General features: G+C 45.0%; 41 protein-coding genes and 2 pseudogenes. 27 read left to right on the top strand and 16 right to left on the bottom strand.

The genetic code is table 11. The features are described from left to right. Window positions 1-37 precede the first annotated feature (37 nt). From PHF18_RS13285 to PHF18_RS13275, 3 genes are read left to right on the top strand one after another with little or no spacing between them, the layout of a single operon-like run. A complete protein-coding gene (locus PHF18_RS13285) occupies window positions 38-1,252 on the top strand; it encodes an iron ABC transporter substrate-binding protein (protein WP_300103647.1) in 1,215 nt (404 codons plus the stop codon). Window positions 1,253-1,270: 18 nt separating this feature from the next. Next, a complete protein-coding gene (locus PHF18_RS13280; RefSeq protein WP_300103644.1) occupies window positions 1,271-2,344 on the top strand; it encodes an iron ABC transporter permease in 1,074 nt (357 codons plus the stop codon). Next, the gene (locus PHF18_RS13275) at window positions 2,341-3,135 is read left to right on the top strand and encodes an ABC transporter ATP-binding protein (RefSeq protein ID WP_300103641.1); all 795 of its coding nucleotides are present in this window, start codon (window positions 2,341-2,343) and stop codon (window positions 3,133-3,135) included. Before PHF18_RS13280 ends, PHF18_RS13275 begins: the two co-directional genes overlap by 4 nt. Window positions 3,136-3,331: 196 nt before the next feature. On the opposite strand, the gene PHF18_RS13270 is transcribed toward PHF18_RS13275, so the two are convergent. From PHF18_RS13270 to PHF18_RS13250, 5 genes are all read right to left on the bottom strand, one after another. Continuing rightward, entirely contained in the window at window positions 3,332-3,790 is a 459-nt protein-coding gene (locus PHF18_RS13270; protein ID WP_300103638.1) for a 30S ribosomal protein S15, read from the bottom strand. Between the two features lie 360 nt (window positions 3,791-4,150). After that, a complete protein-coding gene (locus PHF18_RS13265) occupies window positions 4,151-5,389 on the bottom strand; it encodes a hypothetical protein (RefSeq protein ID WP_300103635.1) in 1,239 nt (412 codons plus the stop codon). Window positions 5,390-5,581: 192 nt separating this feature from the next. Then, window positions 5,582-6,139 (bottom strand): hypothetical protein, encoded by a 558-nt coding sequence (locus tag PHF18_RS13260; RefSeq protein ID WP_300103632.1) that lies wholly within the window; start codon window positions 6,137-6,139, stop codon window positions 5,582-5,584. Window positions 6,140-6,149: 10 nt separating this feature from the next. Beyond that, a complete protein-coding gene (locus PHF18_RS13255) occupies window positions 6,150-6,806 on the bottom strand; it encodes a hypothetical protein (RefSeq protein ID WP_300103630.1) in 657 nt (218 codons plus the stop codon). After that, window positions 6,803-7,033 carry a hypothetical protein gene (locus PHF18_RS13250; protein WP_300103628.1) on the bottom strand — a complete coding sequence of 77 codons (231 nt, stop codon included), beginning with the start codon at window positions 7,031-7,033 and terminating at the stop codon, window positions 6,803-6,805. Before PHF18_RS13250 ends, PHF18_RS13255 begins: the two co-directional genes overlap by 4 nt. Window positions 7,034-7,103: 70 nt before the next feature. On the opposite strand from PHF18_RS13250, the gene PHF18_RS13245 reads away from it, so the two are divergent. Then, entirely contained in the window at window positions 7,104-7,370 is a 267-nt protein-coding gene (locus PHF18_RS13245) for a hypothetical protein (protein ID WP_300103626.1), read from the top strand. A gap of 245 nt (window positions 7,371-7,615) precedes the next feature. On the opposite strand, the gene PHF18_RS13240 is transcribed toward PHF18_RS13245, so the two are convergent. From PHF18_RS13240 to hisS, 5 genes are all read right to left on the bottom strand, one after another. Then, window positions 7,616-8,602 carry a hypothetical protein gene (locus PHF18_RS13240; protein ID WP_300103624.1) on the bottom strand — a complete coding sequence of 329 codons (987 nt, stop codon included), beginning with the start codon at window positions 8,600-8,602 and terminating at the stop codon, window positions 7,616-7,618. 1 nt (window position 8,603) lies between these two features. Beyond that, window positions 8,604-9,710, bottom strand: a complete 1,107-nt coding sequence (locus tag PHF18_RS13235) for an ABC transporter permease (protein WP_300103621.1) — start codon at window positions 9,708-9,710, stop codon at window positions 8,604-8,606. Beyond that, a complete protein-coding gene (locus tag PHF18_RS13230; RefSeq protein ID WP_300103619.1) occupies window positions 9,711-10,460 on the bottom strand; it encodes an ABC transporter ATP-binding protein in 750 nt (249 codons plus the stop codon). It abuts the gene before it with no gap. Between the two features lie 4 nt (window positions 10,461-10,464). After that, a complete protein-coding gene (locus tag PHF18_RS13225) occupies window positions 10,465-11,076 on the bottom strand; it encodes a TetR/AcrR family transcriptional regulator (RefSeq protein ID WP_300103617.1) in 612 nt (203 codons plus the stop codon). A gap of 268 nt (window positions 11,077-11,344) precedes the next feature. Beyond that, window positions 11,345-12,580: a histidine--tRNA ligase gene (gene hisS / locus PHF18_RS13220; RefSeq protein ID WP_300103615.1), complete on the bottom strand. Its 1,236-nt coding sequence runs from the start codon at window positions 12,578-12,580 to the stop codon at window positions 11,345-11,347. 469 nt (window positions 12,581-13,049) lie between these two features. Here hisS and cobD point away from each other — a divergent pair, with 469 nt between their 5' ends. From cobD to PHF18_RS13145, 15 genes and pseudogenes are all read left to right on the top strand, one after another. Beyond that, the gene (gene cobD / locus PHF18_RS13215; protein WP_300103613.1) at window positions 13,050-14,540 is read left to right on the top strand and encodes a threonine-phosphate decarboxylase CobD; all 1,491 of its coding nucleotides are present in this window, start codon (window positions 13,050-13,052) and stop codon (window positions 14,538-14,540) included. Next, complete coding sequence (locus PHF18_RS13210) at window positions 14,537-15,535, top strand: cobalamin biosynthesis protein (RefSeq protein ID WP_300103611.1); 999 nt, start codon at window positions 14,537-14,539, stop codon at window positions 15,533-15,535. Before cobD ends, PHF18_RS13210 begins: the two co-directional genes overlap by 4 nt. A 189-nt stretch (window positions 15,536-15,724) precedes the next feature. Then, window positions 15,725-16,267, top strand: a complete 543-nt coding sequence (gene cobZ / locus PHF18_RS13205) for an alpha-ribazole phosphatase CobZ (protein ID WP_300103609.1) — start codon at window positions 15,725-15,727, stop codon at window positions 16,265-16,267. 17 nt (window positions 16,268-16,284) lie between these two features. Then, window positions 16,285-17,121, top strand: a complete 837-nt coding sequence (gene cobS, locus PHF18_RS13200; RefSeq protein WP_300103607.1) for an adenosylcobinamide-GDP ribazoletransferase — start codon at window positions 16,285-16,287, stop codon at window positions 17,119-17,121. Continuing rightward, window positions 17,106-17,717, top strand: coding sequence for an NTP transferase domain-containing protein (locus PHF18_RS13195; RefSeq protein WP_300103605.1), 612 nt, complete (start codon window positions 17,106-17,108; stop codon window positions 17,715-17,717). The genes cobS and PHF18_RS13195 overlap by 16 nt, the downstream gene beginning before the upstream one ends. A 66-nt stretch (window positions 17,718-17,783) precedes the next feature. Next, window positions 17,784-18,491, top strand: a complete 708-nt coding sequence (locus tag PHF18_RS13190; protein ID WP_300103604.1) for an ABC transporter ATP-binding protein — start codon at window positions 17,784-17,786, stop codon at window positions 18,489-18,491. Between the two features lies 1 nt (window position 18,492). Beyond that, window positions 18,493-19,455: a SufD family Fe-S cluster assembly protein gene (locus tag PHF18_RS13185; RefSeq protein WP_300103602.1), complete on the top strand. Its 963-nt coding sequence runs from the start codon at window positions 18,493-18,495 to the stop codon at window positions 19,453-19,455. A gap of 116 nt (window positions 19,456-19,571) precedes the next feature. Then, window positions 19,572-19,937, top strand: coding sequence for a hypothetical protein (locus PHF18_RS13180; RefSeq protein ID WP_300103599.1), 366 nt, complete (start codon window positions 19,572-19,574; stop codon window positions 19,935-19,937). A gap of 778 nt (window positions 19,938-20,715) precedes the next feature. Next, window positions 20,716-21,366, top strand: coding sequence for a dimethylamine corrinoid protein MtbC (gene mtbC / locus PHF18_RS13175; protein WP_300103597.1), 651 nt, complete (start codon window positions 20,716-20,718; stop codon window positions 21,364-21,366). 6 nt (window positions 21,367-21,372) lie between these two features. Next, a pseudogene (gene mtbB / locus PHF18_RS13170) lies at window positions 21,373-22,779 on the top strand ([dimethylamine--corrinoid protein] Co-methyltransferase). A 499-nt stretch (window positions 22,780-23,278) separates the two neighbouring features. Continuing rightward, window positions 23,279-24,766 (top strand): annotated as a pseudogene (mttB, locus tag PHF18_RS13165) ([trimethylamine--corrinoid protein] Co-methyltransferase). A 2-nt stretch (window positions 24,767-24,768) separates the two neighbouring features. Beyond that, window positions 24,769-25,422 carry a B12-binding domain-containing protein gene (locus tag PHF18_RS13160; protein WP_300103594.1) on the top strand — a complete coding sequence of 218 codons (654 nt, stop codon included), beginning with the start codon at window positions 24,769-24,771 and terminating at the stop codon, window positions 25,420-25,422. A gap of 98 nt (window positions 25,423-25,520) precedes the next feature. After that, window positions 25,521-26,567 (top strand): DMT family transporter, encoded by a 1,047-nt coding sequence (locus PHF18_RS13155; protein WP_300103591.1) that lies wholly within the window; start codon window positions 25,521-25,523, stop codon window positions 26,565-26,567. Window positions 26,568-26,569: 2 nt separating this feature from the next. Beyond that, window positions 26,570-26,866, top strand: a complete 297-nt coding sequence (locus PHF18_RS13150) for a hypothetical protein (protein ID WP_300103588.1) — start codon at window positions 26,570-26,572, stop codon at window positions 26,864-26,866. A 19-nt stretch (window positions 26,867-26,885) separates the two neighbouring features. Further along, a complete protein-coding gene (locus PHF18_RS13145) occupies window positions 26,886-27,035 on the top strand; it encodes a hypothetical protein (protein WP_198143812.1) in 150 nt (49 codons plus the stop codon). Window positions 27,036-27,278: 243 nt separating this feature from the next. Here PHF18_RS13145 and PHF18_RS13140 read toward each other — a convergent pair whose 3' ends face one another. Next, the gene (locus tag PHF18_RS13140) at window positions 27,279-27,962 is read right to left on the bottom strand and encodes a DUF5591 domain-containing protein (RefSeq protein ID WP_300103586.1); all 684 of its coding nucleotides are present in this window, start codon (window positions 27,960-27,962) and stop codon (window positions 27,279-27,281) included. Window positions 27,963-28,416: 454 nt separating this feature from the next. Here PHF18_RS13140 and PHF18_RS13135 point away from each other — a divergent pair, with 454 nt between their 5' ends. After that, window positions 28,417-28,818, top strand: a complete 402-nt coding sequence (locus tag PHF18_RS13135) for a helix-turn-helix domain-containing protein (RefSeq protein ID WP_300103585.1) — start codon at window positions 28,417-28,419, stop codon at window positions 28,816-28,818. Between the two features lie 46 nt (window positions 28,819-28,864). Here PHF18_RS13135 and PHF18_RS13130 read toward each other — a convergent pair whose 3' ends face one another. From PHF18_RS13130 to PHF18_RS13120, 3 genes are all read right to left on the bottom strand, one after another. Beyond that, window positions 28,865-30,046: an aminotransferase class I/II-fold pyridoxal phosphate-dependent enzyme gene (locus PHF18_RS13130; protein ID WP_300103583.1), complete on the bottom strand. Its 1,182-nt coding sequence runs from the start codon at window positions 30,044-30,046 to the stop codon at window positions 28,865-28,867. An 83-nt stretch (window positions 30,047-30,129) separates the two neighbouring features. Continuing rightward, on the bottom strand, window positions 30,130-30,621 hold the full coding sequence (locus PHF18_RS13125; RefSeq protein WP_300103582.1) for an Lrp/AsnC family transcriptional regulator: 492 nt from the start codon (window positions 30,619-30,621) through the stop codon (window positions 30,130-30,132). A 69-nt stretch (window positions 30,622-30,690) separates the two neighbouring features. Continuing rightward, on the bottom strand, window positions 30,691-31,068 hold the full coding sequence (locus PHF18_RS13120; protein ID WP_300103580.1) for a 30S ribosomal protein S8e: 378 nt from the start codon (window positions 31,066-31,068) through the stop codon (window positions 30,691-30,693). 243 nt (window positions 31,069-31,311) lie between these two features. Here PHF18_RS13120 and PHF18_RS13115 point away from each other — a divergent pair, with 243 nt between their 5' ends. The 5 genes from PHF18_RS13115 to PHF18_RS13095 all read left to right on the top strand — a co-directional run bounded on the left by PHF18_RS13115 (window position 31,312) and on the right by PHF18_RS13095 (window position 34,915). Continuing rightward, on the top strand, window positions 31,312-31,458 hold the full coding sequence (locus tag PHF18_RS13115) for a hypothetical protein (RefSeq protein WP_300103578.1): 147 nt from the start codon (window positions 31,312-31,314) through the stop codon (window positions 31,456-31,458). Between the two features lie 162 nt (window positions 31,459-31,620). Continuing rightward, window positions 31,621-31,947, top strand: a complete 327-nt coding sequence (locus tag PHF18_RS13110; protein WP_300103576.1) for a hypothetical protein — start codon at window positions 31,621-31,623, stop codon at window positions 31,945-31,947. Window positions 31,948-32,351: 404 nt separating this feature from the next. Then, a complete protein-coding gene (locus PHF18_RS13105) occupies window positions 32,352-33,041 on the top strand; it encodes a DUF169 domain-containing protein (RefSeq protein WP_300103574.1) in 690 nt (229 codons plus the stop codon). 586 nt (window positions 33,042-33,627) lie between these two features. Continuing rightward, entirely contained in the window at window positions 33,628-34,134 is a 507-nt protein-coding gene (locus tag PHF18_RS13100; protein ID WP_300103573.1) for an NOB1 family endonuclease, read from the top strand. 166 nt (window positions 34,135-34,300) lie between these two features. Next, complete coding sequence (locus tag PHF18_RS13095; RefSeq protein WP_300103571.1) at window positions 34,301-34,915, top strand: orotate phosphoribosyltransferase-like protein; 615 nt, start codon at window positions 34,301-34,303, stop codon at window positions 34,913-34,915. A 236-nt stretch (window positions 34,916-35,151) separates the two neighbouring features. Here the strand turns inward: PHF18_RS13095 and PHF18_RS13090 are convergent, their stop codons facing one another. After that, window positions 35,152-37,284: a DHH family phosphoesterase gene (locus PHF18_RS13090; protein ID WP_300103568.1), complete on the bottom strand. Its 2,133-nt coding sequence runs from the start codon at window positions 37,282-37,284 to the stop codon at window positions 35,152-35,154. Between the two features lie 583 nt (window positions 37,285-37,867). Here PHF18_RS13090 and PHF18_RS13085 point away from each other — a divergent pair. Then, complete coding sequence (locus tag PHF18_RS13085; protein WP_300103566.1) at window positions 37,868-38,653, top strand: slipin family protein; 786 nt, start codon at window positions 37,868-37,870, stop codon at window positions 38,651-38,653. 50 nt (window positions 38,654-38,703) lie between these two features. After that, the gene (locus tag PHF18_RS13080) at window positions 38,704-40,008 is read left to right on the top strand and encodes a nodulation protein NfeD (RefSeq protein ID WP_300103563.1); all 1,305 of its coding nucleotides are present in this window, start codon (window positions 38,704-38,706) and stop codon (window positions 40,006-40,008) included. Window positions 40,009-40,217: 209 nt separating this feature from the next. On the opposite strand, the gene PHF18_RS13075 is transcribed toward PHF18_RS13080, so the two are convergent. Beyond that, a partial coding sequence (locus PHF18_RS13075) for an AIR synthase-related protein (RefSeq protein WP_300103562.1) occupies window positions 40,218-40,843 on the bottom strand: 626 nt, incomplete at its 5' end.

Here is a 40,843-nt window from a genome sequence, read left to right as displayed (position 1 = left end):
GTAATACTCTTTCTCTAGTAAACTAGAGGAAAGTAACATGAAAATCTCCCCCTGTATTAAATTAACTAAAATTATTTTTATTGGAGTGCTTATTGCTGCCCTGATTGTAAGCTCAGGGTGCACTAGCAAATCCACTCCCGTTGAGGACGAAGAAAGCGTGACTCCAGCAGAGTCTGCAGGAATCACCACAGGAACCGATGAATTAGCAGAGTCTGCCGGGACCGTTATCACAGATGGATTCGGCAGGAGTGTAACCATACCTGAGAAAGTCGAAGAGGTCGTCTGCTCGGGGGCAGGATCCCTGCGATACCTTGTATACCTGCAGGCTCAGGACCGAGTAGTCGGAGTTGACAGCCTGGAAACGAAGGAGTCGGAGATAGAAGGCCGACCTTATGCCCTTGCAAACCCGCAGCTTAAGGACTATCCCCTTATCGGCGAGTTTAGGGGCAATGATGACCCCGAAAAGATAATTGTGATCAATCCTCAGGTTATCTTGAGAGCCGGCACAACTGGCCAGTCCCCGGCAACAAGCGCCGCTGAAGCCGACACTCTTCAGGATAAAACCAACATTCCGGTAATCTCATTCCCTTACGGGTCTTTGAATAATGAGGAGAAGAAAGCCGAAATGTACAGTTCATTCCGGATAATGGGTGAGGTAGTGGGTAAACAGGAAAGAGCAGAAGAGGTCATTGCTTATATCGAAGCTGCGATGGAAGACCTCGAAAACAGGACTGCCGACATTCCGGAATCCGAAAGAAAGACAGTCTATGTCGGAGGAATAAGCAGTGCAGGAGCTCACGGGATAATTTCCACAGAGCCGGCTTATTCGCCATTCCTCTGGGTGAATGCAAATAACGTTGCAGCCGGAATGGGTGCAGACCATGCGGATATTGCCAAAGAAGCCCTGGTAAATTGGGACCCCGAGTATATCTTTATCGACATTGGTACCCTCCAGGCGGGCAACGAAGGAGCTATCGGAGAACTCAAGACCGATCCGTCACTCAAAGGGCTTTCAGCCGTGAAGAATGGCAATGTTTACGGAGTAATCCCCTACAACTTCTACAGCACCAACTATGAGTCAGTGCTTGCAAACGCTTATTTTGTAGGAAAGGTACTCTATCCGGACCGATTTGAGGATATCGATCCTGAAACCAAAGCAGACGAAATTTATACATTCTTCGTCGGCAAACCTGTGTTCTCTGACCTGAACGGACAGTACAATGATACGGGTTTCAAGCAGATTCTGCAGTAAGATGGAGGGTATAAATAAGTGCATTTTGCCGATGGAGCAGTACCCGAAGATTACCTCGTATACGTACGGAGGAAGTACTTCTGGATTATGGGGGGGTTCCTGCTCCTCTTCATTATGTTTATCTATTCAATCTCGGTAGGAGCGGTGACAATACCTCCTCGTGAGGTATTACAAACCCTGATGGGGCAGAGTGTCTCTGATGCATGGGATTCGATTATCTGGAACATCCGCCTCCCTCAAGCCCTGGCTGCAATAGTAGCAGGAGCCGGGCTCTCAGTTGCAGGGGTGGTAATGCAGTCTATCCTGCGCAACCCGCTGGGGTCTCCGTTTACTCTCGGCATCTCAAACGCCGGAGCTTTCGGAGCTGCCTTTTCGGTAATTGTTCTCGGGACAGGAAAGATGCAATCGAGCGTTGCAAACGCCGTCATCATCAACAACCCTTACCTGACCACAATGGTAGCTTTCATTTTCTGTCTTCTCGCCACAGGAGTGATCCTGCTCATCTCCCGGATCCGCGGATCCTCACCCGAAGTAATGGTGCTTGCAGGCGTTTCGCTGTCTTCCCTCTTTACCGCAGGGACGATGTTCTTGCAGTACTTTGCTGACGATACCCAGCTTGCAGCAGTTGTCTTCTGGACCTTTGGCGATGTTGGAAGAGTGAAGAACTGGATGGAACTGGGGATCATGACCGGGGTTGTCCTGTTGTCAGTCATATTCTTCATTGCCAACCGCTGGAATTACAACGCAATCGACGCAGGGGATGAGACTGCAAAAAGCCTCGGTGTCAATGTGGAAAAGATCAGGCTTATAGGCATGATTATTGCTGCACTGGTCTCGGCTGTAATTGTTTCTTTCCTTGGTGTTATAGGGTTCGTGGGGTTGATCTGCCCGCACATGGTAAGACGGATCATAGGGGATGACCAGAGATTCCTGATCCCGGGCTCAACCCTCCTTGGAGCAATTCTCCTTCTGGTATCGGACACCGCAGCCAGGCTTATAGTGTCACCATATGTGCTTCCCGTCTCTATCCTTACTGCTTTCATGGGAGCACCGACTTTCATTTACCTGCTTATTAGGGGGTATAAACGATGATTCTTTCTGTAGATGAACTCCAGTTTTTATATCGTAACCGTAAGATCCTGCATGAAATCGCCTTTTCAATCGATGAAGGCGAAGTTGTCGCAATCCTGGGTCCCAATGGGGTTGGCAAGACTACCTTGTTAAAATGCCTGAACAGGATCCTCAACCCGAGAGGGGGAACAGTCCATATAGACGGGGAAAACCTTTCCGACCTAGGGACAATGGAAATTGCACGCCTTATCGGATATGTCCCGCAGCGCGTAGAAACAGGAAGGCTGACGGCTTTTGATGCAGTCCTGCTGGGGCGGCGGCCCCATATCAAATGGGATATCGCAGAAAAGGATCTCAAGATCGTTGATTCGGTCTTCAAGTTACTCTCTATGGAAAACCTGCGCCTGTCCTATATCGACGAGATGAGCGGAGGTGAACTCCAGAAGGTAGCAATAGCACGTTCCCTTGTCCAGGAGCCCAAAGTCCTTCTCCTTGACGAACCGACAAGCAGTCTCGACCTGAGGAACCAGGTGGAGATCCTGGCAGTTATCAGGCAGATAGTCCTTCAGCACAAGATTGCGGCTGTGATGACAATGCATGACCTCAACCAGGCTTTCAGATATGCAGACCGGTTTATTCTCTTGAAGGGAGGGAAAGTTCACGCCTATGGAGGAGCAGAAGTAATTACCCCTCAGGTAATCGAAGAGGTATATGGCCTGCCAGTCGTTATCGGGGAAATTTCAGGTATGCGGTGTGTGGTTCCGGGGAGCCCGGTATGGGACTGCAAAATAAGCTACGCTGCAAGCAAATAATGATGCAAAGATGCAGTAATAAAAAAGCGGCACAACGGCACAACTGTGGGCAAAAAAACACTGGGTTGCGCTTTCTGACGCCTCGTATCAGAGGCACAGGAAGGATTTAACTTCTTAAAAAGAAAAGAAGGAGGTTTGCCGGAAAGGCAAACTCAATCCTTAAATGGAAAAATCCCTTGAGTGGAAATTTCCAGGTTTATCTGGTAATCATCATTTCTGCGGTTTCAGGCTTGTAGAACCAATCTCTCGGAAGTACCTTTTCCTGTTTATAGTACTTAACAAGCCTTCTGACCTTGGATTCTGTAAGGTTGAGGGAACGCTTGTTGTGGACGTCTTTCTTGTTAATCGAAAGGTGTTTCCTCAGTTTCAGAGCCTTCACGATGAGGTTGGTAAGGTCTTCAGGAATGTTAGAATAAACGTTGTTTTCCTTGAGGATTGTTGTGATCTTCTTGCCTGTGACAAGCTTGGCGTCAGGGACTCCATAGCGGTCTCTTAAAATCATTCCGATTTCGGATGTGGAGACACCCTGTTTCCAGAGGTCCAGTGTAATTGAAGTGACTTCGTCTGCTCCAATCTTGCACCACTCAGGTGCCTCGGTTCTGTTAGGCCTGGTGGAACCTGAATTACCTTTTCTTTTGGTATGCATTTTTGCCATATCTGATTCTCCTGATATTAATTGATCGATACCCGAAAGAAAAGCTCTTCGGGCTGAGGTTATATCTTTACCGATTATAACGGACCAACACATCGATCGGGAGATTTTAAATCCGCCACATCAAACTGCTGCGTGGCTTTTTCCAGGAACTCCTGCAAAAGCGTAATTGTTTCGGTAAAAACATCACTAGAGATTGCACCATATAATATATACTTTGTGTCGGGAAATCCAGGAAATAAATTAAAAACATAAAAATAGGATCAGAGCCTTTTCCGGCGAAAAGATTTTCTGAAACAGGCTCTTCTACCCTTTAACTCTCCTCTTAACTCTCCCTCTTAACTCTCCCTCTTAACTCTCCTCTTAAAATGGTTTCCAGAGGTAAAGGACTATTCTTGCCCCTCCGGGATTTATCTGCCTGTAAATTGATTCTATCTCTGTATCTCTTAGAGCCTGAGCCTCAGAGAGGTCTTCAGCCTCGAGTATGGCACAAACAGTCTCGTTAATCTCACCTGAAAATTCAGCTTCGAGTTCTGCCCTTATCTCTTCTTTGATATGGTCCGCCAGCAGGGCTTCAAGTAGAGAGATTTCTGTAGTGGATGCATTTTCAGAATAAGTTTCGGAATTGGGTGCAAACCCTGTTTCAAGCAGTTCCGAAAGATAGGCATTAAATTCGTCTTCTGTTGAGGGGGAATTTTCCTCGCCCGCGTTTTCAGAAACCCCGTAAAGCAAGGTCTCAAAAGACTCATCTGCTTCCTCTCCGAAAACCGACCCCAAATAATCTGACGGGAAAAGCAACTCAATAGCTGTCTCTTCTCCTTCAAGAGCTGCAGCATCAAGAGAAGCATTAAAAGCCTGGAAAAGGGCTGTTGAAGCCTCTTCTTCAGAAGCGTTATGTGAAGCTTCAAGCACGGAATCATTCACACAGGCGAGAAGGGCATCCTTAGAAGGCGCACTTGCATAAAGAGGCATGGATAGTTTTGTACTCTGTCGGATAGCATCCTTAGGAGGTTCTTCTCCGATTATAAGTTCACTCTCAAGAGGGAAGGCTTCCACGGGATGCCAGTAAGCTTCAAAGCGATAAGAAAACCTCCCTGCAACCTTTCTGTCCAGATAAGCAGCTATAGTTTCAGAAGCCTGGTCGGAATAGTCCTCAGCCAGTGGATTGAGCGAAACGGCTGAGCCGTTGTTTGACAGGGTAAGGGATATTGCCAGGTATTCGGCTGTCAGGTCAGCCAAAGTCCTGTGTTTCTGTTCCTTTCCGAAAAGGGTGTGAGCAGGACTTTCCACAACCGAGTTTTCGGGGACTGAAATGTTAAGTGCCGAAAGAGGAGAGATTTCGTACTCGAAGTCCTCAAGTTTGCAGGAAAGAAAGGATTCGAGCAGATAAGAGTCCAGTTCTGAAGAAGTCACATATCCGGCTGCAATATACTGTTCATCAGCCTGCAGGGAGGGCATAAGAAGGATCCCGGAAAGTGAAATTAACACAAGCAAAAATAGGGCATCAAAAACTGTAGAATAAGCTGAAGATTCCCTAATATAAACAGAATACTCCTTAACAGCTTCTCCCTTTACTTCTAAATTATTTACACTTTGTGACACTCCGGAATTTTGAAAAATTCTCAAAGGTTTCATATATTTCACCTATTTCTGTCCTGAATTGGATTTCCTGTCAAGGGTCGGTCAATTCCTGCTTTCGAGGTTTACTCCTGCTTGATTCTGTGCTTGATCCTGTGCTTGATCCTGTGCTTGATCCTGTGCTTGATTCTGTGCTTGATCCTGTGTTTGCCCCTGTCACATCCACGGAGTTTTATACATCACTACAGTAAGAGTTCCGGGGACCGATTCTGCGGGATTCAACTCGATAACAACCGGTACTGAAGCCGCAACCTTTTCCTGTTTTCCCATGAGATACCCGGGTTCGACAATTTCAGGATCGATGAGCCACTGCCAGCGCCCATCTCCTGTCCTAATTTCAACCAGAAATGGGTAGTTTCCGGAAAAGGCTGCAAAAAATTTCATTCTTTCATCCTGTCCGTCGGGGCCTGAAAGCTTATCAAGAGCTGAGGCCGAAAGTATCCCAGGACTTTCGGCTCTAAAGGCAGGCGCTTCTGTCAGTGTGCCTGCAAGAAGGGAAGCGCTTTCATAGTTCTCAAGGGCAAAAGAGCTGTCCTCATATCCCATGTATGCCCTGGAGAGAAGAGCTGCAAAGACCACGAAGCCTATGACAGCAAGAGCAGTGGCAAGAAGGTCGGAGTGGGGTTCAAGGGTTCCCCTTTCATCCCTGAGGATTGAAGTGTCAGACTTTTCCCAAAATTTTCTTCCAGCTGCCAGTAAATTATTGATAAACAAAGACCCAACCTTATTGGTAGACAAGGACACAACCAAAAGCAGAAACCCCCTCACTGTCCTTCACATAAATAAGTTCTTTCTTTATGGAGATGCTTTCACCTGCGTTTAAAACCGCTTCCTCAGTCCCGGAGACTTGAAGAAAAGCCTTGATTTCCAGAAGATCAGCTGTTAGGGGAGAGCCTTCACTCCCCTTAGCCCCGAATTTTGTATTCAGCTTTTCCCGGAGTACGGACTCGTTGAAAGGCAGGACCCTGAAGGCAAAGGGCCTTACAGCACTGAAACTTTTTTCGTCGTATTTTGCCTTCAAATGGACATACTCTCCTGAAACGCAGACCTCTATATTTTCCCCGAAGGGAGACGCCAGAAAGACTTCATTCTCATCAAAACGAAAGGAAAGCTCCTCCTGATTCCCTACCTGATTCCCCACCTTATACCCCTCCTGAAAACTTTCTGCTCCAGCTTGATCTACTACGGTTTTGAAATCCCTTGCAAGGAAATCGAGCTGTTCCTGTGCCTCAAGACCTTTAAAGCCGGCAGCCAGTTGAAAAAGGGCTGCAAAGAGGATTACGCTGGCAAGAATAAGTGCCGCTTTTGAGATTAAAAAATCAGCCCATGCCGAATCATCCCCTAAAAAATCCTTTACCATACGGAGTTCTCCTGGCCTCATGTTTTATCCACAGTTTCGGTTTCAGAGATCAGTACGAAAAGCCTTCCGGACTCAGGCTCGATCTTTGTTGAAAGGAGTACTCTGTGCCTGCCCGGTCTAAGTGAGAAGGGTCCGTTAAGCTCCTGATTCGAAAAGGAAGCAACTGCGGGATAAAAGGTTGACTTTCCTCCTGTGGTGATACAATAATTATCCGCATCTTCAGGCCAGTTCCCCTCCCGACCAGGCAAAGTCCCGAAGTCTACAGATGCCCCTTGAGGTATCCTTATCTCAAAGGCAATTTCACTCCCTTCTCCGCGTATGGAGAGCTGTTCGGCAGAAGCTGTTAGTTTTGAAACCTCATCCAGGGTCTCCTGTTCCTTTACCTCCTCCAGAAAACCAGAAAGATGGACTGCAGAGAGAAGCAGAAGTACCGCAAAGAGAATACCCGTAAATGTAAGCCTGAAAGGAAGCCCGCATACAGCAGACTCGTCAGTTTCAATCGACCCGACTAAAATTGGAGCCTTATTAGACGTAACTACCTCCCCTCCCCCTCAAACTATGAAAAATTTTGGAAAGCATTTGTAATAAAATTTCGTCTGTTTTCCTATAAAAAACTTGTTCTTTTGGAAAAATGACAAATAAGATAATGAAAAGTCCTTTCAGTAAATAGAAAAATTAATTTAAAAATATAAAATCACAATATGAACTATAAATCAAATTGGAGTTCGCAGGTTTTCGGTTAAGTGAGCTATAAAGGCAAGAAAACTCCTTAACCGAAGTTTAAATCTATTCACTCAGATTTTACGAGCAAACCAGAGGGCTATTTTTCGTTAAATCCATCCGAAGAATCTCTGGAACAGTCCTGATTCTTTCACCTCTACCGGAGCCTGGAGGGGATCGGAATATTTAATGTCACCTTCTGGGGTTTCATATCTCACTACAGTATCTATTCCATACATTTTAGGTACAGCTGCGCTATCTGCCTTAATTTTAATCTTTGCAACAGCCGTGCTTCCGGGTGCTATAGTAGATAAGAATGCCATACTATCAGTTGTGCTTAGAGGGTCAGACGGATTAATTATAGCTTTAACATTTCTTGCCTCTTCCTCACCTGTATTTTTAATCTCTATCTGGACCACGCCCTCCCCCCCGGCATAAATACTTCCTGTAGTGTTTACGATCTCAAAATCAGCCTGATTTTTTACTTTAATCTTTAATATCTGGTTCTGGTTCATGATTCCATACCAGTGATTCACATCATAGGTCTGAGCAACAGAATCCGCATTTGTTATTTGCGCATTCTTCTGGTAGTCATAAGAGAGATTCAAGTAGAGGTTGTATTCTCCTGCCTTTGCCTTTTTATCTATTTTTATATCGAATTTTGCTGGCGTCAGTGCATTTTCTCCACTTTTTATAGTACCTATTTGCTGGCTAAGTGATTTTACCTCAACCGGACTGCCCGGGTCGACTGAGAGAGAAGCGACTACACTTAGGGCATCCACTATATTGCTCTCCAGCTTCATTTCTGTCCTGGCAGCATAGATTTCATCTGAATCATAAGGAGTCCTGTCATTCTTAAATCCTAATAATTTGCCTTTGTTCATTAAATCAATATTCAAAGTAGCTGTTTGATCCCTCTCGAATTCATTACTGCCAATAATGGTAGCATTAAGATCAGGACTACCGTAAACATCATAATAGTTTTTCCCAAGATCAAAGCTTTGAGGGATATTATAATTATCCGGCGTATTAGAAGCGCCTGCTACGCATGATATCATAGAAATTAATAGCAGAGAGATTATTATCATTTTTTTCATTTTATGCTTCCCTCCTAAAAAGATGGACACCTGCAGTGAAAGTAATAATTGCAAACAGTGAAAGTATTATTAAATCAGTAGATACGGCGTTCAACCCCTGACCCTTTATCATAATAGTACGCATAGCATCAATTGCATAAGTCAGAGGCAAGCAATAAGCTATATAACGCATCCAGTCAGGGACCGAACTCAGGGGAAAAAATACACCTGTAACAAACATTGCTGGCATAGTAACAAGCATGTTTAATTGAAAAAAAGATTCCATATCTTCTACCATTGTCGACATGACAATTCCCATCCCTACGCCACCAAGAGTGAAAATAACAAGCACCAGAGAAACTAGGAGCCAGCTACCATTCATATTGAATCCCAGCAAAAAATATGCTGCAAGTATCAGGATAACAGCTCTGCCTAATTGCAATATTAGCTGGTATATCGTTTTCCCGAGAATCACAGATCTCTTGCTGACAGGCGTCATTAACATACGGACAAGTGTACCATCTTCTTTTTCTCCTGCAATAGCAGAACCCGTGGTTGCTACAGAACCCATAAACACAGTAAGGGCTATAACGCCTGGTATGAGAAAGTCCAGGTATTCAAGATTTCCGTAAATATTGGGCACGTTTAAGGTGATTGATCCTGCTTTTGCCAACAACTGCCTCATAAAATTTATTATTACGCTGCTTGTTGTAACGTCTGATGAATCAGTCAGAAGTGTCAAAGTCATGTTCTCATTTTTCGCTACATTATCGCTATAATCCGGTGGAATTATCAGAACGCCTTTGTACATTCCGGCATCTATTTTACTCTCGGCTTCCGACTGAGACATGTCCTTTGTGTAGGTTACCGAGAACATTGGACTTCCATCGTATTTGGCGGTATAGCTTCCGATTTCCTGAACAAGGGAACTTGAGGCTCTGCCCGTATCGTCATTGATTATGAGAATGGGAGCTTCTTTGACTGTGCCACCCATACCGTAGCCAAAAAAGACTATCATGATAATAGGGAATAAAATCAAAGGAATTAAAAGAGCTTTTTTTCTGGAAAGTATTTTGAATTCCTTTTTCGCTATTATCAATGAATCCGTTAGCTCAGTCACGATTGTCATTTAATCACGTACCTCTGCTCCTGTAAAGTGTACAAACACTTCCTCAAGATTTGTACTTCCAGTATTTTCCTTCAAACGTTCTGGGTCATCAAGAGCTACCATTTTGCCTAAGTCCATTACAGCAACCCTGTCACAGAGATTATCCGCCTCCTCCATGTAATGGGTTGTAAAAATCAGGGTTTTTCCTTCCCCGTTGAATTTTTTAGCGAGTTTCCAGATGACATTTCTGGTCTGGGGGTCAAGACCGGTTGAAGGCTCGTCCCAGAATAAAATTTCGGGGTCGTGTATTACTGCGGAGATTACTGAGAGGCGCTGCTTCATGCCACCCGAAAAGCCTCCCGTAAAACGGTCGGCACTGGCTTCCAGACCCACAAGTTTCAGATAGTAATCGATTCTCTCTTCCATGATCTTTTTTGGAACATTGTACAGATTGCCCATGAGTTCCAGGTTCTCTCTGGCGGTAAGAAGCGGGTAAAGGCTGAGCTTCTGCGGGACTATACCAATGATTGGTCTTATCCTGTCATCCTCTTTTTCAACATCAAAGCCTGCAACTTTTACACTGCCTTTTGTAGGTTTTAATAATGTTGTCAGCACTGAAAATGTGGTGGATTTGCCAGCTCCATTTGGGCCTATCATTCCAAAAATTTCTCCTTTGAATACATCGAAGCTGACATCATTCACTGCGGTTATTTCCCTTCCTCTTGAATGAAATCTCTTTACAAGATTCCTTACCTCAATAATTGGTTCCATTTGCTCACCTGGTCTTCACATCATCGACCTTCAGGATGCCTTTAGTAAATATGTCTATAAACCTTTCAATCTCCTCATCGTTTTCACCCACAAAACTGTCACCGAATACTCCTCTTACTAAGGAAGTGTAGACAAAATAACTGATAAAAGTTATTGATGCTGATCGAGGATTGATGTTTCGCATTTTTCCATTTTTTATTTGCAACTCAAAGTATTCGCTCAGGCGAGTTATGTTCATTTGAAACACAGACGACAGAATCTCAGCGACTTCGGGTCTCCTTCGTCCTTCTTCAAACAACATGAACATTAACATACGGCGTCTACCATCCTCCTTATTTTCCCTCATGACTTTTGAAACATTTTTGCCCAGCGTACGAAGGTCTGTCTCGATGTCTGCATCTTTTTCTGGCTGAAATAAATGGTCCAGTGATGAAAATGCAGCCCTATTCTTGAGCAGGACCTCTCTCAGCAAATTCTCTTTTGATTTAAATTTTCGGAACAGAGTCACTTCGGCAACATTGGCCTCTTCCGCGATTCTGCGAGTAGTTGCACCCGTGTATCCTTCGCTGGCGAATATCCTCAAAGCCGCTTCAAGGATTCTTTGTTCTGTACTCATTAAGAATGTAAGTAAGTAATTACTTACATTTAAAGATGGTGATTATTTTTTATCAGTAGTCCCATGTATCCTTTTAAGTAGTCCCATGTATCCTTTTATATCCACTACCTAAAAAACGTAAGATTGGAATATAACAAAACTAAACCAAACTAAAATTAAAAAAGAGAACCTTATGAAATCAAATTGCGGGGGCCATCCCACTCTAAACAGGCTGTCCAACAATTCAATTTCAGGGTAAAAAGATAATAAAAAGAAAAAGCTTTCAACTTTAGTTACGTGAAACCTTTTCAATAACTTCTTCCAGTGTCAAAAACTCCTGTTCTCCGGATACCATATCCTTGAGGGTCAGTTTTCCTGCCTCGAGTTCTTTTTCCCCGACTATGACCACGTAGTCGGCATTGATGGTATTTGCATAGGTGAGCTGGGCTTTGAAATTACGCTCCATGAGGTCTATGTGGACAGGCAGGTAATTCCTCAGGGTAGTTGCAAGTTTTGCAGCTTCCAGATGAGTTTCGGGTTTTGAGACCAGCACAAGATTTTTGAGTGCAGGAGGTACGAGCGGACAGATCTCCATTATCCTGTCAAAACCTATCCCAAAGCCCGTAGAAGGCACATCTCCACCTCCGAAAAGCTTTATAAGCTGGTAAGAGCCTCCCCCGCAGACCTGTTTCTGGGCGCCAAGACCTTCGGCATAAACCTCAAAAACCATACCTGTGTAATAGTCAAGCCCGCGGGCAATCCCGAAATCAAGCGAGTAATTGACGCCGTATGCATCAAGAAGTTTAAGGGTCTTTTCAAAGCTTACAAGCTCAGGGATGTTCCCTACTATTTCTTTTGCCTGCGGGAGGGTGTACTTGCCTTCAAGGTGTATCAGGCGGAAGATGTCGGACTTCAACTGTTCTTCTGCTCCAATTTCCTCAAGCAGGGCTTCAAGGCCTGCATACTCTTTCTTATCCACAAGCCTCATGACCTTACTTACGATCTCAGGTTCAAGCCCTTTTAAAAGGGTACGGATCACTGCAAGGTTTCCGATCTTCATGTCGCCCTGAATGCCCGCAGCTTTTAACAGGGCATCAGCAAGGGCAATAACTTCAGCATCAGAGTCGGGTCTTCCGCTTCCGATGAGTTCGACCCCGAACTGCCAGAATTCCCTGAAACGACCTTTCTGGGGACGTTCGTAGCGGAAACAGTTTTCAAAGTAGAATAACTTCAACGGCTTGGGGAAAGGCTGAAGTTCATTTACATACATCCGCATGACAGGAGCCGTAAGTTCCGGTCTGAGGGTCAGATCCCTGCCTCCTTTGTCCGTGAAGTTGTAGAGCTCCCCTATAATACCTTCTCCGGACTTAAGGGTGAAAAGGTCCAGATGTTCAAACGTGGGCGTAATGATCTCACTGTAGCCCCAGTTACGGACAACATTTCGCATAACGCTTTCCACGTACCTTCTCCGGGCAGTATCTGTGGGTAAAAAGTCCCGGGTCCCTCTTGGCCTGTTGACTGTCATTTTTTAATACACCTGGTATATATCGAATTTAGAGAATTTATGCTGAGACATAATCGCTGATTCGGATAAATAACTCATATACATTTAATAAGCAGCATATAAAGCTCTTGTAAATAGCCCATATCCATTCTTAATCTGTAGATTTACAACATATTCTGCGGTTGCACGGAAGCTGCTCTGTTCCTCTCAGCTATTCTGGATGGAGTAGTCAAAAACAAGCTATTTTACTTTTTCGTTATTTGCCTTTCAAAGTTAAAAAATATGGGTACATATCTGAGTTAGAAAAGCATATTATATAAAGGGATAAAGACAATTATAATATAATTATTATGTAAAATAAAGTAGAATGGATTCCAAAAGGTAGAGTTTTCGCAATCAAATAACCATAAAGCAAATAAAGGCAAGTTTGCACTGGTTAATATAATAAACAACTTAATATACATGATTACACTAAATATTTGCGATCACCGTGTCCGAGCAAAGAAATGTACCTCTGAGGAAGCATCTGCTGGCCCTAAAGCCCTGCCTTCATGGAGGGCTAATTCAAGAAACGTCTGAGACTTACGGGATTCCTGAAAGCGAAATTCTTGATTTCAGTGCGAACTTTAACCCGCTGGGAAGCCCTTTTGACTATCCGGAAAATGAATTAAACTTTGGCGAGATTCTTAAAAACAGCCTTGAAAAGTTCATAGAGTATCCTGACAATAGATATATGGCGTTCAGGGAAGCTGCTGCCAGATTTGTAGGACTCGGGGTAGCTCCACATAATATCATTCCTGGCAATGGTTCAACGGAAATTGTCAGGCTTGTAGTTGAATCTGTGGTAGAAAAAGGAGACAAGGTCCTTTTACCATGGCCGACTTTCGGAGAATATGAGATGCAGTGCCGGATCATGGGAGCAGAGCCGGTACATCCTGCACAGGAAGAGGTACATACACTCTCGGATGAGATGCTGGATAAAGCAAAGATCCTTTTTATCTGTAACCCGAACAACCCGACGGGAAAACTCCGTAGCAGAGAAGAACTTAAAGCTCTTGCAGAACGTTGCAGGGAGCATAAAACGCTTCTTTACGTAGACGAAGCTTTCATTGAGCTATCCGATCCTTCAAAGAGCGTTGCAGACCTTCCTGCAGACAACGACTATGTTTTTGTCATGCGCTCCCTTACAAAAGACTTTGCGATCCCCGGGATCAGGATGGGATTCGGGATAGCTTCTCCGGATATGGCTGAGATCCTGAACACAGCAAGGCTGTCCTGGAACCTCGGAGCTATTGCAAACACCACAGGAACCGCACTTCTCAATATAGAAGGTGGGATTGACAGCCCATACCTGAAAAAAGCAAGGGAAATGATCCTGGAAGAAGGGGAAAAGCTCAAAGCCAAACTTGACAGGATAAGGGGCTTTGAAGCCGGGGAAGTAAATGTTAACTTTATCTGTGTCAACATCAGCAAATTCATGCTTAACTCAAGTGAACTGGCTGCACGTCTTGCAGCCCGTGGAGTCCTTATCAGGGACTGCGTCTCTTTCCATGGTCTTGGAAAAGATTACATAAGAGTTGCAGTCAGGACCGGAGAAGAAAACGACAGGCTCATTGCTGTAATCGGGGACATTATCGTCGAGTGGGGCAGAGAACAGGCAAAGAACGAATTGCAGCACGTAATCGAAAAAGCCAGTGAAGAAGGCATTGGAGGCAGGAAGACATGTGAATATTACCCCTGCCATTTTGAAGGCCAGAACTGCACCTTCTGCTTCTGCCCGTTTTATCCCTGTGAAAACGAGAAAACCGGAGGAAAATGGATCAAGAGCTCAAGAGGCGGCAGAGTCTGGAGCTGCGTTGACTGCCACCTTGTCCATAAGACCGAAATCGCCCAGAAGATCCTTGACTGCCTTATGCAGGAAGGAGACACCGACGAACTTATAAAAGTAGCCTGGAAACAAGTAATGGAGCCTATTTTATGATTATCCCTGACAGCGGGCACCTTGCTCTGGTACTTCTGCTCGCTGCAGTCATAGACATTGTTTTAGGTGAACCTCCTGCTGCAGTTCATCCCGTTGTCTGGATAGGAAAATTAATCAGTTTTTTGAAAAACGCAGCCCCAAAAACCCATCGAAAAATCTATGGTATGGCAATGGCTCTTTGCTGTGTTTTCTTCGCATCTTTACTGGGCTATTTCGTCCTCTACATTGCAGCCCTTCTTGCAGCCTTTCCAGGAATTCCGGGCATTTTAGCACTCTTTATAGAAGCCTATTTCCTGAAAGCCACCTTTGCAATCAACTGCTTGCTGAGCCCTGCCAGGAAGATTTACAAACACCTTGAAGAAAACCAGCTGGAAAAAGTAAGGGAACTGCTCCCTATCTACGTAAGCCGGAACACCTCCAAACTGACAAAAACTCAGATGTCTTCTGCAGTTATTGAATCAGTTTCCGAGAATTATGTGGACGGCATCCTGAGCCCGATTTTCTATTACGCACTTTTCGGAGAAATCGGGCTTGTGGCCGCATACGCCTTTAAAGCCATAAGCACCCTTGACTCGATGGTAGGGTATAAAACCGAGCCTTACAGGGAACTGGGATACTTCTCAGCGAAGTCCGATGACGTGTTGAACTGGATTCCTGCGCGGCTTTCAGTTATCTTTATCCTTGCTGCAGCCTTTACAGTATCCTTATTCCCTAAAAACGGAAGAAAAATCAATCCCCTTGACAGCATAAAGACAGCTATCGAAGATGGAATGAAGACTCCGTCCCCCAATTCCGGCTATCCAATGGCTGCTACTGCCGGGGCTCTGGGAGTTAAACTTGAAAAACCCGACACTTATGTGCTGGGAGCTTCATACCCACCTACCGAAGTAAAAGATATAAAAAGGGCATCCCAATTAATAGCAATTGCTTCAGGGTTTTCACTTGTTGCGTTTGTGGCAGTGATCCAGATAACGGGAATTTACCTGTATCTGTGACCTATAAATGTACCACCATTAATCTGAACCCCTTAATTAGCAGTAAAATCCATTATAGATCCATTAAGGTAACCGATATAAAGGCTTAAAATATATTTATCTTCTTAAGAGAATTAATTTCAAGATCAACAATTTTAAGAATTTAATAAATCCTAAAATAACCGTTTTAACAACCCCGGAGTGATCAGTATGAAGTTATCCGATATTGAGGAAAGGGACCTGAAAAAAGGGCAGCCTGAAAAAATAGAGGGAAAAGCTACCGTCGATATCCTTGATGTCCTGGCTGAAGAAGGAATAAGTATCCAGGACCTTTCGAACACAGCTCTCGAAATGTATGTCCCTCACCCCGGACTTGAGACCAGGGAAAAAGCTGAAGCTCTGTTTAAAAGGGAACTAAAATTCGCTCTTTCGGACCCGAACCTCTGCCTTTTGATTTATTCCGGGGTCCTGCTGGAGAGAGAAGGCAGAGCCGGAAACCTTCCAAACCTCAGCAAAAGTTCTTATGAAAAAGACCTGAGTTTCATAATCGCTGATGAAGTTCTGGGCAACAGCATCGCAAACTATATAAGCGGCTCTAAAGGGACATTCGAGTTTGTCAGGTATGACAAACTAAAACCCGGAATCCTTGCAAATCTGGGGCCTTTCATGGACGACGTGATAGGAGGGCTTATCGGAGGGGTTTCCTCCAATATGTATTCAAGAGGTATGGCAGAGTTTGAAACAAACGACTAAAAAACAGGCGATACATTATGAATTCATATTTACTTGCATTTAAGTCGGGTTTTGGCTTCCTATCCACGATCCCTGTAGGAATCAGTATGGAAGGGATCGATGAACTCATGAAAAAGATCTACTTCTACCCTGTCGTGGGAGCCGTACTTGGGCTTCTCATAGGGGCAGTTGCATACGTAGGGCAGTTGATTTTCCCGGGTCCCGTTCTGGCAGCTCTTATTATGGGATCTGTATATTACTTTACAGGCTTTAACCACCTTGACGGGGTCACTGACATGGGAGACGGCTTTATGGCCCACGGGTCCCGTGAGAAAAAAATCAAGGCATTGAAAGACACGACCCTTGGGACAGGAGGAGTTGCTTTCGGCATGCTTGTACTGCTCACCTTTTACGGTTCCATAAGATCGGTTCAGGACGAAGGCATTACTGCTTTTGGTTCTAATCTTCCGCTTCTTATGTTCGGGTCCATGTTTATAGCGGAAGTCAGCGCCAAACAGTCAATGTTAACAATTGCAGCTTTTGGAAAACCGCTCCCACGGCCGGAAAAACAGGCATATCCTGGCCTGGGGGAAATGACCATAAACGGGGCAACCCTAAAAAATTTCCTCATAGGATTTGTCTTTGGAGCAGTTGTATGTTCCCTGCCATTTGGATTGATAGGGCTGCTTCCCTACCTTGCAGCATGTATCTCGTCCCTGGTGCTCCTGAACCGAAGTTATTCACACTTTGGAGGCTTAAACGGCGACGGAATAGGTACTGCTAACGAAATTGGCAGGTTAACTGCCCTGATTATTATTGCGGTTATCCTCAATCTTTCATTAAACACCGGAGGTCTGGAATGGACGCTATTGTAATGGCAGGAGGGTTCGGGCAGAGGCTTGGAATGGGGGAAAAGCCCTGTGTTGAATTACTCGGAAAGCCACTCATTACCTATGTGATAGATACCCTTAGATCCACAAAAAGTATAGATAGAGTGTTCGTAGCAGTCTCGCCTGTTACCCCAAAGACTGAAATCATGATCCAGGAACGCTATAAAGGCGAGGTTAAGGTAATCAGGACCTTTGGAGGAAACTATGTCGGGGACATGATCCATGCAGTGGAAACTGCAGAAACGACGGGACCAGTAATGATTATTATGTCCGACCTTCCCCTGATAGATACCGAGCTTATTGATTCGGTAATCCGGAAATACATGGAAGAAGGAAAGCCGGCACTTTCCGTATATGTCCCTATCAATGTATGTAAGGGAGCAGGAACCAGGCCGGATACCGTATTTAACAAGGATGGAAAACTCATCGTGCCTGCGGGAGTAAATATCCTTGACAGTTCTCAAATCCGAAGCGAACAGGAAGACTTTAATCTGATACTTGATAATCCCAAACTAGCAATAAACGTAAATACCGTTAAAGACCTGCAGCGCTGCAAGGATTTGCTGCAGTGCTCAAACTAAATTCTGCAGTGTTCAAACAAAAATTTGCTAGAGGTGTCATATATTTTATCCTTAAAAAACCTGATATTGAGCCGGGATGGGAAAAAACTTCTGCGTGGGGTCAACCTTGAAGTAGGGGACCGGGAAATCCACAGCATCATCGGCGCAAACGGCGCAGGGAAAAGTACACTTGCCTACACCCTTATGGGGCTCCAGGGTTATGAATATGAAGAAGGCAGCATCATTTTTAACGGGGAAGATATTGCGGCGCTTTCGATAACCGAACGTGCAAAAAAAGGCATAACCCTTGCCTGGCAGGAACCCGCCCGTTTTGAGGGGTTAAAGGTCAGGGATTACCTTGCGATAGGGGCAAAAGGTAATGGAGGCATCACGGAAGAGGAGATAAAGGAAGCCCTCAGGAAAGTCGACCTGAAACCTGAAAAATACCTTGACAGAGAAGTAGGCGAGGCGTTGAGTGGGGGCGAAAGAAAGCGAATTGAGCTTGCCTCTATCATTACCATGAAGCCGAAACTTGCAATCCTTGATGAACCGGACTCCGGAATTGACGTGGTTTCCTTAAAAGAAATTGTCTCTCTGATCCGGGCACTCAAGGAAAACGGCTCGTCCGTGCTTGTAATTACGCACCGGGAAGAAATTGCAGCCGCCTCGGATAAAGCATCCCTGATGTGCGAAGGGGCAATCCTCAGGAGCGGGGACCCCCTGGAAATCAGCGAGTTTTTCAAAAACAGATGCATACCCTGTGATAATAGGGTATCGCCCCCACAGGTGGTCTGAAATGACTCAGATTAAATTGAATGCGCTTTCCAGAGAAACTGAAGACATAACCGCAGCTTATACAGCAGCCGGAGGAGACGCTGCAGTCCTGCATGACCATGGGCTTGCAAGCCTTGTGGTAAGCGGGAATAAAGTGCTCAGTGCAAATGGGACAGAAGGAATAGTGCTTGAGAAGAACGAAACCGAGCATGGCGTGGACATTAAACTGACCATCAAAAAAGGATATAAAATCCCCCTGCCTGTCCACCTCTGCTTCGGGATGGTCCCTAAAGATGGGCTTCAGGAAATCAAAATGGACTTCGTAGCCGAAGAAGATTCGGCTGTAGAACTTATCGCCCACTGCACCTTCCCAAACGCTGAAAAGGTTATCCACAAAATGGAGGCTGAGATGCTTATCGGGAAGAACGCGTCCCTGAAATACACCGAGACCCATTTCCACGGACCCTATGGAGGAATTCAGGTACTTCCGAAAGCCCATGTAACGATAGAGGAAGGAGGCAGCTATTACACGAACTTTTCCCTTCTCTCCGGAAGGGTAGGGTATCTGGAATTCGATTACAGTGTGGACGCCGGGAAAGATTCGATCTGCGAGATGGTCACCAAGGTCTACGGAAAAGCAGATGATATAATAAAGATATTTGAAAGGATCTCTCTTAATGGAGAAAACGCCCGCAGTGTGATCAAAAGCCGGCTTGCCATAACCGACAACGCAGAATCCATATTCAGGGGAATCACCGAAGGCCACGCCCCGAGAGCCCGCGGACACGTGGACTGCATGGAAGTCATCCAGGGCAACGCAAAGGCTGAAGCTGTGCCAATTGTCCGGGTCGACAACCCCCTTGCAAAGGTTACTCACGAGGCTGCTATCGGCTGTGTGGACAAAAAGGAAGTCGAAACCCTCATGGCCCGCGGCCTTGAAGAAGACGATGCAATAGACATTATAGTAAAGGGAATGCTGGCTTAAAATCTGCCTTCATCCCTTATTTCTCAGAATCCGGCATCCTGTGAACTGAGTTCAGCTAATCAAGAACAATTTGTCAGGAAAATTTAGAGCTCTCAACAAGGACGGAGGTGGAAAGTATGAATGGTGAAGTAATCATTCTTGAAAAAAAGTATTCGGAAAGAAACCTGCAACTCATTACAGGAAAAAAGGACATAAGTTCGCATACGATGGATATTCCCGAAGAAATGTTGCTTTTAAGTGAAGCAATCGAAGACCCCCGAAGACTTCCTTACCTGCTGGAAACCTTTTATACTGCACAGATAAAGAATGAAAAAGCCTTTCATTTTGCTCTGCTCAGAGTCCAGGTAGATTCGGATATAAGGATGCATGAAGACATCCAGAGATACCAGCAGAGAAGATACGTAGCTGAAACCCTTGAGAAACTGCTATACGGGGAACTTATGCTTTCAGTGGGGGATAATACGAGCCTTGAAGAGGACTGAGGGCTCTGCCTTAAAAGAGTTTTTTCCTGACTTTACCATTTTCTCCATTCTCCAAATTCAGGAACTTGAAGCAGTAATAAGTTTTCCAAAACTCCTTTTTTATAGACGTCCGCACTTTTGATTAAAACTTTCGATTTCTCCAAAACGTTCTATTTATCCAGCCTTTTGCTCCTGGGCAAGAGTTTCCTTTGCCATTGAGAACCAGCAGAGAGAATCACTTTCTCTCACTTTTTTATCCGCAGTGTTCCTGATCCCCGGCATATATTCACACCAAAGAGAAGAAAACCAGGTTTCCTCCTATAAATTAAAAATACGGACTATTTAATAAATCTAACAAGATATAAATATATAGATTCAAACGATATTAAATAAGGGGTATAGCCCGGAAAAACGGGATTTTTCAATAGCTTTCCGCAATAACGTCTGGAAGGAAAAAATAGAGATCAGTGTAAGAGACTAGTGTAGAGACAAAATCCAGATTCAGAAAACAACTACAGTCACTACCATATTTAAAAGACAGGATAAATAAATCAGGGGAGGGGCTTAAGAGTACAGCTGTATAGTGGAAACTGTAGATGGAGAAACCTGGAAGTTAAAGCAGGATCCAGAAAAAGGCAGAAACTGTAATAAAAATAGATCTCGATCCCTCAGAAAAAACGAAAAAATGAAACTCGTTTTCTGGAGGAGAGGTTTTTTTTCAAATGTATAGACTGGGATTCTTCCGGCACGAAGAACCTAACTGTTCGTACAAAACAAATCTGGAAAAAGGGGGTTATAAATGGCAAGCAAAGAAGAATTAATTCAGGAACTTTCGGATGCGATCATTTCCTGTAAGAAGGATGCAGTACTTGCTGCTGTAGAAAAGGCAAAAGGAGTGATGGAACCGGCTGAGATCATTGAAAAGGGGCTTGCTGCCGGGATGAACCAGGTAGGGGTCCTCTTTGAGAGGGGAAAACTTTTCCTGCCCCACGTGATGATGGCCGCCGATGCAATGACTGCAGGGGTCAAGATCCTTGAGGCGGACATGCCTGCAGGCGCCCAAAAAAAGACAATGGGAGTCATTGTTAACGGGACTGTAGAGGGGGATGTGCACGACATAGGCAAGTCCATAGTCTCCACCATGCTCCAGTCTGCAGGATTTGAAGTTCATGACATCGGCAGGGATGTCCCGATCAAGAACTTTGTCGAGAAGGCAAAAGAAGTCAATGCAAATATGATAGGGCTTTCAGCTCTTATGACCACAACTCTTCCCGGTCAAAAAGGGGTAATCGAACTCCTCAAAGAAGAAGGTATGAGGGAGAGAGTAAAGGTTATGGTTGGAGGAGCTCCTGCAACCCAGGCCTGGGCTGACAAGATAGGGGCAGACTGCTACGCAGAAAACGCCAGTGAAGCCGTGGCAAAGGCAAAGGAACTGCTCCTTGGGAAGTGAGAATAAATGGCAACAGAATACGCTCTGAGGATGGGAGACGGAAAGAGGATCTTCCTTACCAAAGAAAAAATTCTAAGCGAGATCGAAGCCGGAACTGCACATGCTGCAGATCTCGGGGAGATTTCTGCCCTGGACGGAAACGAGCTTGAGAAACTTGCAGAAATCCTTATGATGCCCGGAAAAGCTGTCAGCGTGGAACATGGCATGGAAGTGCCCGTAACCCACGACATTGGTACAATCAGGCTTGATGGGGACCAGGGCAACAGCGGTGTTGGGATTCCCTCCAGCAGGCTTGTGGGCTGCATGGTGCACGAAAGGGCTTTTGGGGCCGACACTATGGAGCTCGGGCACATTGACTACAGCTACAAACCTGTAAAACCCGTGGTTTCAAATGAGTGCCAGGCAATGGAAGTCTGCCAGCAGAACATGATTATCCCGCTCTTCTACGGGGCAATGCCAAACATGGGCCTGTATTATACACCGGACGGACCCTTCGAAAACCCTGGAGATCTCATGAAGGCTTTCAAGATTCAGGAAGCCTGGGACGCCATGGAGCACGCAGCTGAACACCTTACCAGGGATACGGTCTGGATCATGCAGAAGCTCTTTGCCTCGGGGGCGGATGGGGTCAACTTCGACACCACAGCTGCAGCCGGGGATGCAGACTTCTATGGGACCCTCCATGCAATTGAAGCCCTCAGGAAAGAGTTCCCGAACATGTACATAGAAGCCGGGATGGCAGGGGAAATGGTGCTCGGGATGCATGGTAACCTGCAGTACGACGGTGTGACCCTTGCAGGGCTCTGGCCGCACCAGCAGGCACCCCTGATTGCAAAAGCCGGGGCAAATGTTTTCGGGCCCGTGGTCAACACCAACACCAGCAAGACCTCAGCCTGGAATCTGGCTCGCTCCGTGACCTTCATTAAAGAAGCCGTAAAGGTCTCAACCCTGCCCTGTCACGTTGACATGGGTATGGGAGTCGGCGGAATCCCGATGCTTGAAACTCCTCCGGTAGATGCCGTTACCAGGGCCAGCAAGGCAATGGTTGAGATTGCCAGAGTCGATGGCATATAGGTCGGGGTCGGCGACCCTCTGGGTATGCCGATCGCACACATAATGGCTTCCGGGATGACTGGGATAAGAGCAGCTGGCGACCTTGTAGCAAGGATGCAGTTCTCAAAGAACATGAGGATAAAAGACGCAAAAGATTACGTGGCAAAGAAGCTTAACGTTGGCACAATGGATCTCTCAGACGAACATGTCATGAGAGAACTGCGTGAAGAGCTTGATATTGGCGTCATCACCTCCGTGCCCGGCGCAGCCAAAGGCATTGCTGCAAAGATGAACATCGAAAAGCTGCTCGGCGTCAAGATAAACTCCTGCGATCTCTTTAGAAAACAGACCGGGAGGTAAGCACGAAAGAGGAGATCTATCGAAAAATCAGATAATAAGTTATATATAAATTATATATATGGATTTATAAAATAAAATTGACAGAGTAATATCAAATAATCCGGAAAAATTGAAGCAAAGGGGGGCTTAATCCGGGAAGTATGGAGTACTTTGCCGAAAAGTGGAGCAGCTTTTTCCCTGCAACCACGTTGGGAAAAAACGGCTGTCTTTTTGAAAAGTTACGGAAAAGCGGATAGTGGAGACTATAGCTAGGGGTTTCAAAGAAGGGAGTGGAGGGACACCGAGTTTTCCTTCTTTTAGGCCTGTAGCTGGAAGCTAACAGGTTTTGTCAAACGGGGCTTTTGTAGCAGGTTTTCAACCCTTCCCCTGTAAAACAAAAGTTATTCCCTCTTCACAGTCCGTTGAAGTCCGACCTTCGGGAAAAACGTGGATTTTCCCCTATGCAGATGAAAAGCGAATAGAAACAAAGTGAAGAAATTCGAGAATAAGGAGACTGAAAATGGCACAATGTAATGCATTTGCAGGATTTAATTCTCTTGAGGGCGTGGAACTGAACCTTTTTACCCGTGATGAGCTAAAGGCCATCCACTACGCCACAATGGAAGTCCTGATGAACCCCGGAATCCAGGTTTCGGATCCTGAGGCAAGGAAGATCTTCAAGGAAAATGGCTGTGAAGTTGACGAAAAGACTCAGATCGTGAAAATCCCCGAATATCTTGTAAGAAGAGCCCTTCAGCTCGCACCATCAAGGTTCGTGCTCTGGGGACGCGACAAGAAGTACAATACCGTACAGGAGTCAGGGGGTAAGGTGCACTGGACCTGTTTCGGGACAGGGGTCAAGATGTGCAGGTACAAGGACGGGAAGTACGTCACAGTGGACTCAGTAGAGCAGGACATTGCAGACATTGCAAAGCTCTGTGACTGGGCCGAAAATATTGACTACTTCTCCCTCCCGGTGTCTGCCAGGGACTGGGCCGGAAAAGGCGCCCAGGACGTCCATGAGACCTTCACCCCTCTTACCAACACCGCAAAACACTTCCACCACATTGACCCTGTCGGTGAAAACGTCGAACACTACTGGGACATCGCAAAAGCCTATTACGGCGGCAATGAAGAAGAAGCAAGGAAAAAACCGATCTTCTCCATGCTGCTCTGCCCGACCAGCCCTCTTGAGCTGAGTGTCAACGCCTGTCAGGTCATCATTAAGGGTGCCCGCCTCGGCATCCCCGTAAATGTCTTGAGTATGGCAATGTCCGGGGGTTCTTCTCCTGTATACCTTGCAGGGACCCTTGTGACCCACAATGCCGAAGTCCTCTCCGGTATTACTCTCGCTCAACTCACAGTTCCCGGAACCAAAGTATGGTACGGAAGTTCCACCACCACCTTCGACCTGAAGAAGGGTACTGCTCCTGTCGGATCTCCCGAACTCGGCCTGATAAGCGCTGCTGTCGCAAAGCTCGCCCAGTTCTATGGCCTCCCCGCATTCGTGGCAGGCACCTAGTCTGATGCAAAGATCCCTGACAACCAGGCTGGACACGAGAAGACCATGACCTGCCTCCTTCCCGCCCTCGCAGGGGCAAACACCCTCTACGGCGCCGGGATGCTTGAGCTTGGTATGACCTTCTCCATGGAACAGCTCGTTATTGACAACGATATCATCAAAATGACCAAGAAAGCGATGCAGGGAATTCCGGTTTCTACCGAAACCCTGGCAGTCGAATCGATCCAGAAGGTAGGAATCGGAAACAACTTCCTGGCCCTTAAGCAGACGAGACTGCTTGTGAACTACCCGTCCGACCCCATGCTCATCGACAGGCGCATGTTCGGTGACTGGGCAGCAGCCGGTTCAAAGGACCTTGCGGCCGCAGCAAACGAAAAGGTGATGGATGTCCTCAAGCACCACGAAGTCCCACCAATTGATGCAGACATCCTCAAGGACATGAAGGCAGTTGTTGACAGGGCTGACAGGACCTTCAGGGAGGGATAAAAATGGCAAGCAAAGAAGAGATTATAGCAAAAGCAAAAGCTTCGATCACCGAGTTTGATGAAGATATGGCAGCTGAAGCAGCAAATGAATCCCTTGCTGCCAAGATCGACCCGGTAGAAATCATCGAACACGGCTATACTGCAGGCATGCTGGAAGTCGGAGAACAGTTCGAGCAGGGGACCCTTTTCCTGCCCCACGTGCTTGCAGCCGCAGAAGCAATGAAAGCAGGAGTTGCCGTTCTGACCCCCGAGATGGAGAGGCGAAAATCCAAAACCGCAAAGCTTGGAACAGTCGTCATCGGGACCATCGAAGGAGACATCCACTCCATCGGAAAGGACATAGTTGCCTCCATGCTCAACATTGCGGGCTTTGAAGTGGTGGACCTCGGAAGAGACGTGGCCGTCAAGGTCTTCGTTGAAAAGGCAAAGGAACTCAAACCCGACATTGTTGCATCTTCCGCCCTTATGACCACCACCATGATAAACCAGATCCAGATCGAAGAACAGCTCAAAGAAGCAGGTATTCGCGATAAGATCAAGACCATGGTAGGAGGAGCTCCGGTTACCCAGGACTGGGCTGACAAGATAGGGGCAAACATCTACGGAGAAAGTGCAACAGATGCCGTCACCAAGGTAAAGGCAGCCCTGAAGCGCTGATAATCAGAAGAGCAGGCATTTCCGGGAGTCCCGGGCAGGCTATACAGGCCCGGCTCCCGGCACACCTGCCCAATAACTCTAACAAAGGGGGAGTTGGTATGGATCTGAAAGCTTTGAAAGCGCAGGAAAGCAAACGAAAAATCAGCAAAGGGTATATGTGGGCACTTTTTTGTGCTGTGTTCTGGGGCATCTGGTACCTGCCGGGAACTGTTGTGTGGGTGCTTAATCCGTTCGATGAGATGTACAGCGCCATTGCCGAAACCGGAGGGGACGGCACAGCTCTTATTATAACTGCCGTGCTGATTACGGCCTTTAATGCACTTACGGTCATGCTAGCGCTTATGCTCTGGAATGGGGTGCTTGGTAAATACGGGGAACTCGGTAGGACCCTTAAGGAATTCCATCCGTGTTCCAAGTGGTTCTTCCTGGCCTCGATTTTCGGAGGCCCGATGGCTATTCTCGGTTCATTCATTGCTATGGGCTTTATAGGCGGAGCATTTGCAGCTGTTGCAGCTCTTCTTTACCCTGTGGTTGGCTCGGTGCTTGCTTACTACTGGTACGGAGAAAAGATCTCCAGGAGAGCGGCAATCGGTATAGGAGTCATCATTGTAGGAGGTGTCACGATCTTCGGAGGCGGGCTTCTGACTGAGCTTTCCTCAGGCAATGTCCAGTGGATCGGATACCTTGGAGGTTTGATGGCTGCTGCTGGCTGGGGCATTGAAGGTGCAATCGCAGGCAAAGGTCTCGATATTTCCGAGCCTGACGTTGGGCTGACTCTCAGGTTCCTGGGAGAAAACATTATCTGGTGGATCATTATCGTGCCAATCCTGGCAATAGTTGGCTATCCGATGTATTCCTTTGCACTCCAGGCATTTGAACCCTTTACCATGCTGGTCCTGATTTTCGCAGGGATTACTTTTGGTTTCTGTTATGTCTGCTGGTACAAGTCCTTCCCGCTTATTGGGGTCGGAAGAGGCCAGGGTATTGGAAACCTCTACGGCTTGTTTGCTATTATCTTCATTTTCCTCTTCTTCGGAGATGTCCCGCAGTGGACCATCCTTGTCGGAGGTACCCTCTGTGTTATTGGTAGCTTCGTCATGTTTACGGAAGAAACAAGCGCACTTGAAACCCTGAGAGGTGAGTGAAAGTGGGCAAAAACCGTCCGATAAAGTTCAGGATCCTGGAGCTATTCCTTGATGGGGAAGGACACTGGAACTACGAAATCGTTTCAAAAATCCAGGAGGAATATGATATGAAAAGCGCCTACGGCAGGGACAGCATCAACTTTGATATCATCGAACTGGCATCCGGGGGGATGCTGAAAGACGTGGAACAGAAAGTCGATGAGAAGGGAATTTACAAAAAAGATTTCCTGCTGCACAAATACGTGATCACCGACTTCGGAAAGGTCCGGGGCTCGGATGCCTGTATCAGGTATGTCTAAAGGTACGGAGGAACAAAATATGGTACAAACGGCAGCTGCTATGGAAGCTTACAATGCTTACTGGGTAAATTCCGTTATCCCGGGAGCGAACACCATGTGGATGGTCCTGATCCTTATCCTGGCAGTTATTGCCCTCTGGCAGGCAAGGACCTTCGTATCGAAGTTCTGAGCTTTCAGTGGGAGCAGGGGGGATACCCTTCGGTCTGTCTGTCAAGCATAAAACACAGGGAAGACCTGATACGAAAAAGGACTTAGTTCCTTTCGGAGCGGAGCTTATACTTCATTAAGGATTCTAAATAGAGATCTATCCTGCAGGCGTATTGGCTAGAGGACAGCTTTAACTCCGGGAACGCGGAGGCACAACGGAAAGTCCTCCTACTCGGAGGGTATCAGCCCGACAGGCGGGGTTGGTTCACAGGACGTACCAGTCTGTATCGTCAACAGACATGTCTTCCCGGAGGCCAACTTCCCTTGCGGGGAGTTTTAAGGCTGTCGTTATCGCATCGGAAAAGTCTTGAAGGTACTCTTTAGATGAGAGGCTATTGTAAATGAAGGCTTTATCGGGCTGGATCATCCTCTGAATTGTGGATTCTCTCGGGACAATATCCACTTTGATGTCAACCATTTCCAGGGCTTTTTCCATTGCAGTTCGAAAATCCCCTATACAGTATGCTATCCTGTGCCTGTGGTTTGCCCTTGTCTTTTCAAGATAAGCGGCAATCCTCTCACTTTCTATTTTTATAAAGTCTCTCTTGATCTTTGTCACATTGCATTTGCCCATCATGAAAGTGTAGTTCATAAAAGGGTACTGAGTATCAAGTTCCCTTGGGGCAATTCCGCAGGTGCCGAAGGTCACTATGTGTACATCCTCGGGCTTTGCAATCCCAAAAATTATCCTGTCAAATTTTTTATGGGATGGGCTTTCATGGTAAGGTTTTCTCTTGGCGCAGGGAACAAAAATACAGACTTCCCTGAAAGGAGCTTCATACTCATTGAGAACCCATTCATTGGCTTTTATCATGTCAGGATGGTAAATTATTCTCTCTGTATCAAGAGGTTCTTCGGAACGTTCATCTTCAGGGATAATGGGCTTCATAAGACCTCAGAGCTTATTGAGTCAGGAAATTATATATATAATTAACTAAACCAGAATCACTCTGGATTTATTATTTTTTGAAAACAGCCAGAAAAGATATAATGGAATACCCATTATATATTACCGGATAAAAATAATAAAGTTTAAGTGAGATTAATACGTTTATATACATACTCACAATATTGGTAGTTAAATACTACATAGTTAACTACCTACATAGTTAACTACCCGCTAAATCTAAAGATTTAATGGGTTTCCTGCTGAAGGTTTACGATACTTAACACAATTGGGGAGTATGCTTTTAAAATGTAAATTTGGAGACCGGTACAAGGTTTTCTATTTTATAAGCATCCTCAATCAACCTTCTATAATTGAAGGTGCTTGCCGGTATTCTCAAAGAGCTCAAAATAAATTTTAAAAACAATAGGGCAAACTGTCCTCAAATAGTGGTTTTATGGTTAATTCTATTCATGAGATGATCAGAGCAAGCTTCAGATGTGAGGACATGGTAAAATGTGTACTCGGTCTTAAGGCCCTTGACATGGATACATACAAGGCTCTGCTTATGCATGGTCCCCTGACAGCAGAAAAATTGGGAGATATCCTCAACAGGGAAAGGAGCACTGCATATCGTTCCCTGCAGAACCTTATAGCTTGTGGAATTGTTTACAGGGAAACACGATCCATCGAGAGTGGGGGGTACTACTACGAATATGTAGCTATCGAGCCCCAGGAAATGAAACAGATGGTAAAGAAAAACGTTGATGAATGGTACAACCAGATGAACGAACTGATTGAAAAAATGGATGATAAAGTAAGTGCCCTCGTCATGCGGATGGACGATGAGGAAAGTTGAATGTAAAAAAGTGATACAAGTAGACCGAATAAAGATTCGGCCTAATTCATTGTTTTAATCCGTCTACAAAATCTCCCATTCTATCGATTGCTTTTTTAAGGTCATCCAGAGATGCTGCATAAGCGCACCTCAGGAAACCTTCACCTGCTTCTCCAAACACATCTCCGGGAATTGTAACAACCTTCTTTTCATTCAGGAGACGTTCTGCAAAATCCGAGGAGGAAAGGCCTGTATCTCCGATATAAGGGAATGCATAAAAAGCGCCTTTAGGGTTGAAGCACTCAAGCCCTATGCTATTAAAGCCTTTTACGACAAAGTGCCTGCGCCGGTCATATTCCCGGACCATCCGCTCCATTTCCCCTTTACCATTGCGGAGAGCTTCGATTGCCCCTATCTGAGCAGTTATAGGAGCACATAACATGGAGTACTGGTGGATCATCATCATTGAATGGATAATGTCCGGAGCTCCCATTGCAAAGCCGAGTCTGAGTCCTGTCATTGCATAAGCTTTGGAAAAGCCGTTGAGCATGACAGTTCGGTCCTTCATACCTTCAAGAGAAGAGAACGGAACATGGCGGCCTTCATAAGTCAGGCATTCATAAACTTCGTCTGAGATCACAAATAAATCGTTCTCAACAACAAGATCAGCGATATCCTCCATTCCCTCCTGTTCCATAATTGCACCTGTAGGGTTGTTAGGGAAATTGAGGATGATTGCCTTTGTTTTGCTGGTGATTGCAGGTTTCAGAGCTTCTGCAGTAAGGCTGAACTCATCGTTCCTGTGAGTAGAAACAATAACAGGTTTGCCTCCTGCCAGAACTACTGAAGGGACATATGCCACGTAGGAGGGCTGAACCACAATTACCTCATCACCGGGATTGACCACAGCCCTGACTGCTATATCAAGAGCTTCGCTTACTCCTGTGGTAATCAGGACTTCGGATGCAGGATTATAGTCCAGGCCGTAGCGCCTGTAATAGGTTTTTGCAAGTTCGTCTCTGAGTTCCGGAAGTCCGGAGTTTGAGGTATATGATGTCTGCCCTTTTTCAAGAGAATGGATGCACATTTCACGAATATGCCAGGGGGTGATGAAATCAGGTTCCCCTACCCCAAGGGAGATTATATCCTCAAGCCCGGAAACCAGATCAAAAAAACGTCTTATTCCTGATGGCGGGATACTCTTTACAGCTTCCGCAATGAATTTTGAAGGATCGCATGGAGGTCTCAAGCAAACACCTCTATAAAAAAATTTATATGTATGATCAAATGTAACATGGAATAAGATGGATCAGGTCTTAAACGTTCATCCCTTTAAAACGAGATCGGGAGCCTTGTAATTGACTCGGGTTCGTGGAGGATTACCCCATCTTCCTTATAGGTCTTCAGCACGAAATGCGTGGACGTACTCTGGATCTGGTCAAGGGTGGCGATTTTTTCTGCCACAAAAAAAGCTACATCTTTCATTGACTTTCCCCGGACGGTAAGGGAGATGTCATAGTTTCCGGACAGAAGCCTGACAGATCTGACTTCCGGAAACTTATAGATCCTTTCTGCAATTGCCTGATAGCCCTGGTTACGCTCGAGAGTGACCTTCAACTCAATTACGGCGTAAACATAGTTTTCCCCAACAAGGTCCCAATCAACTATAGTCTTATAATGCCGAATAACTCCTGTTTCTTCAAGCTTTGCGATCGTCTGGGAAATTTCCTGTGCAGACGTTCCTGTCAGGGTTGCAATTTCTTCCGGACTTGTTCGGGCATCATTTTCAAGAATTTCCAGTATATGTCGAATAATTTCGTCCATGTTGATCACCGGCACAAAGTTTAGGGAAATTGGCACAGAACCCCGGGTTGGGGTCAGGGCTCTCTTCAATTATTCAATTAATACAGCGTTTACAACTCCATCCTGTCCGGGTCTGCTTGTAACTTTAGCAGTGCCCATTGGAGTTCTTATAACGGAACCTTTTGTCAGTATGTTACGCCTGATGTAGTGCTTATTTGCAGCGTTGTCAATTACGGTCTCAATAGGTGCAGTAACTGTCTTTCCGTCTTTAGGATTGGTCACGTTTGCAACGTTTGACTGGAGAAGCCTGACTTTCCTGTTGCCGCCCATGGTTTGAACGTTCTTTCTTTTTACTTCACTGATACGGGTATCCGCAGATTCGCGGCCCATTTCAAACTTGCGCTTCCCGCGGGCGGCAATAACCTTCCCACCGGTAACTTTTCTTCTGGAGCTGCCTTGCCATCTCATTATTAAAACCTCGTTATTGTATTGAAATTTAAGCCAAGATTTAGATTATATTTAGCTACTTAAGCTGGTTTTTATATGAACTTTAAATGGTCCGGGTAGTGAATTTAACGGTCCGGATAGTAAATATCCTGTAATCCTGATCTGGTGATCCTTTTCCAGGGCATAAGCATACCTATCAGTAGCTTAATTGCCCTGCTAATATATTAATGTATTAACAGGAATACTTTAATTAGCAGATTTGCTATGGACTTAGCAATACGAATAGAATCGTATAAGAACTTTGCGATCATGCCGCCAGAAAAACTTTGCCTTCTGGACAGCACCTGCATAAGGGTAACTGTAACTGAAAAAATAGCATCACAAGACCATAAAGTTACCGGTATAAAATGAGGCCTAAAAAGCTGGCCACGGAAACATATATATGTTGAATTAAATAAAAACGAAATAGAAAAAAATATTCAGGTACAGGCCAAAAGGGAAATCTTAGATAATAGGGCATTGAAAGCCCTTCAGACCCCCCCCGCCGATTATACAGCTTACAGGAGAATAAAAATGGTTACTGAAATTTCGCTCAATACCATATGTGGACATACAACAAAAGTTATTGCTACAAAAGAAGGCAAAAACACACACGTGCATATCAAAACCACCTGTGAAAAACTAAGGAAATGGGGCACACAATTCGATATGGACATGAAAGACCTTATGGGCGGCCCTGAGACCATGCTTGCCCAGAAAATGGCTGAAGCTCCTCTCACTCCTACCTGCTTCGTCCCGGCTACTGTAATGAATGCCTGCTGGCTCGAAAATGGCCTGATTTCTAAAAACCTTGCCCGGGAAATGGGAAAAATGGAGATAATTTTTGACAAACTTGAGTGAAGATTCCTTATTTGGATCTTCCTTTTTGTATTTTCTTTAATTGGATTTTCCTTATTTTGATTTTCCTTATTTGGATCTTCCTTTTTGTATTTTCTTTAATTGGATCTTCCTTATTTTGATTTTCTTTAATTGTATTTTCCTTAATTACGTTTTCCTTAATTAGAGCTTAATTTTATGTCTTAGGCAGGAGTTGAAACTAACAAAACTCATTAAAAAATCGACAGTACTGCGATAAACCATCTTGATAGGTCAAAACTTAATAATATTTATATTAAATAAGGTTGAGTATTGTTTAGTCAAAACTCAACAAACGTAAATATATAAAAGAGAGATCTTACGGATCTATTTATGGATCTATTTTTTTTTCAGTTAGATTTTCAAAAATTAAACACGGAGTTATGAAAATGGATTTAAAAGAAATCAACAATTATGGACAGGAAATGGTTGAATGCCTTAAACTCAAGACTTCCCCAGTTGCAGTAAAACTGATCCCGACTGGAGGAGAAATTCCCGAAGGAATCAAACAGGTAGGCGAAACCATGAGACACTGCCAGATGATTGATCATGTAAGGAAGACAGGCGAAGAGTTCTATTCCCTTGGAGAAGACCAGATGTGCAAAGGTGGATCTGCGTCCATGGGCCTTGGCACAATGCCAGCAAAAGTAGGCAGCGGGGAATTCTACTACAAGGGGCTGAAGCATTTCAGCAATATAAACTCTGCACGGCGTACCGTGGAAAATGCCCCCATGCTTCCTTCAAACAGTACCAGAGCAATCTTGTACTCTCCCCTTGAAAAAACTTCTTTCGAACCCGATGTTGTGGTGGTAATCTGCAACCCAAAGCAGATAATGTTACTCACACAAGCTTTCATGTACAAAAGTGGAGGCAGGCTTGAAGTAAGTTTCGCAGGCAAACAGAGCATCTGCTCCGATGGTGTAGTACAGGCTTACAGGGACGGAAAGATTGGAATTACTGTGGGATGCAGCGGTAGCAGAGCTTATACTGAGATCGCAGATGAAGAAATGATCATGGGAATCCCTGTTGAACGTCTTCCAGAAGTAATTGCCGATCTCAAGAAAATCTGTGCAGAATAAAACAAAAACCTGCATATTTCAGATATAAATTCCTCCATGTTCAAGCCCGATAGTGGGCAAGACATTGATCAAATATGACATAACAGACACAATCTGTTCATTATGTCATATTTGAAACTCAGTCTTCTGCTTCTGCTTCTACTTTCAGTCGCCGATCCTATTATCAAGAGAATATATAAATTTTATCTGCTGATCGAACCAACCTATTTTAGTTTAGAACGTAATATTACTTCTGATCACTCAAGGTGCTGTCATCATTGAAAATACACGAGATAACTGTGCCAAAACGCTTTTTATGAACTATAAAATCAATTAAAAACCATATTAAGCCCTCTTGAGCGGATCGAAATATAATATTACTTGTCCATAAGTTAGTCCGCTTGAGCGAAGCGAAACGGACCGCGTACTCCCGAGGCGCAATTCGGGTGGCGCAACTCTGCTGGATCAACTCGGGGAGATGATGGATTCGGGGAGACAATGGATTATATACTAAAAGAGAAAACAAACATAAAATTCTTCAGATTACAGGCACAAAGAAATAAAAGTACTTTTCAAATCGTAGTACTTTCATGCCAAGAGAAATAAAATGACCTCTTACATAGCAGACTCAGCAGTTTTTATAATGGGGAACTGCAGCGTGGACAGTTCGCTGCTGATCACCGTCCCTTCGGTTGTGGACGAATTAAAAAGCAGAGATTCCGTGCTCCGTTTTGACCTTGCAAAAGAGGGAGGGCTAAGGGTTGAATGGCCAGAACCGGAAATGGTAAAAGAAGTTCGGAAAAAAGCTGAACAGACCCGGGACTCAGAAGAGCTTTCAAAAACTGACCTGGAAATTCTTGCAAAAGCTCTTGAACACAGGGATAGGGCAATACTGCTAACAGATGATTATGCAGTTCAGAACGTTGCCGTGCAGCTCGGGATTCAGGTTAAACCAATAGCCCAGAAAAAGATCCGGGATATCATTATCTGGCAAAAGCAGTGTACTGGTTGCAAAAAAACTTTTGATAAAGGGGATGAATGCCCGATTTGCGGTTCACCCATGAAGAAAAAGAGAAAAACAAGACTTAAAAGAAAAGGATCTCAGGAAAACTGAAGAAAAAGATATAACGCTTGATAGTGTAATAATGTCTTTAACTGAGAAAAGATATATTTGAATTATAGTTTTTCAGGCAGTAATTCCAGGCAGCATCCATAAGAAGAGCTGCAAAAATCGGCCGGAAATACCGCCATACAAAAAAATATTAGGTGGGAATGGAGGCATGAAGAACATAGAAGACCTGATTCAGAAAGCTGTGGAACTGCAGAACAATGGGCTTGTGACCGGCCAGATTGCCGATGAACTTAACGTTTCAAGAGAAACAGTTACATGGCTTTTAACCCGCTCAAAAAAAGAAGGAGCAGTCCCCGCTCCAAAAGACATATCCGTAAACTGGAGCAGCATAGGAAAGAGTGCTACACGGCTTCACTATATCTCACTTGCACTCTGCGACATGGTGCTTGAGACCCTGGAAAAGACAAACGCTGAGGTGGACGTGGTAGTTGGTGTTGCAGCAAGTGGCGTCCCTCTGGCAAGCATGATGGCAAATGAGCTGGGAGTAGACTTTGCTCTGTATCATTCCCGTAAAGGACAGGATGTTGTCCAGCCAGGCCAGAAAGGTACCATCAGCAGGAACTTTGGAAGTGTTGTAGGCAAGAACTGTGTGATCGTGGATGACGTCATCACGACAGGCTCGACAACCATGGAGGTAATTGAGCAGCTGCGGGAAATGGATGCAAAACCCAGAGTCGTAGTTGTTCTTGTGGACAAAAAAGGTGCAGATACAATCGCCAATGTCCCGATCCAGTCCCTGGTAAGGATCGTTCGTGTTGACTAAAAATAACAATAAAAGATAAAACAGGAATAACTTTCTTTGATATGGAAAGCCTCTCATAATGGGGGGTTTCCAAAAATTTATTCTTTTTAGATTTCTTTTTTTAGTTTTGTTTTACTTTTTTCTGGCACTTTTTACTGGCACTTTTTTCTGGCACTTTTGAACTATTGCTGCTTATAACCAGTTTTTTACCCCGACGCCGAGAAAGAGAAGGATTAAAGGCTTATTGAAAAAGCCTGTTAATTCTCAACTTCAGTAGCTGCAATCTTTTCTGCAAGCTTTGAGAGCACTTCAGTTCTCATCCCTTCCACGAACTTTATGCTGCCTACAACAAGGTGCCCACCACCGTTGACTCCGGCCCCTTTCACCTCTTCCCTGAGTTCCCTCACAATCCGGGGGATGTTCAGGAGCAGACCTTTTGAGCGGATAACCGCAAAATCCGGACCGTAGCCGAGGGTGACCACAGGCTTTCCCGGGTTCCTTTTGGTGAGTACATCATGCACTTCCCCAGAGGTCTTGCCCGGTGGCGGGAAGGTAAACTTCTGGGCATAGTTTTCGACATCTATCACATTCATGATAGTGCCATTCGACAGGTTCTGGGACTTGACGTTAAAGAGACATATCTCAAGCTGTTCCTGTATCATGGTGTTTGCCTGCTCGCAAAGCAGGGATACCAGATTTTGATGGATTTTGTGGTCGCCCAGATCCAGGATATCGTCAACAATCCCTTTTCCACTGCTGAATCTAAGCCAGAATTGCTCGTAATCCAGTGCCAGAGCCATATCTTTTAATTCCTCACGAGTATAGCGGTCTGAGACAAGGGAGATATACCTTCCAGCTTCGGGAGCCTCAGAACGATCTCCTAATGCCGAAACAGCAGGAAGGTGCTTTATCGTGTCACTGATACTGGGATTGATCATACGTGCGACTTCAGCACAGAGCATTCCTGCAGTAACCCCAAAGTCTCCTCCTACATGAGCAGGGTTTGCATGGCCTATAAGATACTGATCAACAATGTCATCCGGATGATGGTGGTCAACGACAAGCATATTGATGCCATAGACCTGTGCCTGCCGCATAGCGGGAACATCCTCTTCTGTTGACCCATTGTCTACAAGGATCACAAGAGGCATTTTCTGCCCGTGCCTGGCACAATCTTCAAGTGCAAAGGAAATATCCCTTGTAATGTCGGCAAGCTCGTAAAAAGGAGCCTTTGAAGGAGCCCGTTTGTAAAAATAGTATTCCGCATCCGCTCCCCCGATTTCCGTAATAAGGGGGAGAATTGCCCTCTCAATAGCGATTGCGGAAGTTATTCCGTCAGCATCGGCATGATGCCTGAGGATAATAGGTGTTGAATGTAAGATTGCCTTTTTTATCTCTTTGGCGACATGAAGCATTCTGGGCTTGAGCTTTTCCATAACCTCGCTTTCGATCAGGAAAGGAATATCAGCAGGCGTTGCTTTTTCCTCAATTACCCTCTCGACCCTGGACTTGACAGCAGTTTCCTTTTCTCCGGTCAGCAGTTTCATGCTCATGACTTCGATCTGGACCTGCTCATCCCTCGGGGTCACTTCTCCGGTAATCGATACGATCATTCCTGCATCGATATGAGGGTAAGACCGCTTTCCTGCGCTCTCAAAAGCCGCACAGGGAATAAAGCCCCCTTCATCACCTATGGTGAAAATAGTAGGCCCGCTGGTCTGTTTTACCTGGATGACTTCTCCTTCTATCCGGACGAGCCTGCCTTTCATGCTGGTATCTATTTCGGATGAACTCTTAAGTAGGAGCTCTTTTTCAACCTCAATGGTTTCGTACTTTGTAAGAGTTTGTGGGATAAGATCCAGCTTTCCTCCGGCTTTAATACTTTTTACCAGGACGATCACAGCAGCCCTAACTTCCGGCTGGACCCCAACATTGCTGGAATGCATAAGCCCTCTTACATGAGAGTTCAGATCCACAAAGACTCCAAAGGAAGCGATGCTGCTTACTATGCCGTGATAAAGTTTTCCTGCTTCCACATCCTTGAGGTCACAGGATTCGTCCAGAGCGTAAACATACTGGGAACGTGAACAGGAACTGCAGATTTCTTCATCTGCATCCTGTAATTCATTAATTCTTGCTCCACAAACCTTGCAGGTATAGATCTTTCCAAGTCCCTCGCAGGTTTCACAGGATCTGGTAACTTCGATTGTCCCCTTTCCTTTGCATTTCTCACATACTGCACCATTTTTCAATAAACTGTCAATTTCGGTTTCCGAAATTTTCATGAAATCAACTGATTTTGACTTGCCTTTTCCCTTACATAAAGGGCAGACTTCAGTTGAAATAACCTCATAGCCACGCCCGTGGCAATCTGGACATTCCTTACTCATAAATATCAACACCAGTGGTTCTTACGAACCTGCGTTTTTTACTTTCACAGTTATTTAGAGTTCTAAATCTCGCTTTGAACTCCAACGTTTATTATGTTCTTTGTCGGCCTTTCAGTCTATACTGGTAACTGTAGGATTTCAGTCTACTGGTAACTGTAGGGTTTCAGTCTACTGGTAACTGTAGGACCTTCACCTGGCCCGAAAAATCAGCGCATACTGAACTCGTTATCTTCCTGCATATCCCCTGTTTTTCAGTTCAATATCTTCGGTATGCAAGATATAAGTATTTGTCAGCATGCCATTTTGCACAACGTCTAAAGATATATAGAACCTTCAGGCTTTTTAGGTGGTGTCTGTCACCTTTCAGATTTGTTATCTTAAAGCCAGGTCAACCGTGATCCATGAAAAATCCAGAGTGAGGACTTATATAGATTCACGGATCTTTTAAATAGGCAACATCATACAAAACTTTTAAATCCTGATTGTTTACTTCACAGGAATTATTTTGTACAATTTCCGATAAAGAACACTTAATTATTATTAAGCCCAATTTTAATATTAATTGATAGGAGGGAATAAAAGTATGGTAGATTTCATCAGTGAATTATTGTTTCCTGTATTAATAGTTGTAATATTAATACTCTCACAGTCTATAAAAATGGTTAATGAATACGAACGTGTAGTTATATTCAGGCTTGGTAGACTGAGTGGCGTAAAGGGGCCAGGGATTTTCCTTATTATCCCTTTTATTGATAAAGCTCTGAAAATAGACCTGAGAATTGTTGCCATTGACGTTCCTAAACAGGCAATTATCACCAAAGATAACGTCACAGTTGAAGTGGATGCTGTTGTCTACTACAAGGTAGTAGAACCTGGAGCTGCAATTACACAGGTTGAGAATTATATGTTTGCAACTTCAACCCTTTCCCAGACTACGCTTAGAGATGTGCTGGGTCAGATGGAACTTGATGAGCTGCTTTCGGAAAGGGAAAACATTAATAAGAAGATTCAGGAACTTCTGGATGCCTATACTGATCCCTGGGGAATCAAGGTTACAGGAGTAACTATCCGGGATGTAGCCCTGCCTGAAAGCATGAAGAGGGCAATTGCAAAACAGGCGGAGGCTGAAAGGGAAAAGCGGGCCAGGATCATCCTTGCGGACGGAGAATTCCAGGCTGCTCAGAAAATGAAGGAAGCTGCTACTCTCTATCAGGGACTTCCGGTAGCCATCAAACTCAGGGAACTCCAGACCCTTGCCGAAATTGCCAAGGAAAAGAACCTGATAGTTGTTACACAGCAGTCCCAGGATATGCAAACCGGGAATATCGCGGCTCTTTCACAGGCCATTGCCGGAAAGAAAGTGGAATAAAGGCGCGAATGGTCAGAAGAAACATAAAAAAGGAGAACGGATCGATAAACATGCATATGGAAAGGGCATCCCATTTCCTTTCTATTTTTTTCCTGTGCTTCATCCTCATAGCTGCCTTTACGCTTCCTGCAAGTGCAGGGCCAGAGGAGAAGGTGCTTGTACTTGAAATAGCTGGAGCTATTACCCCGGCTTCCGACAATTTGATAGCTGACGCAATAGACAAAGCTGAGACCGGGAACTTTGAGGCTCTCTTAATTACCCTGGATACCCCAGGGGGAGGGCTGGAAGAGACTCAAATAATCATAAAGGCAGTTGAGAACACAACCGTTCCTGTGATCGGGTATGTGCCTGAGAGCGGGAAAGCCTGGTCTGCGGGGACCCTCATCCTTATGGGAACTGATATTGCTGCAATGGCTCCCTTTACAGTGATAGGATCAGCTCAGCCGGTGCAGATATCTGCAGAAGGGACAAAACCTATAGAGGATGAAAAAATTATAAATGCCCTCGTTAAATTCTCAACTGAGACGGCAAGAAAACACGGGCGAAATGAGACTTTTGCAGAAGAAGTAATTACCAAAAACCGAAACCTGAACGACGAAGAAGCTCTGGAAGAAGGAGTAATCGAATATAGAGCTCCTTCCGTTTCGGACCTGCTGGATCAGGTTGACGGGCAGGTTGTAAAAGGTAGAAAACTGCAAACCGCAAATGCAGGAATAGAGACCTATGAACCTCCCTTTCCCATTTCCTTCCTGACCCTCATTTCAAACCCGGTCCTTTCCTCCCTTCTCCTGACAATAGGGCTTTATGGGATCATCTTCGGGATTTCAAACCCCGGGGCCGGAGCAGAAATTTTTGGCATTATTGCAATTGTGCTCGGGCTGATAGGCACAGGATTCGACATTAATATAGCAGCATTTTTCCTTATCATTGTCGGAATAGGGCTTCTTGTCCTTGAACTTAATTCCCCCGGATATGGGGTTTTCGGGCTTGCCGGGTTTATCAGCCTGGTAATAGGGAGCATCTTCCTTGTACCGCTTGGAGGGGAGAACATTTACACTCCGGAATTCAGGAGACTGCTGACACTCACAGTTATCACTCCCACAATCGTTTTCGGGCTTTTTCTGGTCTTTGCAATTTATAAAGTCGCCGAAACAAGGGCGAAAAGGCCCGTTATTGGAGCCATTGTCGGAGATACTGCCCGGACAATAGACCCTATAGGACCGAAAAGCCAAGGTTATGTCCGCTATAAAGGGGAATACTGGAAAGCCAGGTCCGAAGAAGAAATAGGAACTGAAGAAGAAGTTGATATTATAGGAAAAGAGATGGAAGTGCTTTTGGTAAAAAGAAAAATTTAATCTTTCCTTCCTTCTCTACTTTTCCTTTTTGTCTTTTGGACACTATTAAGCTTAATCGTTAAGCTTAACCGTTTTATTTTTCCAGGTTTAGTTCCCCGATTTCTTTTTATTGATTTCTATTCCCGGTTTCTTTTTATTGATTTCTATTCCCGGTTTCTTTTTATTGATTTCTATTCCCGGTTTCTTTTTACTTATTTCTATTCCAGAGTTCACCTTTTCTTTTTGTCCCTTATTTTTTCAAGAACTCTCTGCTTTTTATTGATAGCTTCTTCTGCTGCCCTGTCAATTGCATTTCTCATCTCCTCGAAATCTCGCGGGTTCTCTTCCCCGTGAACTTTTTTGACAGGAGTATATGCAGATTCTCTGAACCTGGGGGAAAAGTCCCGGGTTTCTCCATTGACGATAACTTCAGCTCCGTTTCCTTCTTCCACACGCCCTATGATGTCAATCTCGACACCTGCAGCCCGGACGGTTTCAAGAATCTCGCCGGCATATTCCGGGGGGACAATAACCAGCAGGGCATCAAGAGATACTCCGCGATAATCGATTTTAAGGAGTTCAAGCATAGAAAGCACTTTTGGATTAACAAGGGCTCTCATTTTTTCTTCTTCAAAGACCATTTTTACTTTTGCAGTCTTTGAGATTTCCCGTGCGTCTCCACGTATCCCGCCATTGGTGACGTCGGTCATGGCATGGACCTTTTTGTATAACCCGGACTGCAGGAGAGCTTCGCAGGCTTCAAGAAAACGGATGTTAATGGTCTCTTCAACTACATCATGCATCCCGTAATAAAGTGCAGTTGTAGAAATCGTACCTCCGCCTGCACCTTCAGTCA

It is taken from the genome of Methanosarcina sp., assembly GCF_028693135.1.
Taxonomy (GTDB): domain Archaea; phylum Halobacteriota; class Methanosarcinia; order Methanosarcinales; family Methanosarcinaceae; genus Methanosarcina.
This window is presented reverse-complemented; position numbering and strand designations above follow the sequence as displayed.

Bases quoted from the DNA above. Each gene is read 5' to 3' on its own strand.
- hisS (WP_300103615.1), bottom strand. From the start codon at position 12,580: ATGACAGTCAACAGGCCAAGAGGGACCCGGGACTTTTTACCCACAGAT.
- PHF18_RS13085 (WP_300103566.1), top strand. From the start codon at position 37,868: ATGGTAGATTTCATCAGTGAATTATTGTTTCCTGTATTAATAGTTGTA.
- PHF18_RS13180 (WP_300103599.1), top strand. From the start codon at position 19,572: ATGAATGGTGAAGTAATCATTCTTGAAAAAAAGTATTCGGAAAGAAAC.
- PHF18_RS13115 (WP_300103578.1), top strand. From the start codon at position 31,312: ATGGACTTAGCAATACGAATAGAATCGTATAAGAACTTTGCGATCATG.
- PHF18_RS13140 (WP_300103586.1), bottom strand. From the start codon at position 27,962: ATGAAGCCCATTATCCCTGAAGATGAACGTTCCGAAGAACCTCTTGAT.
- PHF18_RS13270 (WP_300103638.1), bottom strand. From the start codon at position 3,790: ATGGCAAAAATGCATACCAAAAGAAAAGGTAATTCAGGTTCCACCAGG.
- PHF18_RS13095 (WP_300103571.1), top strand. From the start codon at position 34,301: ATGAAGAACATAGAAGACCTGATTCAGAAAGCTGTGGAACTGCAGAAC.
- PHF18_RS13275 (WP_300103641.1), top strand. From the start codon at position 2,341: ATGATTCTTTCTGTAGATGAACTCCAGTTTTTATATCGTAACCGTAAG.
- PHF18_RS13210 (WP_300103611.1), top strand. From the start codon at position 14,537: ATGATTATCCCTGACAGCGGGCACCTTGCTCTGGTACTTCTGCTCGCT.
- PHF18_RS13185 (WP_300103602.1), top strand. From the start codon at position 18,493: ATGACTCAGATTAAATTGAATGCGCTTTCCAGAGAAACTGAAGACATA.
- PHF18_RS13135 (WP_300103585.1), top strand. From the start codon at position 28,417: ATGGTTAATTCTATTCATGAGATGATCAGAGCAAGCTTCAGATGTGAG.
- PHF18_RS13105 (WP_300103574.1), top strand. From the start codon at position 32,352: ATGGATTTAAAAGAAATCAACAATTATGGACAGGAAATGGTTGAATGC.
- PHF18_RS13100 (WP_300103573.1), top strand. From the start codon at position 33,628: ATGACCTCTTACATAGCAGACTCAGCAGTTTTTATAATGGGGAACTGC.
- PHF18_RS13225 (WP_300103617.1), bottom strand. From the start codon at position 11,076: ATGAGTACAGAACAAAGAATCCTTGAAGCGGCTTTGAGGATATTCGCC.
- PHF18_RS13090 (WP_300103568.1), bottom strand. From the start codon at position 37,284: ATGAGTAAGGAATGTCCAGATTGCCACGGGCGTGGCTATGAGGTTATT.
- PHF18_RS13245 (WP_300103626.1), top strand. From the start codon at position 7,104: ATGGAGAGCTGTTCGGCAGAAGCTGTTAGTTTTGAAACCTCATCCAGG.
- PHF18_RS13120 (WP_300103580.1), bottom strand. From the start codon at position 31,068: ATGAGATGGCAAGGCAGCTCCAGAAGAAAAGTTACCGGTGGGAAGGTT.
- PHF18_RS13285 (WP_300103647.1), top strand. From the start codon at position 38: ATGAAAATCTCCCCCTGTATTAAATTAACTAAAATTATTTTTATTGGA.
- PHF18_RS13080 (WP_300103563.1), top strand. From the start codon at position 38,704: ATGCATATGGAAAGGGCATCCCATTTCCTTTCTATTTTTTTCCTGTGC.
- cobZ (WP_300103609.1), top strand. From the start codon at position 15,725: ATGAAGTTATCCGATATTGAGGAAAGGGACCTGAAAAAAGGGCAGCCT.
- PHF18_RS13110 (WP_300103576.1), top strand. From the start codon at position 31,621: ATGGTTACTGAAATTTCGCTCAATACCATATGTGGACATACAACAAAA.
- PHF18_RS13125 (WP_300103582.1), bottom strand. From the start codon at position 30,621: ATGGACGAAATTATTCGACATATACTGGAAATTCTTGAAAATGATGCC.
- PHF18_RS13240 (WP_300103624.1), bottom strand. From the start codon at position 8,602: ATGAAAAAAATGATAATAATCTCTCTGCTATTAATTTCTATGATATCA.
- PHF18_RS13235 (WP_300103621.1), bottom strand. From the start codon at position 9,710: ATGACAATCGTGACTGAGCTAACGGATTCATTGATAATAGCGAAAAAG.
- PHF18_RS13255 (WP_300103630.1), bottom strand. From the start codon at position 6,806: ATGAGGCCAGGAGAACTCCGTATGGTAAAGGATTTTTTAGGGGATGAT.
- PHF18_RS13230 (WP_300103619.1), bottom strand. From the start codon at position 10,460: ATGGAACCAATTATTGAGGTAAGGAATCTTGTAAAGAGATTTCATTCA.
- mtbC (WP_300103597.1), top strand. From the start codon at position 20,716: ATGGCAAGCAAAGAAGAATTAATTCAGGAACTTTCGGATGCGATCATT.
- PHF18_RS13160 (WP_300103594.1), top strand. From the start codon at position 24,769: ATGGCAAGCAAAGAAGAGATTATAGCAAAAGCAAAAGCTTCGATCACC.
- cobS (WP_300103607.1), top strand. From the start codon at position 16,285: ATGAATTCATATTTACTTGCATTTAAGTCGGGTTTTGGCTTCCTATCC.
- PHF18_RS13195 (WP_300103605.1), top strand. From the start codon at position 17,106: ATGGACGCTATTGTAATGGCAGGAGGGTTCGGGCAGAGGCTTGGAATG.
- PHF18_RS13155 (WP_300103591.1), top strand. From the start codon at position 25,521: ATGGATCTGAAAGCTTTGAAAGCGCAGGAAAGCAAACGAAAAATCAGC.
- PHF18_RS13145 (WP_198143812.1), top strand. From the start codon at position 26,886: ATGGTACAAACGGCAGCTGCTATGGAAGCTTACAATGCTTACTGGGTA.